Annotated in this window: 58 protein-coding genes and 1 tRNA gene (1 of these 59 cut by a window edge); 33 read left to right on the top strand and 26 right to left on the bottom strand. The window is 63.9% G+C overall.

The window, feature by feature from the left end:
• A protein-coding gene (locus BUA05_RS12430; protein ID WP_211277624.1) for an FAD-dependent oxidoreductase crosses the window boundary here: on the bottom strand, nt 1-404 show its 5' portion. It extends 1216 nt beyond the left edge of the window; only the first 404 of its 1620 coding nucleotides appear in the window; its start codon is at nt 402-404; the stop codon falls past the left edge of the window.
• A 105-nt stretch (nt 405-509) separates the two neighbouring features.
• Here BUA05_RS12430 and BUA05_RS12425 point away from each other — a divergent pair, with 105 nt between their 5' ends.
• Nucleotides 510-1286 (top strand): SDR family NAD(P)-dependent oxidoreductase, encoded by a 777-nt coding sequence (locus tag BUA05_RS12425; protein ID WP_072675389.1) that lies wholly within the window; start codon nt 510-512, stop codon nt 1284-1286.
• A gap of 83 nt (nt 1287-1369) precedes the next feature.
• Here the strand turns inward: BUA05_RS12425 and BUA05_RS12420 are convergent, their stop codons facing one another.
• Nucleotides 1370-2182: an SDR family NAD(P)-dependent oxidoreductase gene (locus BUA05_RS12420; RefSeq protein ID WP_072675341.1), complete on the bottom strand. Its 813-nt coding sequence runs from the start codon at nt 2180-2182 to the stop codon at nt 1370-1372.
• A gap of 126 nt (nt 2183-2308) precedes the next feature.
• Between BUA05_RS12420 and BUA05_RS12415 the strand changes: the two genes are divergently transcribed.
• From BUA05_RS12415 to mobA, 3 genes are all read left to right on the top strand, one after another.
• A complete protein-coding gene (locus BUA05_RS12415) occupies nt 2309-2713 on the top strand; it encodes a nuclear transport factor 2 family protein (RefSeq protein ID WP_072675340.1) in 405 nt (134 codons plus the stop codon).
• Between the two features lie 122 nt (nt 2714-2835).
• The gene (locus tag BUA05_RS12410; protein WP_072675339.1) at nt 2836-3177 is read left to right on the top strand and encodes a putative quinol monooxygenase; all 342 of its coding nucleotides are present in this window, start codon (nt 2836-2838) and stop codon (nt 3175-3177) included.
• Nucleotides 3170-3694 (top strand): molybdenum cofactor guanylyltransferase, encoded by a 525-nt coding sequence (gene mobA / locus BUA05_RS12405; RefSeq protein ID WP_245790192.1) that lies wholly within the window; start codon nt 3170-3172, stop codon nt 3692-3694. The genes BUA05_RS12410 and mobA overlap by 8 nt, the downstream gene beginning before the upstream one ends.
• Here the strand turns inward: mobA and BUA05_RS12400 are convergent.
• Nucleotides 3691-4695 carry an NADP-dependent oxidoreductase gene (locus tag BUA05_RS12400; protein ID WP_072675337.1) on the bottom strand — a complete coding sequence of 335 codons (1005 nt, stop codon included), beginning with the start codon at nt 4693-4695 and terminating at the stop codon, nt 3691-3693. The genes mobA and BUA05_RS12400 overlap by 4 nt on opposite strands.
• A gap of 124 nt (nt 4696-4819) precedes the next feature.
• Between BUA05_RS12400 and BUA05_RS12395 the strand changes: the two genes are divergently transcribed.
• From BUA05_RS12395 to BUA05_RS12325, 15 genes are all read left to right on the top strand, one after another.
• Nucleotides 4820-6958, top strand: coding sequence for a molybdopterin-containing oxidoreductase family protein (locus BUA05_RS12395; protein WP_072675336.1), 2139 nt, complete (start codon nt 4820-4822; stop codon nt 6956-6958).
• Between the two features lie 22 nt (nt 6959-6980).
• Nucleotides 6981-7991 carry an NADP-dependent oxidoreductase gene (locus BUA05_RS12390; protein WP_072675335.1) on the top strand — a complete coding sequence of 337 codons (1011 nt, stop codon included), beginning with the start codon at nt 6981-6983 and terminating at the stop codon, nt 7989-7991.
• A 4-nt stretch (nt 7992-7995) separates the two neighbouring features.
• On the top strand, nt 7996-8775 hold the full coding sequence (locus BUA05_RS12385) for a ThuA domain-containing protein (RefSeq protein ID WP_072675334.1): 780 nt from the start codon (nt 7996-7998) through the stop codon (nt 8773-8775).
• Nucleotides 8772-9161: a nuclear transport factor 2 family protein gene (locus tag BUA05_RS12380; RefSeq protein WP_072675333.1), complete on the top strand. Its 390-nt coding sequence runs from the start codon at nt 8772-8774 to the stop codon at nt 9159-9161. Before BUA05_RS12385 ends, BUA05_RS12380 begins: the two co-directional genes overlap by 4 nt.
• A gap of 97 nt (nt 9162-9258) precedes the next feature.
• Nucleotides 9259-10500, top strand: coding sequence for a cytochrome P450 (locus BUA05_RS12375; protein ID WP_072675388.1), 1242 nt, complete (start codon nt 9259-9261; stop codon nt 10498-10500).
• A gap of 5 nt (nt 10501-10505) precedes the next feature.
• Nucleotides 10506-11588: an acyl-CoA dehydrogenase family protein gene (locus BUA05_RS12370; protein ID WP_072675332.1), complete on the top strand. Its 1083-nt coding sequence runs from the start codon at nt 10506-10508 to the stop codon at nt 11586-11588.
• Nucleotides 11589-11640: 52 nt separating this feature from the next.
• Nucleotides 11641-12066: an OB-fold domain-containing protein gene (locus BUA05_RS12365; protein ID WP_245790191.1), complete on the top strand. Its 426-nt coding sequence runs from the start codon at nt 11641-11643 to the stop codon at nt 12064-12066.
• A complete protein-coding gene (locus tag BUA05_RS12360) occupies nt 12063-13214 on the top strand; it encodes a thiolase family protein (protein ID WP_072675331.1) in 1152 nt (383 codons plus the stop codon). The genes BUA05_RS12365 and BUA05_RS12360 overlap by 4 nt, the downstream gene beginning before the upstream one ends.
• Nucleotides 13211-13999 carry an SDR family NAD(P)-dependent oxidoreductase gene (locus BUA05_RS12355; RefSeq protein WP_072675330.1) on the top strand — a complete coding sequence of 263 codons (789 nt, stop codon included), beginning with the start codon at nt 13211-13213 and terminating at the stop codon, nt 13997-13999. Before BUA05_RS12360 ends, BUA05_RS12355 begins: the two co-directional genes overlap by 4 nt.
• Before the next feature lie 15 nt (nt 14000-14014).
• Nucleotides 14015-14770 carry a ThuA domain-containing protein gene (locus BUA05_RS12350; RefSeq protein ID WP_072675329.1) on the top strand — a complete coding sequence of 252 codons (756 nt, stop codon included), beginning with the start codon at nt 14015-14017 and terminating at the stop codon, nt 14768-14770.
• A gap of 85 nt (nt 14771-14855) precedes the next feature.
• Complete coding sequence (locus BUA05_RS12345) at nt 14856-16082, top strand: acyl-CoA dehydrogenase family protein (RefSeq protein WP_072675328.1); 1227 nt, start codon at nt 14856-14858, stop codon at nt 16080-16082.
• Between the two features lie 14 nt (nt 16083-16096).
• Complete coding sequence (locus BUA05_RS12340) at nt 16097-17008, top strand: SDR family oxidoreductase (RefSeq protein ID WP_072675327.1); 912 nt, start codon at nt 16097-16099, stop codon at nt 17006-17008.
• Nucleotides 17009-17265: 257 nt separating this feature from the next.
• A complete protein-coding gene (locus BUA05_RS12335; RefSeq protein ID WP_143150314.1) occupies nt 17266-17523 on the top strand; it encodes a hypothetical protein in 258 nt (85 codons plus the stop codon).
• Nucleotides 17524-17668: 145 nt separating this feature from the next.
• On the top strand, nt 17669-18481 hold the full coding sequence (locus BUA05_RS12330; RefSeq protein ID WP_072675325.1) for a hypothetical protein: 813 nt from the start codon (nt 17669-17671) through the stop codon (nt 18479-18481).
• A gap of 229 nt (nt 18482-18710) precedes the next feature.
• Complete coding sequence (locus BUA05_RS12325; RefSeq protein WP_072675324.1) at nt 18711-19220, top strand: Rossmann-fold NAD(P)-binding domain-containing protein; 510 nt, start codon at nt 18711-18713, stop codon at nt 19218-19220.
• Nucleotides 19221-19226: 6 nt separating this feature from the next.
• On the opposite strand, the gene BUA05_RS12320 is transcribed toward BUA05_RS12325, so the two are convergent.
• The 4 genes from BUA05_RS12320 to panC form a co-directional block, all read right to left on the bottom strand.
• The gene (locus tag BUA05_RS12320; protein ID WP_245790190.1) at nt 19227-20675 is read right to left on the bottom strand and encodes a M20/M25/M40 family metallo-hydrolase; all 1449 of its coding nucleotides are present in this window, start codon (nt 20673-20675) and stop codon (nt 19227-19229) included.
• A 40-nt stretch (nt 20676-20715) separates the two neighbouring features.
• Nucleotides 20716-23196, bottom strand: coding sequence for a zinc-dependent metalloprotease (locus BUA05_RS12315; RefSeq protein WP_072675323.1), 2481 nt, complete (start codon nt 23194-23196; stop codon nt 20716-20718).
• Nucleotides 23197-23481: 285 nt separating this feature from the next.
• Nucleotides 23482-23555: transfer RNA gene (locus BUA05_RS12310), tRNA-Gly, on the bottom strand.
• Nucleotides 23556-23613: 58 nt separating this feature from the next.
• On the bottom strand, nt 23614-24483 hold the full coding sequence (gene panC, locus BUA05_RS12305; protein ID WP_072675322.1) for a pantoate--beta-alanine ligase: 870 nt from the start codon (nt 24481-24483) through the stop codon (nt 23614-23616).
• A 107-nt stretch (nt 24484-24590) separates the two neighbouring features.
• On the opposite strand from panC, the gene BUA05_RS12300 reads away from it, so the two are divergent.
• From BUA05_RS12300 to BUA05_RS12280, 5 genes are all read left to right on the top strand, one after another.
• Entirely contained in the window at nt 24591-25427 is an 837-nt protein-coding gene (locus tag BUA05_RS12300) for a division plane positioning ATPase MipZ (protein ID WP_072675321.1), read from the top strand.
• A gap of 4 nt (nt 25428-25431) precedes the next feature.
• Nucleotides 25432-25734 (top strand): J domain-containing protein, encoded by a 303-nt coding sequence (locus BUA05_RS12295; RefSeq protein ID WP_072675320.1) that lies wholly within the window; start codon nt 25432-25434, stop codon nt 25732-25734.
• An 87-nt stretch (nt 25735-25821) separates the two neighbouring features.
• Nucleotides 25822-27237 (top strand): phosphoglucomutase/phosphomannomutase PgmG, encoded by a 1416-nt coding sequence (pgmG, locus tag BUA05_RS12290; protein WP_072675319.1) that lies wholly within the window; start codon nt 25822-25824, stop codon nt 27235-27237.
• A gap of 27 nt (nt 27238-27264) precedes the next feature.
• A complete protein-coding gene (locus BUA05_RS12285) occupies nt 27265-28101 on the top strand; it encodes a DUF2059 domain-containing protein (protein ID WP_072675318.1) in 837 nt (278 codons plus the stop codon).
• A gap of 43 nt (nt 28102-28144) precedes the next feature.
• Nucleotides 28145-30613 (top strand): ligase-associated DNA damage response DEXH box helicase, encoded by a 2469-nt coding sequence (locus tag BUA05_RS12280; RefSeq protein ID WP_072675317.1) that lies wholly within the window; start codon nt 28145-28147, stop codon nt 30611-30613.
• A gap of 7 nt (nt 30614-30620) precedes the next feature.
• Here the strand turns inward: BUA05_RS12280 and BUA05_RS15045 are convergent, their stop codons facing one another.
• From BUA05_RS15045 to BUA05_RS12255, 5 genes are all read right to left on the bottom strand, one after another.
• The gene (locus BUA05_RS15045; RefSeq protein ID WP_281247024.1) at nt 30621-30749 is read right to left on the bottom strand and encodes a hypothetical protein; all 129 of its coding nucleotides are present in this window, start codon (nt 30747-30749) and stop codon (nt 30621-30623) included.
• 383 nt (nt 30750-31132) lie between these two features.
• The gene (locus tag BUA05_RS12270; protein ID WP_072675315.1) at nt 31133-31564 is read right to left on the bottom strand and encodes an ExbD/TolR family protein; all 432 of its coding nucleotides are present in this window, start codon (nt 31562-31564) and stop codon (nt 31133-31135) included.
• Between the two features lie 32 nt (nt 31565-31596).
• Nucleotides 31597-32127, bottom strand: coding sequence for an ExbD/TolR family protein (locus BUA05_RS12265; protein ID WP_178139185.1), 531 nt, complete (start codon nt 32125-32127; stop codon nt 31597-31599).
• 132 nt (nt 32128-32259) lie between these two features.
• The gene (locus tag BUA05_RS12260; RefSeq protein ID WP_072675313.1) at nt 32260-33039 is read right to left on the bottom strand and encodes a MotA/TolQ/ExbB proton channel family protein; all 780 of its coding nucleotides are present in this window, start codon (nt 33037-33039) and stop codon (nt 32260-32262) included.
• Between the two features lie 75 nt (nt 33040-33114).
• The gene (locus BUA05_RS12255; protein ID WP_072675312.1) at nt 33115-33780 is read right to left on the bottom strand and encodes an energy transducer TonB; all 666 of its coding nucleotides are present in this window, start codon (nt 33778-33780) and stop codon (nt 33115-33117) included.
• Nucleotides 33781-34211: 431 nt separating this feature from the next.
• Between BUA05_RS12255 and BUA05_RS12250 the strand changes: the two genes are divergently transcribed.
• On the top strand, nt 34212-35060 hold the full coding sequence (locus BUA05_RS12250) for a hypothetical protein (RefSeq protein WP_072675311.1): 849 nt from the start codon (nt 34212-34214) through the stop codon (nt 35058-35060).
• A gap of 69 nt (nt 35061-35129) precedes the next feature.
• Nucleotides 35130-36458 carry a homoserine dehydrogenase gene (locus BUA05_RS12245; protein ID WP_072675310.1) on the top strand — a complete coding sequence of 443 codons (1329 nt, stop codon included), beginning with the start codon at nt 35130-35132 and terminating at the stop codon, nt 36456-36458.
• Between the two features lie 5 nt (nt 36459-36463).
• Here the strand turns inward: BUA05_RS12245 and BUA05_RS12240 are convergent, their stop codons facing one another.
• Both BUA05_RS12240 and BUA05_RS12235 read right to left on the bottom strand, forming a co-directional pair.
• Nucleotides 36464-36688: a hypothetical protein gene (locus tag BUA05_RS12240; protein ID WP_072675309.1), complete on the bottom strand. Its 225-nt coding sequence runs from the start codon at nt 36686-36688 to the stop codon at nt 36464-36466.
• Nucleotides 36689-36739: 51 nt separating this feature from the next.
• On the bottom strand, nt 36740-37474 hold the full coding sequence (locus tag BUA05_RS12235; protein WP_143736638.1) for a hypothetical protein: 735 nt from the start codon (nt 37472-37474) through the stop codon (nt 36740-36742).
• Between BUA05_RS12235 and glpX the strand changes: the two genes are divergently transcribed.
• Nucleotides 37473-38489: a class II fructose-bisphosphatase gene (glpX, locus tag BUA05_RS12230; protein WP_072675307.1), complete on the top strand. Its 1017-nt coding sequence runs from the start codon at nt 37473-37475 to the stop codon at nt 38487-38489. The genes BUA05_RS12235 and glpX overlap by 2 nt on opposite strands.
• Nucleotides 38490-38575: 86 nt before the next feature.
• On the opposite strand, the gene BUA05_RS12225 is transcribed toward glpX, so the two are convergent.
• The gene (locus BUA05_RS12225) at nt 38576-39025 is read right to left on the bottom strand and encodes a hypothetical protein (protein ID WP_143736637.1); all 450 of its coding nucleotides are present in this window, start codon (nt 39023-39025) and stop codon (nt 38576-38578) included.
• 139 nt (nt 39026-39164) lie between these two features.
• Here BUA05_RS12225 and BUA05_RS15040 point away from each other — a divergent pair, with 139 nt between their 5' ends.
• Nucleotides 39165-40385: a flavin monoamine oxidase family protein gene (locus tag BUA05_RS15040; RefSeq protein ID WP_084662667.1), complete on the top strand. Its 1221-nt coding sequence runs from the start codon at nt 39165-39167 to the stop codon at nt 40383-40385.
• A 35-nt stretch (nt 40386-40420) separates the two neighbouring features.
• Here the strand turns inward: BUA05_RS15040 and BUA05_RS12215 are convergent, their stop codons facing one another.
• The 4 genes from BUA05_RS12215 to BUA05_RS12200 form a co-directional block, all read right to left on the bottom strand.
• Nucleotides 40421-41311 (bottom strand): alpha/beta fold hydrolase, encoded by an 891-nt coding sequence (locus tag BUA05_RS12215; RefSeq protein WP_072675304.1) that lies wholly within the window; start codon nt 41309-41311, stop codon nt 40421-40423.
• Nucleotides 41312-41348: 37 nt separating this feature from the next.
• Nucleotides 41349-42275 carry a TraB/GumN family protein gene (locus tag BUA05_RS12210; RefSeq protein WP_072675303.1) on the bottom strand — a complete coding sequence of 309 codons (927 nt, stop codon included), beginning with the start codon at nt 42273-42275 and terminating at the stop codon, nt 41349-41351.
• A 97-nt stretch (nt 42276-42372) separates the two neighbouring features.
• The gene (gene nadB, locus BUA05_RS12205; protein ID WP_072675302.1) at nt 42373-43974 is read right to left on the bottom strand and encodes an L-aspartate oxidase; all 1602 of its coding nucleotides are present in this window, start codon (nt 43972-43974) and stop codon (nt 42373-42375) included.
• 408 nt (nt 43975-44382) lie between these two features.
• Nucleotides 44383-46011, bottom strand: coding sequence for an AMP-binding protein (locus BUA05_RS12200; protein ID WP_072675301.1), 1629 nt, complete (start codon nt 46009-46011; stop codon nt 44383-44385).
• 134 nt (nt 46012-46145) lie between these two features.
• Between BUA05_RS12200 and BUA05_RS12195 the strand changes: the two genes are divergently transcribed.
• Nucleotides 46146-46955 carry a helix-turn-helix transcriptional regulator gene (locus BUA05_RS12195; protein ID WP_072675300.1) on the top strand — a complete coding sequence of 270 codons (810 nt, stop codon included), beginning with the start codon at nt 46146-46148 and terminating at the stop codon, nt 46953-46955.
• Between the two features lie 159 nt (nt 46956-47114).
• Here the strand turns inward: BUA05_RS12195 and BUA05_RS12190 are convergent, their stop codons facing one another.
• Nucleotides 47115-47651 (bottom strand): VOC family protein, encoded by a 537-nt coding sequence (locus BUA05_RS12190; protein ID WP_072675299.1) that lies wholly within the window; start codon nt 47649-47651, stop codon nt 47115-47117.
• Between the two features lie 118 nt (nt 47652-47769).
• On the opposite strand from BUA05_RS12190, the gene BUA05_RS12185 reads away from it, so the two are divergent.
• The 3 genes from BUA05_RS12185 to BUA05_RS12175 all read left to right on the top strand — a co-directional run bounded on the left by BUA05_RS12185 (nt 47770) and on the right by BUA05_RS12175 (nt 50844).
• A complete protein-coding gene (locus tag BUA05_RS12185; RefSeq protein WP_072675298.1) occupies nt 47770-49197 on the top strand; it encodes an aromatic ring-hydroxylating oxygenase subunit alpha in 1428 nt (475 codons plus the stop codon).
• A gap of 6 nt (nt 49198-49203) precedes the next feature.
• Nucleotides 49204-49956, top strand: coding sequence for an SDR family NAD(P)-dependent oxidoreductase (locus BUA05_RS12180; RefSeq protein WP_072675297.1), 753 nt, complete (start codon nt 49204-49206; stop codon nt 49954-49956).
• A gap of 90 nt (nt 49957-50046) precedes the next feature.
• The gene (locus BUA05_RS12175) at nt 50047-50844 is read left to right on the top strand and encodes a sugar phosphate isomerase/epimerase family protein (RefSeq protein ID WP_086616556.1); all 798 of its coding nucleotides are present in this window, start codon (nt 50047-50049) and stop codon (nt 50842-50844) included.
• On the opposite strand, the gene BUA05_RS12170 is transcribed toward BUA05_RS12175, so the two are convergent.
• The 6 genes from BUA05_RS12170 to BUA05_RS12145 all read right to left on the bottom strand — a co-directional run bounded on the left by BUA05_RS12170 (nt 50841) and on the right by BUA05_RS12145 (nt 55463).
• A complete protein-coding gene (locus BUA05_RS12170; protein ID WP_084662662.1) occupies nt 50841-51890 on the bottom strand; it encodes a fatty acid desaturase in 1050 nt (349 codons plus the stop codon). The two genes, BUA05_RS12175 and BUA05_RS12170, sit on opposite strands and share 4 nt — an antisense overlap.
• Nucleotides 51891-52003: 113 nt before the next feature.
• Nucleotides 52004-52372, bottom strand: coding sequence for a nuclear transport factor 2 family protein (locus BUA05_RS12165; RefSeq protein ID WP_072675296.1), 369 nt, complete (start codon nt 52370-52372; stop codon nt 52004-52006).
• Nucleotides 52373-52401: 29 nt separating this feature from the next.
• Nucleotides 52402-52632, bottom strand: a complete 231-nt coding sequence (locus tag BUA05_RS12160) for a biotin/lipoyl-containing protein (protein WP_072675295.1) — start codon at nt 52630-52632, stop codon at nt 52402-52404.
• A 1-nt stretch (nt 52633) separates the two neighbouring features.
• The gene (locus tag BUA05_RS12155) at nt 52634-53620 is read right to left on the bottom strand and encodes an alpha-ketoacid dehydrogenase subunit beta (protein ID WP_072675294.1); all 987 of its coding nucleotides are present in this window, start codon (nt 53618-53620) and stop codon (nt 52634-52636) included.
• Nucleotides 53620-54600 (bottom strand): thiamine pyrophosphate-dependent dehydrogenase E1 component subunit alpha, encoded by a 981-nt coding sequence (locus tag BUA05_RS12150; RefSeq protein ID WP_072675293.1) that lies wholly within the window; start codon nt 54598-54600, stop codon nt 53620-53622. Before BUA05_RS12150 ends, BUA05_RS12155 begins: the two co-directional genes overlap by 1 nt.
• Before the next feature lie 98 nt (nt 54601-54698).
• Nucleotides 54699-55463: an SDR family NAD(P)-dependent oxidoreductase gene (locus tag BUA05_RS12145; protein WP_072675292.1), complete on the bottom strand. Its 765-nt coding sequence runs from the start codon at nt 55461-55463 to the stop codon at nt 54699-54701.
• A gap of 209 nt (nt 55464-55672) precedes the next feature.
• Between BUA05_RS12145 and BUA05_RS14870 the strand changes: the two genes are divergently transcribed.
• The coding region (locus BUA05_RS14870; protein WP_218587360.1) for a hypothetical protein at nt 55673-55858 on the top strand (186 nt) is incomplete at its 3' end.

Here is a 55858-nt window from a genome sequence, read left to right as displayed (position 1 = left end):
TCATGGTCAAGCGCACGGCTGCCTTCGGGCTTCGCGCCGGGGCGGTCGAGGTAGTAATCGGGATAGCCCGGCAGCACCGCGACTTTCAGCGCATCAATGCTTTCCAGAAAGGCCAGCGCCTCCGGCCCGCGATCAACGAAAGCCTCCAGCGTCTCGTCCACCAGATCGCCGTGATCAAGGCTGCGGAAATAGGCGAGCGCGTCCGCGCGGCTGTCTGCCATTCCGGCTTCGCGCATCTGCGGGTTATCCGCCACCCAGATCACCCCGCCGGATATGGCCGAAGTCCCGCCGACCCGGTCGAATCGCTCGACCAGCAGCACCTCGGCCCCGGTTTCGTGCGCGGCCAGCGCCGCAGCCATGCCCGCTGCGCCAGTGCCGAGGATGATGACGTCTGTCTCTATCATGGGCTGCATAGAGGCGCGCACAGGCCTTGGCGGCAACCCGTCATTTTGGCAAGGTGCGCGCCCGCGCCGCTGCGTCTACCGATGCGGACGAAGGAGACAAAGCGGATGAAACTCGAAGGCAAGGTCGCCGCCATCACCGGCGGCACGGCAGGCATGGGGCGCGGCATCGCCGAGGCATTTCTGGCCGAAGGCGGCAAGGTCGCGCTGTTCGCCCGCAATGCGGAAAAAGGCGCGGCGGTGCTGGCCGAACTGGGCGCTGGCGACCGGGCGATCTTCATCGCCGGGGACGTGATGAGCCAGTCCGACCTTGAAGGGTTCATCGACCAGACCATCGCGCATTTCGGCACGCTCGACATTCTGGTGAACAATGCCGGCGGCGCGGGCGATTTGCAGCCGCTGGTCAACCTGTCGGATCACGCCTTTGACGAAGCGATGAAGTGGAACGTCTATTCGACCTTCTGGGCAACACGCCGCGCCCTGCCGGTGATGCTGGAAAAGGGCGACGGGCGGATCATCAACATCTCGTCGATGGAGGGCAAGCACGGCAAGCCGGTGCTAACGGCCTATTCCGCGGCCAAGCACGCAGTGAACGGCATGACCAAAAGCCTCGCGCGCGAAGTGGGCGCACAAGGCGTAACGGTCAACGCGATCTGCCCCGGCCTTGTCATCACCGACATCATCAAGAACAACGGCCCCGCCACCGCCAAGGCGATGGGCATGGAGTTTGAAGAGATGATCGCGCTGTTCGCCAGCGAGGCCGCGATCAAGCGGCCGAACGAGGTGGAGGAGATCGCGGCGGTCGCGGTGTTGCTCGCCAGCAAGGCCGGGGCCGGGATCACCGGCGCACAGATCAGCGTTGACGGCGGGACAGCCCAGTATTGACGCCGGGGAGGGGTCCTGACCCCTTCCAGACCCCCGTCAGACCGGCTTTGCCCGCTGTTTCACGTGAAACAGCGGGGCCGCGCTCAGCCCTCCTGCAGCTTGGCCATCGCGGCGCCGACCGCTGCCTCGATATCGCGCGCCTGCGGATTGCCGCGCAGGGTCACCCCGCCGTTGGGCTGGATGTTCTGCCCGGTCACGAAGGCATGGTCGCTGCACAGCCACAGGCAGGCATGGGCCACGTCTTCCGAGGTGTTGAGCCGCCCCAGCGGATAGCGCGGCACGAAGGCATCGACGAGGCCGGGCACCTGAAAGCTTTCCTGCGTCATCGGGCTTTCGGTGAAGGCGGGCGACACGGTGTTGGCCTTGATGCCGAGATGCCCGTAATCATTGGCGACGCACTCGATCAGCGCCTCGCTCCCACGCTTGGTGCCGATATAGGCGGCGTGGTTGTTGATCAGCGCCTTGGTGGTGGCCGATGACAGGCTGATGAGCGAACCGCCGGTGGGCGCCTGTTCGCCCATCACCCGCACAAAAGCCTGCAGGAAGTGATGCACCCCCTTGAACTGCAGTTCGGTGATCTGGTCGAGCTGTTCCTCGGTGGTGTCGAGCAGGCTGGCAAGCAATCCCCAGCCGGTGGTGTTGATTGCGATATCGACACGCCCGAAAACATCCCGCGCCTTGTCGGCCATGGCGTTCACTTCGCCCTTGCTGGTGATGTCGCACAGGGCATATTCCCCGCCGATCTCACCGGCGAAATCGACCAGCGGGGTCTGCTTGCGCCCTGCGACCATCACCCGCGCGCCTTCGGTGGCAAACAGGCGGGCGATCACCTGCCCCATGTTGCCCGGCGATGCCGCTCCCAGAATGACAGCCGTCTTGCCTTCGAGTTGTCCCATCGCGTCTCTCCTCTTGCGTCCCTGCGCCTACCACGCATCGGCGCAAGACCACCCTTCCCAAAAGTGTCCATTGTCCCCGGCCATCCCCCGCCCGATAGCGTTCCGGCAATAATGGGAGAGCGCGCAATGTTTACCGGACCACTGGAGGATCGCGTCGCGATTGCCGAACTGAATGGTGTCTATGCCGATGGCGTGGTGCGTTTCGATGCCGAAACATGGGGATCGGTCTGGGCGGACGACGCCGACTGGGACCTGATGGGCCACAAGACCAAGGGCAAGGACGCCATTGTCGGCTTCTGGAACGGCGCGATGGGCGGGCTGGAGGCGGTGAGCTTCCAATGCGTGCCGTGCATGATCGCAGTCACCGGCAACACCGCAACATCGCGGGTGCAGACGCAGGAAATCCTCAAGCCCAACGAAGGCCCTGCGCGCCATGTCGGCGGACTTTATGAAGATGCGCTTGCAAAGGTGGACGGGCGCTGGGTGTTTACCAGCCGGACATTCCGCATCGTCGCCGAATTTGGCGCTTAGTTTTCGGATTCGCTCGCTCGAACCGCATACCCCCGCCCCGCCTCCCCACCCGGACACCAATGATGCCATCAGGCTATGGTGGCCGGGTGGGGAGGCGGGGGATCTGAACACCTGGAGACAAAATGGCCAAGATCCTGATTTCCGCCCAGATCGACCTCGATCCCGCGCAGCGCGAGGAAGCGCTGCGCACCGCCCGCCCGCATATCGAGGCGGCGCTCGCCGAAAAGGGCTGCATCCATTACGACTGGAGCGCCTGCAGCATGAACCCCGCGCGGGTCAACGTGTTCGAGGAATGGGAAAGCGAAGAGGCGCTCGCCGCGCATTTCCTGGACCCTGCCTATGCCGGAATGCGCGACCATATCGGCCAGTTCGGCCTGACCGGTGCGGCCAGCGCCAAGTACCGCGTCGATGCCGAAGGCCCGGTCTATAATGCCGAGGGCGTTGCGACCGAGGCGTTTGACTGATCCTGCACCCTTGCTTCTGGGGGCGATCCTCGCTGGCGGGCAGGCGCAGCGCTTCGGCAGCGACAAGGCGCAGGCGCTGTTTGCAGGCGACCGGCTGATCGACCGGGTGGCCGCCGCGCTTAATGCCCAATGCGGAGCGCATGTGGTGTGCGGACGCATGGAGCCGGGCTTCACCTGCCTTCCCGACTGGCCCGAACCCGGGCTTGGCCCGCTGGGCGGCCTTGCGGCGGCGCTGCGCCATGCGGCGGCAAACGGTTTTGCCCACGTCCTGTCCGCCGGGGTCGATGCGCCCAACCTGCCGCATGATCTTGCCGCCAGTCTGACTGGCGAAGGCGCGGCGATTATTGCAAGTCAGCCGGTTGTCGGGCTGTGGCCGGTTGCGGCGTGCCATCCACTGGAAGCCTTCATGGAGGGCGGCGGCCGGTCGCTTTACCGCTTTGCCGATGCCATCGGCGCGCGCCGGATCTACCTCCCCCGCCCGTTGATGAACGTCAACCGGCCCGAGGACCTGCCCTAAAGCTTGAGCATCTGCTTGCCGCGGTTCTGCCCGCTGAACAACCGCTGCAAGGTCGCAGGCGCGTTTTCGAAACCGTGCTGGATGTCTTCCTGATATTTCAGGCTTCCATCCTTGACGAAGCCTTCGAGCCGCTTGCGGATGGCGGGGAATTCACTCGCCCAGTCGAGCACGATGAAGCCCGCCATGGTGCCGCGCCGGAACACGAGGTTGAAATAGTTCTCCGGCCCGGCGGGGAGCGAACCCGTCTCATACCGGCTGATCCCCCCGCAGATCACCACGCGGGCATTGGTCGCGATGCAGGCGAGCATGTCGTTGAGGATCTTGCCCCCGACATTATCGTAGATCACGTCGACCCCGCGCGGGCAATGTTGGCGGATCTGTTCCTTCACCCCGCCCGCCTTGTAATCGATCGCCGCGTCATAGCCGGCCTCGCGCACCAGCCAGTCGCACTTGTCCTGACCGCCGGCGATACCGACCACCCGGCACCCGGCGAGCTTGGCAAGCTGGCCAACGATGCTGCCGGTGGCGCCCGCCGCGCCCGATACCAGCACAGTGTCGCCCGCCACGGGCTTGCCGACCTTGAACAGCCCGCAATAGGCGGTCAGCCCGGTCGTCCCCAGCACCGACAAAACAGCGGTGGGCGACAGATCGGTTTCAACCCTGGTCAGCTCCTTGCCATCGGTGACGAGATATTCGGTCCAGCCAGTGGTACCGAATACCATCTCGCCCACCGCGAACCTGCCGCCATTGCTGGCCACCACCTCGGCAATCCCGCTGCCGCGCATCACATCACCGATTGCCATTGGCGCGACATAGTCGGCGATGTTCTCCATCCAGCCCTTTTGCGCCGGGTCGAACCCGAGGAAATGCAGCTTGAGCAGCATTTCACCTGGTGCCGGATCAGCAAGCTCGGTCGTGGCAAGCTTGAAGTCATTCTCGATCTCGATCCCGCGACCGCGCGGATGTCCGTTCAAGAGCCATTGGCGGGTGGTGGTGGGCATCGGTCAATCTCCTTGCGTTCACCTGCCCTATTGCGGGTGCGGCGCGCAGCCCTCCACGGACAAAAGTGTCAGTCGAGCGGTTTGACCGCTGTGGTAGTTTGCGCAGGATAAAGGGAGAACCACGATGGGCGTTCAGACTCACAAGACCTTCTGCCGCTTCTGTCATGCCAACTGCGCCATGGAAGTGGATGTCGAAGGCGGGAAGGTGATCGAGGTGCGCGGCGATCCCGATGATCCGGCCTATGGCGGCTATACCTGCGTCAAGGGACGCGAATTGCCGGATTCGCACAATTCGGACAACCGTTTGCATCACAGCCTCGTGCGCAATGACGCAGGCGAGTTCGTTGAAACCCCGATGCCCGAAGCGCTTGCCCATGTCGCATCCGAGCTGCGCCGCATCATCGACACCCACGGCCCGCATTCGGTCGCAGTGTTCATGGGATCGGGCGGCTTCCAGAACAGCGCCGCGATGGCCGCCTCGCTCAGCTTCGCGCAAGCCGTGGGCAGCCGCAATTTCTACACGTCGGTGACGCTGGATCAGCCCGCCAAGGTGTTTACCACCGCCCGTTATGGCAAATGGATGGCCGGGCCAAACACCTTTTCGGAAAGCGATGTTGCGCTGTTCATCGGCAATAATCCGATCGTGTCGCACTATGCGCCCGTTGGCGGCGTGCCGCCCTTCAGCCCCTCGCGCCGCATCCGCGATCAGAAGGCCAAGGGGTTGAAGCTGATCGTCGCCGACCCGCGCGAAAGCGACGTGGCGCGGCTGGCGGATATCTATCTGCCAGTAAAGCCGGGTGAGGATCCGGCGATGCTGGCGGGGATGCTCAACGTGATCATTTCCGAAGGGCTGTATGATCGCAATTTCGTTGCCGCCCATGTCGACGGGTTCGATGATCTGGCCGAGGCGGTGAAGGCCTTTCCGCCCGAAGTCGCCGCCGAACGCGCGGGGCTGGATCGGGATCAACTCGTTGCTGCCGCACGGATGTTCGCGACCGGGTCCAAGGGCTGCGCCACCACCGGCACCGGGCCGGAAATGGCGGGCAACGGGACCCTGACCGAATATCTGGTCACCTGCCTCAACACTATTTGCGCCCGCTTCAAGCAGGAGGGCGAAAAGGCCGCGATCCCCGGCGTGTTCAGCCCCTATCAGACCGCGCGCCGCGCGCAGGTGGCCCCGCCGGTGCCGATGTTCGGGGCAGAGGGCATGCCCAAGTCGCGCTTCCGCGGCCTTGGTCATCTGGGCTGGGAAATGCCCTGCAACGTGCTGGCCGATGAAATCCTCACGCCGGGTGATGGCCAGGTGCGGGCGCTGATCTCGGTCGGCGGCAATCCGGTGGTGGGCTTCCCCGATCAGGCCAAGATGGTGCGCGCGCTCGATGATCTTGAGATGTTCGTGCAGATCGACCCGTGGATGAGCGCCAGCGCGCGCCGCGCCGATGTGGTGCTGGCCCCATCGCAATGCCTTGAGCGCGAGGACATCACCAACCTGTCCGAATGGTGGCACGAAGAACCCTATGCCCGCTATGTCGAGCCGGTTGTGGCCCCGCCGGGGGACGTGATCGACGAATATGAGATGTTCTGGACGCTGGCGCATCATCTGGGCATCACGATGCAGCTGATGGGCGGCCCGCTGCCGATGGACCGGAAGCCGACCAAGGAGGAATTTCTCGATCTGGCGGTGGCAGGCAGCCTGATGAAACCATCCGATGTGCGCCGCGATTGTCAGGCCAACGGCGGCGCGGCGGTGATCTATCCCGAAGTTCACCCCAGGGTCGAAGCATTGGACGAAGGCGAATTTCACCGCTTCGATCTGGCGGCAGGCGCGATGCCTGCGGAAATCGGGAAATATGCCGATAACCCGGCTTCGCGCGAAGGGTTCGATTTCCGCCTGATCAGCCGCCGGTCCAAGACCCGGTTCAATTCGATCGGCCATCCGCTGAAGAAATTGCAGAACAAGACCACCACCAACCCGGCCTATATCCACCCGGATGACATTGCTGCGCTGGGGCTGGAGGAAGGCGGATTGGTGGCGATCACATCACCCCACGCCACCATCCACGGCGTGGTGAAGGCGAGCGACAAGGTGCGCCGCGGCCTCGTGTCGATGGCCCATGCCTACGGCGATGCCGATGCGACCAAGAAAGATGTGCGCGAGAAGGGCTCATCAACCAACCGGCTGGTGAGCGAGGTGGTCGATTACGATCCGATCACCGGGCAATCCCTGCAAAGCGCCATTCCGGTCAAGCTGGAATCGGCCTGAGCTTCTCAACCAAAGGAATACCATGCCCACCAACCGCCGCTTCCTGCTGCAACGCCGCCCCGATGGCACCCCCGTGGCAGAGGATTTCGAACTCGTCAGCGAACCTGCGCCTGCGCTGGAGGAAGGCCAGTTCCTGATCCGCAACCACTATGCCTCGCTCGATCCGGCGATGCGGGGCTGGATGGATGCGGAAGGCAATTACATGCCGCCGATCCCTCTGGGCGATCCGGTACGCGCCAGCACCATCGGCGTGGTCGAGGAAAGCCGCGCCGAGGGGTTCGAACCCGGCCAGTGGGTGATGGGCCTGAACGCGCTGGAGGACTATTCGATCGGCGTTACCGGCGGCTTCACCCAGCCGATCGACCCCAGCCTCGTGCCGAGCGTCACCAATTACCTGTCGATCTTTGGCGCTGTCGGGATGACGGCCTATTTCGGCTTCCTTGAGGTGTGCGAGCCGAAACCGGGCGAAACCGTGCTGGTTTCGGGTGCAGCAGGCGCGGTCGGCTCACTTGTGGGCCAGCTTGCCAAGATCCACGGCTGCCGCGCGGTCGGGATCGCGGGCGGCCCGGCCAAATGCGCGCGCCTGACCGAGAAATACGGGTTTGATGCTGCCATCGACTATCGCGGCAAGGATGAAGCCGCGCTCACCGCCGCCATCGCCAAGGCCTGCCCCGATGGGGTGGACGTGATCTTTGAAAATGTCGGCGGGATCATCCTTGATGCGGGACTTATGAACCTCAACCTGCATTCACGCGTCGGGCTGTGCGGCTTGATCAGCGAATACAACACGGAACCGCGCGGTATCCGCAACCTGTGGCAGTTGATCGTCAAGCGCGCGCATATCAGAGGCCTGCTGGTGGCTGATTACGTGCCCCGCTTTGGCGAGGGCGCAGCGCAGATGGGCGTCTGGGCATCGCAAGGCCAGCTCACCATCGACGAACATGTCGACGAGGGGCTGGAGCACGCCTTTGACAGCTTCATGCGGCTGTTTGCGGGCACCAATGACGGCAAGATGATCCTCAAGATCGCCTGATCCTGTGGGCCGCTCTCTGCTCGTGCTGTCCGGGGGCCATCCTTACGAGGAAGGCCCCTTTGCCGAACTGCTGACAGGATTGGGCGATTGGGAGGTCACGCACCTGATCCATCCCGAAGCCGAAGAAGCAGTTGCGGCAGGCGCGGCGGAAAATGCCGATGCGCTGCTGTTCTACGACATGGCGGGCTACACCTTCGCCGATGGAGCGGTGACCATGCGCCCACCCTCGCAAGGCTTCAGCGATGCCATCGCCGCGCGCTTTGCCGCCGGGAAAGGTGCGGTGGCGATGCATCATGCGCTGGCAGGCTGGGCGCAATGGCCAGCGTGGCATGAATGGCTCGGCGGCGGCTTTCTCTATCAGCCGGGCGAATGGCAGGGTCGGGCCATGCCGGATTCCGGCTATCGCCACGATGTCGCCTATCAAGCCTGGATGGTCGCCGATCATCCGGTGACCCGCGGCTTGCCGGAGAGCTTCCCGGTGACCGACGAACTCTACCTCTGCCCGATCGACGAAAGCGCGCTTATCCCCCTCGCCCGCGCCGAAGGCTTTGCTTTCACGGCTGCCAATTTCCATTCCGCCGCGCAGGCGGTCGCAGGCCGGATGTTCAGCCGCGCAGGCTGGCACCACCCACCCGGCAGCAATTGCATCGCATGGGAAAGCCGCACCTGCCCCGCTCCGCTGGTCTACCTCCAGTTCGGCGATGGCCCCGCCACCTATGCCAATCCCCATGTGCGCCGGATGCTGCGCCAAGCGCTCGATTACACCTCAGGAGACCAGCCATGACCCCGACCGAAACCGTTACCGCCTTCATCGACCACTGGAACGGCGGCGACATGGAGGCCATGTACGCCCTGTGCGCGGAGACCGTCGTCTGGCACAATATCCCGATGGAGCCGTTCGCCGGCAAACCCGCCATGCGCGCGGCGGTGGAAGGCTTCATGGCCGATGTCGCGGCGTGCGACTGGCAGGTGCATGCTATCGCAGCGAATGGCAAGATCGTGCTGACCGAGCGGACAGACGGTTTCACCTTCAAGGACGGGCGGACAGCCGCGATCCGGGTGATGGGCACTTTTGAAATCGGTGAAGATGGCCTGATCACCGCCTGGCGCGACTATTTCGACATGTTGGAATTCCAGCGCGAATTCACCCCCGAAGCCGCCGGAGCCTGACGCGCGCGGGGCAATCCTAACACAAACGTGCATCGCATCGGGGCCGCCATCATGGCTAGGCTTGGGGCATTATTCCAAGGGTTGGAGCGATTTTGCGATGAACAAGCCCGAAGGCAATGTGTTTGCCCCCGAAACGCTGGTCGATCCGTTCGATTACTACCGCGCCATCCATGATGCCGGGGTGGAAATCGAACTGCTGGAGGGGATGAACACCTACGTCGTCTACAACTATGACCTGTGTAACGAAGCGCTCGGCAAGCCTGAGATTTACTCCAACGATTTCAGCGTCCTGATGGGGCGCGAGGCCGATGAGGAGATTCAGGCGATCCTTGCCGAGGGCTGGCCCGACGTGCCCACCCTGCTGACCGCCGATCATCCGGTGCACACCCGCAACCGCAAGCTGGTCAACCTCGCATTCTCCGCCCCGCGGGTCAACGCGATCGAGGCCGACATGCGCACCAAGTCGATCGAGCTGATCGAGGCCTTCGCCGACAAGGGAGCGTGCGAATTCGTCGAGGCATTCGCCGTGCCGCTGCCGGTGGCGATGATTGCCGGGCAGATCGGGCTTGATGACAACCCCCGCCAAGTCAAGGAATGGTCTGATGCGGCGGTCGACCGGTTCAGCCAGATGGTCGATCACGACCGCAAGCTGGAATGCGCGCGCAGCCTGGTCGAATTCCAGCATTACATGAAGGCCAAGATCGATGATCGCCGCGCCAATGGCGGCGATGACTTGCTGACCGATCTGGTCGAAGCGCGGGTCGAGGGGGAAACCCCGCTGACCGACCCTGAAATCATGTCGATCATGCAGCAGTTCATGGTGGCCGGAAACGAAACCACCACCTCGACACTGGCGGGCGGCTTGCTCCAGCTGATCCGCAACCCTGATCAGATGGCGAAGGCCAGGGCGGCGGCTGGCGGGCGCGATCCCAAGCTGATCGGCAACCTTGTCGAGGAAGCGTTGCGGTACGAAACGCCGACCGCGGGCATGTGGCGGATCGTCAAGGCGGATACCGAACTCGGCGGCACGAAAATCCCCGCTGGCAGCGTGGTCCAGCTGCGCTATGCTGCGGCCAACCGCGATCCGAAAAAATTCCCCGATCCCGACGCATTCGACATCACCCGCGCCAATGCCCGCACGCATCTCGCCTTCGGCAAGGGGCCGCACATGTGCGTGGGCAATATGCTCAGCCGCAAGGAAATGCTGGTCGCCTTTGACGAGCTGCTCGAACGGCTTGATGAATTTGCGGTGGCCGACGAGGACGAAATCCGCATCCTGCCCAATATCCTGCTGCGCGGCGTCACCCGCCTGCCGATCACCTTTACCCGGAAAGCCTGAGCCTCATGAATTTCGACCTGTCCGAAGAACAGGAAATGTTCGTTGCCTCGGCCCTGCGCTTTGCCGCGCCGGTCGATGTGGACGCGCGGCGGCAGCTGCGCCTGTCGCTCACCGGCTATGATCGCGGGCGTTGGCAGCAACTGGCTGAACTTGGCCTGATCGCGCTGGCGGCGGGCGAGGATGTGGGCGGCATGGGCGGTTCGGCGCTCGATCTGGCGCTGGTTGCCGAAGCGATCGGCAAGGCCAATGCGCCCGATCCGCTGCTCGAACACGGTATCTTGCCTGCGCTGTTGCTGGAACGCGGGGGTGCGCATGAGACGCTCGCGGGCGTGATTTCAGGCGAGACCATCGCCACCCTCGCCTGGACCGAACGCAGCCAGCGCTACAGCCTTGTGGCCAAGGGCATGAAGGCTGATGAAGGCGCGGACGGGTTCGCCCTCACCGGCGAAAAGACCATGGTGATGGGCGCGTTGATGGCGGATCTGTTCATCGTCACCGCAGACCTTGGCGGCGGAACCGCCTGCTTTCTGGTGCCGCGCGATGCCGCCGGGCTTGAAGTGCGCGCCTATCGCCTCGCCGATGGCAGCATTGCGGGTGAATTGAAGCTGACCCGCGCACCCGCTGCCGCCAAGCTGGCGCTGGATCCGGCGGAACTGGATGCCATCGCGGCCGAAATGCGGCTTTACGCTGCTGCGGAGATGGTCGGGCTGGGGCAGCGGCTGCTCGATGACACGCTCACCTATGTGAAAGAACGCGAACAGTTCGGCGTGGCGATCGGCAGCTTTCAGGCGCTGCAGCACCGGCTGGTCGATTGCTATGCGCGCGAGGAACAATCGCGCTCTATGCTCTACCGCGCCGCGCTGACGGACCGTGCCGATGCCGCCAAGTGGCAACGCGCCGCAGCGGGGGCCAAGGCCTTCATCGCTGAGAATGTCGATGCCATCGCGCGTGAGGCGGTGCAGATGCACGGCGGTATGGGGATCACCGATGAACTCGCCATTGGCCATGCGTTGAAGCGCGTGCTGGTGCTGACCCGCCTGTTCGGCGACATCGACACCGTGCTCGCCGAATATGCGTTGGCAGCATGATTGGGGCAGCGTGATTGGGGCAGCATGACTGCGTCAGCCTGAGGGGAACGAAGTGGGACAGAAAATCGATCCGGAACTGTGGAGCGACGGGCCAGAACCGCACCTGATGGGCGGGCGGCTGCCGTCGGGTGAAATCGTGTTCCCGATGCCGGTCGGCGACGCAGCCGAGGGTGTGGAGCCCTACAAGCTTTCGCGCCGGGGCAAGCTGTGGTCGTGGACATCGCAGGGGTTCTTGCCGAAGGAGCCTTACGAAGGCCCCGGTTCCGGCCCCGGAGAAGGCCCGCCGGATTTCCAGCCGTTCCTGCTCGGCTATGTCGAATTGCCCGGCGAGGTGATCGTCGAAAGCCGGATCACAGGTGCAAAGCTTGAAGACCTGCATCTGGGCATGGATCTCGAATTCTGCATCGTCCCGTTCAACGCGACGCATGACACCTTCGCCTTCCGACCCATCGCCAATATCGAAAGTCAGGCCGCATGAGCGAGAATGTCTACATCATCGGCGCAGGGATTCACCCGTTTGGCCGTACCGACAGCCGATCGGGCCGCGAACAGGGCGTCTATGCCGTGCGCGAGGCGCTGAAGGACGCGGGACTGGAATGGCCCGATATCGAATGCGCCTATGGCGGCAGTGCCGCCGCGGGGAACGCCGATATCATGGTCAACGAGCTGGGGCTGACCAGCCTGCCCTTCACCAATGTCGCCAATGGTTGCGCCACCGGCGGCAGCGCGCTCGCCGCATCGCAGCAGGCGATTGCCAGCGGCATGTATGATCTGGCGCTGGCGGTCGGTTTCGACAAGCACCCGCGCGGGGCGTTCAACGCCAAGCCGTCCGATTACGGCCTGCCCGAATGGTATGGCCAGACCGGCATGATGCTGACCACGCAGTTCTTCGCGCTCAAGATCCAGCGTTACATGCAATTATACGGCATCAGCCGCACCACGCTGGGCCGGGTGGCGGAAAAGGCGTTTCGCAATGGCACTTTGACGCCCCATGCATGGCGGCGCAGCCCGGTCGATCTCGAAACGATCATGAACGCGCCGATGATCAATGATCCGCTGACCAAGTACATGTTCTGCTCGCCAGCCGAGGGCGCAGTGGCGCTGATCCTCGCCAGCGAGACGAAGATGCGCGAATTGGGTGCAGACGGAGTCAAGGTGCGCAGCATCGCGGTCAAAACCCGCCCGCCCAATTCCTTCGAGGTGTTTCAGGCAGGCGTCAGCATCGAGGAAGGCGGAAAGCCGACCGTGCTTGCCAGTCAGGCCGCGTTCGAGCGGGCCGGGATCGGGCCGGAGGATATCTCCGTCGCCCAGCTTCAGGACACCGAAAGCGGCGCGGAAATCATGCATATGGCCGAAAACGGCTTCTGCAAGGACGGCGATCAGGAAGAATGGCTGGCCAATGGCTGGTCACAGATCGGCGGGAAACTGCCGGTCAACACCGATGGCGGCTGCCTTGCCTGCGGGGAACCGATTGGTGCCTCGGGCCTGCGGCAAGTCTACGAAAATGTCGAACAATTGCGCGGACGCGCGGGCGAACGGCAGGTGCCGGGTAACGTGCGCTTCGGATATTCACACGTCTATGGCGCGCCCGGCATGTCGGCGGTCGCGATTCTGGAGCGCGAATGAGCCGGCCGGAAAACAACGGACGCATGCAGGGCAAGGTCGCGCTGGTTTCGGGCGGCGCCGAGGGAATTGGCGAGGCCGTCGCGCGGTTGATTATCGCTGAGGGCGGCAGCGTGATGCTGGGCGATATCCAGCTGGCCAAGGCCGAGGCGCTGGCAGGTGAACTGGGCGAGCGGGCGGCGGCGACACCGCTTGATGTGCGTGACGCCGGGCAATGGGAGGCTGCTGTCGCCGCCACGCAGGCGCGCTTCGGCAAGCTTACCGTGCTGTGCAATATCGCGGGCATCTCCGAACCGGGCAATGTCCCCGACGGCGCGCTCGACGTGTGGCAGCGCACCATCGACATCAATCTGCACGGCCCGTTCCACGGCATGCGCGCGGCGATCCCGGCGATGGAGGCAAGCGGCGAGGCTTGCGCCATCGTCAATATCGGATCGATGATCGCGCTGCGCCCTGCGTCCTTCGTGGCGGCCTACAGCGCGTCCAAGACCGGCCTGCGCGGCTTGACGCAAAGCGTCGCGCTGGATCTGGCCGAACGCGGGTTGCCGATCCGCGCCAACATGGTGCACCCCGGCGCGATCCGCACGCCGATGTACAACCGCTACAAGTTTTCAGGCGCCGACACGCCCGAAAACATCGAGACGAATTTCGCCGCCACCCACCCGATGAACCGCATCGGCGAGCCCGAGGAAGTCGCCCGTGCGGTGGTGTTCCTTGCCAGCGACGACGCAAGCTTTACCACAGGCTGCGATCTTACGGTCGATGGCGGCGGCAGCATCAGAAGTTAAGGGTCAGGAACGGATATGCCAGAACAACCCGCCACCAGGATTGACGCGCATTTCATCGCCGCGGGCAAGTATCATGATATCGACTACCCCCGGCTTGAAATCCTGAAGATGCTGGCCGAACACCCGCATATCCGCACCACCGTGGCGGCGGATTATTCGGGGCTGGAGCGGCTCGATCAATGCCGCTTTCTGATCACCTATACCTGCGATCTGATGCCGACCGGGGAACAGGCGGCGCAGTTGCGGGCGTGGCTCGAAAAGGGTGGCAAGTGGATGGCCCTGCACGGCACCAACTCCATTCTGGTGTTCACGGCCGAAGGTCTGGTTGATACGCCGAATGATCGGCCCGACGTGTTCGACATGCTCGGCACCCAGTTCAAGGCGCATCCGCCAATCGGCCCATTCCCGGTCGAGGTGGTGAACAAGGATCACGAACTGACCCGCGGGATCGCGGATTTCGAAGTGGTGGACGAACTGTACCTGTCCAAGACCACCGCCCCGATCGAAACCCTGATGCAGACCACCTTCGAAGGCGAGGCGACCGGCTTTGTCGAGGCCCATTGGGAAAAGGCCGCCGTGCCTATCCTTTATACGAGGGATATCGGCGAGGGTCGCATCGTTTACAACACGCTGGGCCATTGTCGCGGTCACTATGACCTGCCCGGGATGGCCGATTTCTACCCGCACAAGGAAATGTGCGCGTGGAATTATGATGTGTATCATGACCTGCTGCGGCGCATGATCCGCTGGGCCATGAGAGAAGGTGCCTGAGAAGGTGCCTAAGACGGGCTCTGGAATGGGGCCTGAATTGACGGCTGAGCCGACAGACTGAATACGACGAACGGGATCGATTGACATGGACATGGACTTCTCGCCTCAGGACATTGCCTTCCGCGAGGAAGTGCGCGCCTTTCTGCGCGACAACCTGCCCGAGCGGCTGCGCGATGGCGCGCGGCGCACGCCGGGGGTGTTTGTCGAGCCCGACATCGGGATGGAATGGCACCGCATCCTGCATGAAAAAGGCTGGGTTGCCCCGCACTGGCCCGAGGCGGATGGCGGCACCGGCTGGACCCCCACACAGAAGTTCATCTTCGAAAAGGAATGCGCGCTGGCCGGGGCTCCGGCGCTGGCGATCCTCGGCCTGAGGCTGGTCGGCCCGGTGATCTGCGCCTTTGGCACGCCCGAACAGAAAGCACGGTTTCTGCCGCGCATCCTGTCAGGCGAGGATTACTGGTGCCAGGGCTATTCCGAACCCGGCAGCGGCTCCGACCTTGCCAGCCTCAAGACCAGCGCGCGGCTTGAAGCCGGATCGGGGGCAGGCGGCGACGAGTATGTGATCAACGGATCGAAGATCTGGACCACCCACGCCCACCACGCCAACTGGATCTTCGCGCTGGTCCGCACCGACGCGACCGTGAAGAAGCAGGCCGGGATCAGCTTTCTGCTGGTGCCGATGGACCAGCCCGGCGTGGAAGTGACCCCGATCCATTCGATGTCGGGCGATCACGAGGTCAACGCGGTGTTCTTCACCGATGCCCGCACCGGGGAAGAAAACCGCATCGGCGCGGAAGGCGCTGGCTGGAGCATCGCCAAGTTCCTGCTGGAAAACGAGCGCGGCGGATCCTGTTTTGCCCCGCGCCTGATCCAGTCGATCGATCGGCTGGAGGAACTGGCCCAGACCCAGCCTTCAGGCGTCAATGGCGCGATCGCCCATGATGCGCGCTTCCGCGACCGGCTCGCCCGGGTCAGGCTGGAGGCAGAGGCGCTGGAAGTGACCGAGCTGCGCATCCTTGCCGAACTGGCCAAGGGGCGCGCGCCGGGGCCGCAGACCTCGCTGGTCAAGCTGCTGGGTTCCAATATCGGCCAACAGGTCGATGTGCTCAGGCTGGAACTGCTCGGGCCGGATGCGCTGCAACTGCCGCTCGAACGCCCGCTCTACGGCAACGAAGCGCCCGAACCGGTGGGCAGCGAATATGCGCAAACCGCAATGGGCCGCTATCTCAACAACCGCGCGGCCACGATTTTCGGCGGTTCGGACGAAGTGCAGAAGAACATCATCGCCAAGACCGTGCTCGGTCTCTGAAAGGACAAGGGTCAATGGACGTATCGAAGCTGATGTTCCGTGAAGGCCTGATGGCGGGCGAGCGCATCCTCGTCACCGGCGGCGGCACCGGGTTGGGCCGCGAAATGGCGGAAGGCTTCCTGAAACTGGGTGCGACCGTCTATATCTGCGGACGGCGGCAGAACAAGCTGGATGAAACCGCGACCGAACTGACCGAAGCGCATGGCGCATCGGGCGGCCGGATCGTCGGCATGGCCTGCGACATCCGCGATGCCGACGCGATCCATGCAATGGTCGATGCGATCTGGGCCGATGGCGGCGCGCTGACCGGCGTGGTCAACAATGCGGCGGGCAATTTCATCAGCCGCACCGAGGATCTGTCGGTCGGCGGCTTCAACGCCATCGCCGACATCGTGATGCGCGGGACATTCTATGTCACGCTCGACATCGGCAAGCGTCTGATTGCGGAGCAGAAAAAGGCCAGCTTCCTGTCGATCCTCACCACCTGGGTATGGTCGGGCAGCGCCTTTGTTGTGCCGTCCGCCATGTCCAAGACCGCGATCAACGCCATGACCCAGAGCCTTGCGACCGAATGGGGCCGCTACGGGCTGCGCTTCAACGCCATCGCTCCGGGCCTTTTCCCGACCAAGGGCATGAACGCGCGGCTCTCGCCCGGCGGTCAGGGCGGCAATTCCAAGAATGATCTCAATCCGATGGGCCGTGCTGGCGAGATGCACGAACTTGCCAATCTCGCGGTGTTCCTGATGGGGCCGGGCGCGGAATATGTGAACGGCCAGACCATCGCCATCGACGGCGCAGGCTATCAGGCCAATGGCGGCACCTTCTACCCCATGCTCCACGCGCTGGGCGATGCCGAGTGGGAGGCGATGCGCGCGATGATCAAGGGCACCAACGAAAAGGACAAGGCCGACCGCGCGGTGGGCTAGGCCCGCCGAAGCAGGGCAGCTTGCTTCCCGCGTCCGGTCAGGGTGCTGCCTGTATTGCCAGCCGCTCATCTGCACTGGCGTAACGCCATTTGCTGCACGTTATGCCAGCGCGCCAGGATGCTGACGCATCATGCGCTGGAAATGCTCAAGCGCCGCACGGGCGTCGGCGGCTGATCTGGTGTCGGGGCGAGTTACGCCGCGTCGTGTGCGCAGCAAGCAAGTGCGCTTTGGCCAGACCGATTCTGTTACTCGTCCCGGTGACAATCGCGACCTTGCCATTGAAAGAGGGGGGTGCAGACGCGCTCATGCGGGCGGCATCCGATCATATTGTGGCAGGTCGTCGGCAATCGCTCACAGACGCGGACGGACTTGTGCGGCTTGAACTGGAGCGGCGGCTCGACGACCGGTTTGCGATTTTCATTGGCGGCGACATTTTCTATGGCGCACGCAGCGGCATATTCGGCCAGTTTTCGGATCGATCGAGGTTCGTGAGTGGGATCCGCTTCTCGCTATGACCTGAGCGGCAGAAACAGACTGAGCGGATACGGCCCGATTCCTGCTTCCGGTGCCGTGGGATGGTCTTCGCAACCATGACCCGATCAGGGCGTCACTGATGGTTCCTGCTCGACAATGTCTGGCGCTTCAACCAGTGACTGTCGCATGAAGTTCCTGCCGCATGCTCAACCTCCGGCCTGGCCGTTTCTGGCCTGGCTCTCTGCGGCGCTGGCCGGGGTTGTGGCGCCTGCCCTTGCCATGCTGCTGTTTGTGGAGGCACCTGCTCCGGCGCCGCTGGCCCTGATTGGTGGCCCGATACTGGCGTTAGGCCTGATGGGAGCCGGCATGATCGCAGCGGCCGCTGCCGGGCGCCTGTGGATCGGCGTTGTTCTTGCGCTCCTGACCGGGGCTGGCCTCATCCTGTTCGCGCAGGCACTGGGCATGCCACGCTTGGCACATCCGCTGTCAACCGGGCTGGCCCTTATCATCGCCAGCATCAGCTTTGCAGCGCGCGGCGCCCTGTTTGCCCGCAGCGCATCCGACAAGGGCTGGTTGATCGCCGTTGCTGTGGTCGCTGGCGAGGCTGCCATCCTGTTAACAGCCTCGGCCATGCCGGGCATGTTGCCGGATTGGCTGCTGGCCCTGTTGCCGGCGCAATGGGCCAGCACGGCGATCCAGACGGGGCTCACCGGCACCGGCATTGACACGCGCGCGGCAAGTTCTGCCTTGCTCGCCCTCGCCGGCACTGCGGCGGCGACGCTGCTGGTGGCCCGGCTGTGGCCACGTCGCTGGCCCTACTTGATCATGTTCACCGCGTGGCTCGGCCTGTCGGCGCTGGTCTGGCACCAGCCCGGCCCGCCGATGCCCGGCGCCGAACTTGCCAAGGCTGCGACGCCTTCCGGCCAATATGCAGCACGAAGCACCGACGCGGAACCGGATGCGGCTGCGTGCAGCGTCGCTGGGCCAGTCCATGATTGAGTCCTGTCCGCAGCGGGCGCTCGCGCGCCTTGATCGCATGCTTGCTTGCCGATTGGCGCGATAGCGATCCACCTTCTGAGGGGTTGAAGCTTCGGGAAGGTGCGCGCCCGGCACCGCTCACCATGTCTGCGGCACGTCCGTCCCGGTCGGCAGGCGCACAGCAAGCGATCGACAGCTTGCGGTGTTGACCCGTTGAAACCGGTGCAGCCTTGCGGCAATCCGTGATGCCATGACAATCGAATCTGAAAAGACCACCCTTGTCACCGGAGCATCTTCAGGCGTTGGCCTGTGGACCGCACGCGCCCTCGCCGCGCGGGGCTGGCATGTCATCATGGCCTGCCGCGAACTTCACGCCCGGTTCCACGCCGATACCAGGAGCATCTGCGCCACGGTCTACCCCGGCTGCGTCGCCGACACGCCGCTGTTCCACCACGCGCCCAGGGCTTTCCAGTCGATTTTTCCGTGGTTCCAGAAGAATGTGACCAGGGGTTATGTCTCCCAGCCATTATCGGGCGAGCGCGTGGCGCAGGTGATCGCCGATCCGGAGTTCACGACTTCGGGCGTCCATTGGAGCTGGGGCAACCGCCAGAAGCCTCACGCTCGCGCCTTCGCGCAACCCTTGTCGGCGAAAGCGGAAAAGTCGGCGAAAGCGGAAAACCCGCAGCGATCGTCCCGGCTGTGGGATCTCAGCGGCAGACTTGTCGGCCTCGAACGCCCTGCCATCCCGCAAAGCGCGTAGGGTTGGTCAGCCAGCCAGTTCCTTGAGCAGCCGGTACCAATGGTCGAGCCCGCCATGAAAGCTGTCCACCGACAGCCGCTCGTTGAGGCCGTGGGCGTACATGTCCTGCGGGCGGCTCGCCGCGCCCGAAATCGCGACCGTGGCATAGCCGCGGGCGCGGTAATGCATGCCGTCGGTGCCGCCTGATTCCATATAGGGTTGGATCGGCAGGCCCGGATAGCGCGCATCGATGGTCTTGCGCAGCGCTGCCATGACCTCGTCAGGGACAGCGGATTCCGGACTTTCCGTCACGTCGGTGACAAGCCTGAACTGCACCGCATCATTGGCGATCACCTGCTTGAGCGCCTCCTCGGTCGCTGCGGCGCCGATACCCGGAAAGATCCGGCAGTTGACCGTGGCGGTGGCGGATTGCGGCAGCGCGTTTTCAGCATGCCCGGCCTTGAGCATCGTGGCGACGCAGGTCGTGCCGAGCGTACCGACCGTTTCGGGATTGGCGCGCAGCACCGCGATCGCCGATTCGTCGGTAGGGTCGGCGGCAAAGCTGCGCATCGCTGCGCCCTGTTCGCCGGGCGTGATCTGCCCCAGCGCCCCGAGGAACGAACGGGTCAACGCGCTTGCCTGAACAGGGAACTGGTGATCGGCGATCCGCCGCAGCGCATCCGCCAGCTCGTAGATCGCGTTGTCGCTGCGCGGGCGCGAGGAATGGCCGCCGGGGTTGGTAACAGTCAGCTCGAAGGTCGCGAAGGTCTTTTCCGCCGCCTGCACCGCCATCGCCAGCGGGGTGCGGTCGGGGGCCAGCGTGATGCCGCCCGCGTCGGAATTGAGCACATAGGCCGGATCGATCACGCGCGCGACATAGTCCGCCTGCGCGCGGGTGGAGATCATCCCAGTCTCCTCGTCACCCGAGAACACCAGATACAGATCCCGGGCAGGCGTCCATCCTTCCTGCTTTAGCCGGATAAAGGTCTGGACGAGATTGGTGATGCCGTATTTGTTGTCACTGGTGCCGCGCCCGAAGAAATAGCCATCCTGTTCGGTCAGGGAAAAAGGCGGCAGCACCCAGTCCTCCGCCAGCGCATCGACCACGTCCATGTGGCCGAGCAGCACAATCGGCTTGCGCCCGTCCGGCTTGCCTGCGGCAAAGCGCACGATCAGGCCCTGCACCGGCTCGCCGGCACTGTCATAATCGCTAACTGCGATGTCGGCATCGGCAAAACCGCCCTGCTTCAGGCGGGCCACCAGATAGGCGACCATCTCGGGAGTCTTCGCCTGCCCGCGCGCGGTGCGGATCGCGATGATGTCGCGGTATATCTCGAACGCCTGCTGCCCATCCGCCGTCAGGGGCGCGCGGTCAGCAGCTTTCGCCCCGCCGACCGATGCCAGCAAGGCCGCGGCGAGCGCCAGCGCAGTTCCGGTTCGCATCCATTGGCTCTGGATCATGCGTGGCTTGCTCATGCCTGTCGTTCCCCTGTTCGTGCCGGGCCTATGCCAGCGCTCATTCGCTGACCGTCAGGAGACTGGACAGGTCCATCCAGTTATCCTCGCCGATCGGATCGCCCGGCGGCACACGGGCCATGCGCGGCAGGCTGGCCGCAAGCTGGGCTCGCTGATCGGGATCGCGCAGCCGCCGCGACAGGGCAAGCGCCCAGGCGCGTTCGGCCCCGCCGGCCTTGCCCCGCGCCAGCGCATTGCCAACGTCGTTGAGCTTCTGGTCGAGCGCGGCGGCCACCTCCGGCGTGGTGTCGGGCCGGTGCGCGACCTGCGCCATGGTGGACAACGTGCGGTAGGCGATGCGGCGCCCAAGGTCGTCCCCGGTCGAGGCCAGCACCATGTCGGTCAGCCGGTCCAACAGTTCGGTCACACCCAGCGCGGCAGGATTGCTGTCGCCTTGCAGCACCAGCCGCGCCAGCCTGCGCGGGGCGAGCAGCGTCTGCACGGTCAGCTGCGCCGCGGCATCGGCGGCAACCAGCGGATCGAACACCGGGCCGCCAGCAGTGGCGAATATTTCAGTTTCATACTGGCGATCAGTGCTGCCGTTTTGCGCGGCCGAAAGCAGCGGCACCAAGGCGGGCGGCACGCGCAAGGCCTCGGGCCGCAGCGTCGCCAGCGCCGCATCCAGCGCCGCCCGCTGCGCTTGCGGAGCAACCGGCTTGGCCGTCTCGCGCCCGCCGCCATTGACCGCATAGACAAAATCGAGCCCGCCGATCTGCTTGGCCGCTGCCACCAGCTGATAGCGGTGCAAGAGCCATAGCGGAACGAACCGGCGGCGCAGGTTCGACACCGGTTCGCCGGGGGTCAGCGCACCAAGGCCAAAGCGGGATAGCGCGGCACCGCGCACCGCCATCAGCCGACCCAGCTCGGCAACCGGATCGGCGCCATCGTCCCACAACCCGCCCCAGGCATAGGCAGCGTCAGGCGCGCGGGCGTTGTCGTCCTTCACATAGCGGAAGCGTGTCGCCGCTTCGGCTGTTTCGCGCTCGTCCGCCCCGGCATAGAGCCAGCGCACGGTCGCGGTGTCCCAGTCCCCGATCCCCTTGGCATAAGCATCGGACAGGTCGGGCTTGCCATCGGTCAACCCGATGCGCGGCGGCGGATAATCCATCACCGAGGCGCGGTCTTGCGTGCTGGCGGCAAAATTATGGGCGAAGCCCAGCGTATGGCCAACCTCGTGTGCGCCGAGCTGGGCCAACCGGTCGAGTGCGACCTTTACCGGATCATTGGGCCCGCCACTGTTCAGCTCTGAGGCACCGACCAGCGCTTGAAAGATCTGGATGTCCTGCCGCGCCCGCAATGAGCCCAGCACCACCATGCCCTTGACGATCTCCCCGGTGCGCGGATCGACAATCTGCTGGCCATAGGCCCAGCCGCGTGTGGCACGGTCGACCCAATTGACCATATTGTAGCGCACATCGAGCGGATCGGCCCCTTCGGGCAGCATTTCAACGCGGAAGGCATCGATAAAGCCGGCCGCGTCGAAGGCGTCGGCCCACCAGCCGATTCCTTCCAGCAGTGCCGGACGGATTGCCTCGGGCGTGTTACGATCGAGATGGAAGACAATCGGCTTCTTCACCAGCGAACGGAGCGCGGTCGGATCGACCTTTTCCAACCGGAAGCGGTTGGCCATGTCATAGACGACCGGCGCGCCCATCGGCGCGGAGAAATCCACCGCCTGAGTCGCAATACCGCCCAGCCGCGGATCGAAACGGCGCGGAACAAAGCCCGGCTCGGGCAGGCGCACAAAGCTGTGGTGAACGATGAAGGTGATCTTGCCGGGATCAGGAACAATGTTCTCGACCTCGGCGCCCGGCCTGTCGGAGACATAGGTCTGGACCGCGTCCACCTCAAGATTGTCGGGAAACACCCTGACCGAGGCTGGATCAGCAAGGCTGAGCTTTTCCTCCAGCTTGAACCCCTTGCCACCGATCGCCGTCGCCGAACCGATGCCGAACGGGTCCTGATCCTGGTTAAGCGAACCAGCAATGCCCAGCGCATCCAGCACGAGGAAAGGCGCGATGTCGATCACCAGCCGGCCATCGCTCAGCGTTTCGGCGATATTGGTCAGCCAGACCGTAGAGGTTCCGAAATCGCTGGCCACCGCCTTTTGCCGGTCGGGACCGCCGGCGCTCGCCCGGAAACGGGGGTTTTCGAACTGCACCGCAACCTTGCCGCCGATCCGCCGGAATGCAAGCAGCTGGGTGTTGCCGGTGCGACCGCGATCAAGCGTCAGCGGCGCCGAGCCGAGCCCGGTCTTGAGAGCGGTGCTGTAAAGCAGGCGCAGCGCCACGCCGTCCTCGGCCGGGCGCGGCAGTGTCAGCAGGATGCGCCCCTCGGCGGCATCGGTGCGAACCGGCAACAACCCGGTCTCTCCAGTCGGCACGGCGATCCCCTGTGAATCAGCCCTGGCGCCGAGCGGCGCAAGCAGCACGGACAGGGAAAGCAAAAGCACCGCCAGGCGCACGTTTCGCGTCTTTCTCATCGATCCACCCAGATTGCTCAAGTGCCCCAGACCCCATCGCCAAGCTTGATGTTCGGCCAAGAACCACAAAAGCTCAAGCAGGAATACTGCCGCAGCCGCCCAGCCGTCAGCGCGTGGATGAGAACCCTCGGAAAAGCCACACCGGTTTTCCCGCCCCCCAGCCGATGGCAAGGGATCGAAATCGGCCGGCAAAACCACTCTGTCACCGGAGACGCGGCGTCCCGAACCCATGACTGCGTGCCGGAATGTCGGTTTCTGCGGCTTTTGGGGGATTCTGGAGGATTGTGGAGCGGGTAGCGGGAATCGAACCCGCATAGCCAGCTTGGAAGGCTGGAGCTTTACCACTAAGCTATACCCGCCCGCTCGCTTGCGCCAATGCCATCAGGCAAGGGCGTGCGTCAACGCCGTTTTGGCCAATCAGGCGCTGCGAGGCTCCGCCGGCATGTTGTCGATCAGCCGTGTCCCGCCGATCCGTGCGGCCACGAGCAGGCGCGCAGGTGTATCGCCCAGTGCCTTGAGCGGGGCCAAAGAGACGGCATCGGCCAGCACAGCATAATCGATACTGTCAAAGCCTGCGGCGATGAGCGCTGCCTCCAGCCGCTCCAGCGATAGCACGACATCGGAACCGTTCTCGATCGCGGCGATCGCCGCCTGCATCGCAGCCGGAAGCGCTGCCGCCGATCCACGCTGCGCTGGCGAAAGGTAGCGATTGCGGCTCGACATGGCCACACCGTCCACTTCGCGCATGGTCGGCACGCCGATGATTGCGCCGACATGCGGGCGGGTAAGGTCGAGATCGCGCGCCATCGTCCGGATCACGGCGAGCTGCTGGAAATCCTTCTCGCCGAAAAACGCCATGTCGGGCTGGACCTGGTTGAACAGCTTCAACACCACGGTTGCCACCCCGTCGAAATGGCCGGGCCGCGCCGCGCCGCAAAGGCCTTCGCTCACGCCTGCCACACTGACATTGGTGGCAAAGCCCGCCGGATAGATTTCCTCCACCTGCGGCGCCCATAGCAAGGCGCAGCCCTCACCCTCCAGCATCGCCGCGTCCGCCGCCAGCTGGCGCGGATAGGCATCCAGATCCTCGTTCGCGCCGAACTGTTTCGGGTTGACGAAGATCGAGGCGACCACGTGATCGGCCGCCGTCCGCGCGCGGCGCACCAGTGTCAGGTGGCCTTCATGCAGCGCGCCCATCGTCGGCACCAGCGCGATTCGCCCCGCGCCTTGCTGGCGCAGCACATCAAGCGCATTTCTCAACACATCACGCGTTGTCGCAATTTGCACGGGCCTTCCCCTGCCGATAGAACCGGCGGCATCCCTAGCCGCGCCGCTCTGCTTTTCAAAGCGGGGGCGGGACGCCGCGGCGCAAGAACAAGAGGTTTTCGTTGATTATGGCCAGCACTGCCCCCGCACGGCGGATTCCCGGCAAGGCCCACCGCATCGTCTTCGCCAATGAAAAGGGCGGCACCGGCAAATCGACCACTGCCGTCCATGTCGCGGTGGCGCTGGCCTATCTGGGCGCGCGGGTGGCATCGATCGATCTCGATCCGCGCCAGCGCACCATGCATCGCTATATTGAAAACCGCCTGGCGACGCTGGAAAAGCGCCGCCTGACCCTGCCAACCCCCGATTGCGAGGTGTTCCGCGGGGAAACCCCCGAAGAACTGCTCGCGGCGATCAGCCGGCTGGAGGCGACCTGCGATTTCCTCATCATCGACAATCCCGGACGCGATGATCCCTTCGCTCGCATCGCAGTGGAGAACGCGGATACGCTGGTCACGCCGATGAACGACAGCTTCGTCGATTTCGACCTCATCGGGCAGGTCGATGCCGAGACCTTCAAGGTGAACAAATTGTCCTTTTTTGCCGAACTGATCTGGGAAGCGCGGATGAAGCGCAGCCGCATGACGATCGAACAGCAACGCCCGGAAATGGACTGGATCGTGGTGCGCAACCGCACCGGCCATGTCGAGGCGCGCAACATGGTGCGTCTGCAAAAGGCGTTGACCGAAATGGCCAGACGGGTGGGTTTCCGGGTGACGCAGGGGCTATCGGAACGCGTGATCTATCGCGAACTCTTCCCGTCGGGCCTGACCCTGCTCGACAAGGGGCATCTGGGTGAGCTGGGCACCAGCCATCTGATCGCGCGGCAGGAATTGCGCAGCCTGGTCAAGGCGCTGAACCTGCCCGAATTCGCGCGCCCCCAGAACGCGCTCGAACTGGCCTGACCGGATGTTGCGCTATGTCGTTCTGGCGGCTGCCGTGTGCCTCGCATGCCGCTGGGCGCTGGGCAAATGGCCATGGGATTACCTGCGCGGCCCCTCGACCCGCATATCGGCGCTGAGGCGGGCCCGCAGCCTGCTCGGGGTCGAAGCCGGCGCGAGCCGCGAGGAAGTGATTGCCGCGCACCGGCGGCTGGTCGCACTGGTTCATCCCGACCGCGGCGGGACCACGCCGGCGATGCAGGAAGCCAACGCCGCGCGCGATCTCTTGCTCGCCGAACTGCCGGCCCCGGGCGCAGGAGACGGACGCTAAGCCAACCTGAGGTCATCCCAGGATTGACACATTTGCGGCCCAGTCGCAGGCCACAACGGCATCGCAAGACAAAGGAAGCTGCCTCTCATGCAACACCAGTTCCACCCTACCGTTCTGCGCGAATACGACATTCGCGGGATCATTGGCGAAACGTTGGGTGCCGATGATGCGCGCGCGATCGGCCGTGCGTTCGGCACGCTGCTGCGCGAGGCGGGCGGAAAGACCGTGGCGGTGGGTTATGACGGGCGGGTCAGCTCGCCGATGCTTGAACATGCGCTGGTCGAAGGGCTGACTGGCAGCGGCTGCGATGTCGTGCAGATCGGCCTCAGCGCGACCCCGATGCTGTATTATGCCGAGGCGTCAGCCGAAGACGTGGATGGCGGCATTCAGATAACTGGCAGCCACAATCCCCCCAATTACAACGGCTTCAAGATGGTATTTCTCGGCCGGCCGTTCTTCGGCGCCGATATCCAGAAGCTCGGGAAACTGGCAGCAGACGGGGCGTTCGCCAGCGGCATGGGCGAAGTCACCACGCGCGATATCATGGGCGAGTATGTCGAGCGCCTGCTCGAGGGATTGGCCGGAATCGATCCCGCCAGGCTCGAAACCCTGCGGGTTGGCTGGGATGCCGGAAACGGCTCTGCCGGCCCCGCTCTCGAAGCGCTCGCCGCCCGGCTGCCCGGGGAACATCACCTGCTGTTTACCGAAGTTGACGGACATTTTCCCAACCACCATCCTGATCCGACTGTCGAGGCCAATCTGGCTGATCTGCGGGCGCTCGTCGCCGCAAAGAACCTCGATTTCGGAGTGGCTTTTGACGGGGATGGCGACCGGATCGGAGCGATAGACGGCACCGGAAGGGTGATCTGGGGCGATCAGTTGCTGATGATCTATGCCGAGGATCTGCTCAAAACCCGCCCTAATGCGACGATTATCGCCGATGTGAAGGCCAGCCGCGCGCTGTTCGACCGGGTCGCGGAACTGGGCGGTGAGCCGCTGATGTGGAAGACCGGCCATTCGCTTATCAAGTCCAAAATGAAGGAAACCGGCGCCCCTCTGGCCGGCGAGATGAGCGGGCACGTGTTCTTTGCCGATGATTATTATGGCTTCGACGATGCGCTTTATGCAGGTGTCCGGCTGCTGGCGGCGGCGGCGCGACTGGGCAAGTCAGTGACCGAGTTGCGGGCTGCGATCCCGCCGATGCTCAACACGCCCGAAATGCGCTTTCAGGTCGATGAGGCGCGCAAGTTCGCGGCGATGGCCGAAATCGCCGCGCGACTTACCACCAATCCCGGTGCCGAGGTCGAAAGCGTCAATGCCACCGATGGCGTGCGCGTGAACACCGCCGATGGCTGGTGGCTGTTGCGCGCCTCGAACACGCAGGACGTGCTGGTAGCCCGCGCCGAAAGCGAGAGCGAGGAAGGGCTCGATCGGCTGCTCGCCCAGATCGACGCGCAGCTTGCATTATCAGGGCTGGAACGCGGGCAAAGCGTGGGGCATTAAGGGCCTGAAACCCAAGGGAGGATCACAATGATACGACGCCGGATTATTGCCGCTGTCAGCGGGCTGGCCGCGCTGGCGCTGGTGCCGCAGCCGCTTGCTGCGCAGGACCCCGCAGCCACCAATGCCGCGCAGATGACCGAAGTGATGGATATGGTCGCGCAGATATTCCAGGCCGAGCCGCTTACGCCCGAACAGGAAGCGCGCCTTCCTGCGGCTGGTGCCCTGACCGCGACCATGCTTCCCGAAGGCTTTTATGCCGCCATGATGGGCGAGATGATGGACGGCATGCTCGCCCCCATGATGGGGATGTTCGGAGGCGAAGGCGGGGCATTGCTGGTGCTGCAATCGCGGCTTGGCGTCGATCCGGAAGTGCTGGATCAGCTCCCGACCGAACAGCGGATCGAGCTGGCGACCCTGCTGGATCCCGGCTTTGTCCAGCGCGGAGACGTGATGAACGAGATGATGCGCGGTGTCATGGCCGAGGCTGCAGTAACCATCGAACCGCTGTTCCGCGAGGGGCTGACCAAAGCCTATGCCGCGCGCTTCGATGCGGCCCAGTTGGCCGATATCGGCGCATTCTTCGCAACACCCACCGGCGGGCTTTATGCCAGCGAGAGCATGAAGCTGATGGCAGATCCGCAGGTCATGGGCGCCAGCATGCAGGCGCTGCCTGCGATGCTGGCCAGCATGGGCGACATTACCGCCAAGCTGGAAGCGAAGATGGCTGCGCTGCCACCCGAAAAATCGTGGGCCGACCTGACTACGGCAGAACGCGCACGGCTGGCAGAGGTGCTAGGCATCCCAATGGATGAGCTTGAAGACAGCGTTTTCGATCCGGCACCGGACGTGAGTGAAGTTTACTGATCGGCGCTTGCCCGCGCCAAGGCGAGCGGCCACACCGCGAGGTGTGACCGCCGATGACGCCGCCCTCCCGCCAGAAGTTGCTGCGTGGTTTGCTGCGCGCGGCTGGCGTTTGCGGCAGCATCAGCGCGACATGCTCGAAAAGGCCAGCTTAGGCCGCGATGCATTATTGGTGGCGGACACTGGGGCGGGCAAGACGTTGGCGGGATTTCTGCCGACGCTGTGCGCCTTCGTGCCGTCCGCCGGATCGCTCCCGCCAGAGGGTTTGCACACGCTTTATGTCTCGCCCTTGAAGGCGCTGGCGCAGGACGTGAAGCGGAACCTGATCGCGCCCATTGACGAGATCGGCCTGCCCATCCGCGTCGAGACGCGCAGCGGCGATACGCCGTCGAACCGCAAGAAGCGCCAGCGCGAACAGCCCCCGCACATCCTGCTGACCACACCCGAATCGCTATCTCTGCTGCTGTCCTATCCCGAAAGCGCTGAGCTGTTCGCGGGGCTGCGGCGGATCGTCATCGACGAGGTTCACGCCTTCGCCACCGACAAGCGCGGCGACCTGCTGACGCTGAGCCTTGCGCGGCTGCATGCCATTGCACCAACCGCGCAACGGGTCGCGCTGTCCGCGACACTGGCCAACTCTCGCGGTTTCCAGGAATGGCTCGCCCCGCAAGGCGCAGGCAAGACTGGCGAAATTACCGCTGCCGATCTGGTGCTGGGCGAGCCGGGAGCCGACCCGGAGGTTGAAATCCTGCTCCCCGTCGAAGAACGCGTGCCGTGGGGTGGGCATGCCGGACGCTGGGCGGTGCCGCAGCTCTACCAGGCCATCAAGGCCAACCGCACCACGCTGATTTTCACCAACACGCGCTTTCTCGCCGAATTCATTTTCCAGTGCCTGTGGGAGGAAAACGCCGATCATCTGCCCATCGGCATCCACCACGGCAGCCTTTCGACCGAAGCCCGCCGCAAGGTCGAAGAGGCGATGGCGCGGGGGGAACTGCGCGCGCTGGTATGCACCGCCAGCCTCGATCTGGGGGTGGACTGGGGGGATGTTGATCTGGTGGTGCAGATGGGCGCGCCCAAGGGATCATCACGCCTGCTTCAACGGATCGGGCGCGCAGGGCACCGGCTGGACACCCCCAGCCGCGCGGTGCTGGTGCCCGGCAACCGCTTTGAATTCCTTGAGGCCATTGCCGCCAAGCAGGCGGTCGATCAAGGCCAGCGCGATGGCGAGGCGTTTCGTCCCGGCAGCCTCGATGTGCTCGCCCAGCACGTGATGGCCTGCGCCTGCGCCGGGCCGTTCCACGAGGATTCGCTGCTGGCCGAGGTGCGCAGCAGCCTTGCCTATAGTTGGGTGGATGAAGCAACCTTTGCCCGCGTTCTGAACTTCGTGTCGAATGGCGGTTATGCGCTCAAGGCCTATGACCGGTTTCAGCGGATTGTGCGGGACAAGGCGGGTGTTTGGCGGCTCGCCCACCCCAATCAGGCGCAGCGCCACCGGATGAACGCCGGGATCATCGTCGATTCCGAAATGCTCACCGTGCGCTTCAGGAACGGGCGCAGCCTCGGCAAGGTGGAGGAACGGTTTGCCGCGCAGCTTTCTCCCGGAGACACGTTCTTTTTCGCCGGCATGAGCCTTGAGGTTGAAAGCATCAAGGACATGGACGTGGTGGTGCGCGCGGCGAAGAACAGCGCCACCATCCCGAGCTATGGCGGGCTGCGGCTGCCGCTCACCACGCATCTTTCCACCCGTGTGCAAGGTCTGCTGGCCGACCGGGCAGGCTGGGGGCGGTTCCCCGATGATGTGCGCGAATGGCTGGAGATGCAGGATTATCGCAGCCGCCTGCCCGCGCCGGGCGAATTGCTGGCCGAAAGCTTCCCGCATCAGGGCAAGCATTACACCGCCTATTATACCTTTGAAGGGTGGAACGCGAACCAGAGTCTGGGAATGCTTATTACCCGGCGGATGGAGAGCCGCGGGCTGTTGCCGGGTGGGTTCGTCGCCAATGATTATTGCCTTGCGGTGTGGGGGCTGAAACCCGTCACCGATCCCGCGCCGCTGCTGTCGCCCGACATCCTCACCGAGGAATTCGTGGAATGGGTCACCGAAAGCCACCTGCTGCGCCGCGCCTTTCGCGAAGTGGCGGTGATCAGCGGGCTGGTGGAACGCCAGCATCCGGGGCAGCGCAAGACCGGCAAGCAGGTCACCTTCTCGACCGATCTGATCTATGATGTGCTCAGGAAATACGAGCCGGATCACGTGTTGATCGAGGCCGCATGGGCCGATGCGCGGGCGCGGATGACGGACGTCGGCCGGTTGGCGGACTTGCTCGAACGCTCGGAGCGCGAACTGGTGCATGTGACGCTCGACCGAGTGTCGCCGCTGGCGGTGCCAGTGATGACGATGATCGGGCGCGAGGCGGTGCCACAAGGCGCGGTGGACGATGAACTGCTGCTTGAGGCCGAGGGGCTGATCGCCGCAGCGATGCGGCCTGATCCGCTGCCTGAAGACGACTAGCGGGCGATCAGTCGAGCGTGCGGTATTTTTCGTTGCCGACAAAGGCGAAGCTGGTTGCGCCCTCTTCCTTGATCAACGCGATGGTGCGCGCCGCGGCATCGTAGCTGACGAAAGCATCCGGTTCGAAACGCAGCACAGGCTGCTGCCCAAGCGCACTGGCGGCAGCGACCTGTGTGCGTAACTGGCCTTCCGAAACGGCGCCGCCATTCCATACCAACGGTCGGCGGAATCGATCATGATGGCGTTTTCAGCGGGCACCGGCAGCACCGGAGGCTTCGGCTTGCCCGGCAGGTCGACCGGAGTGACGTTGACCGGCATCGGCATGGCAAGGATCATCACAATCAGGACGTTGCCTGACGCGTACCGGTATGCGGTGCGCAACGGATTGGTCGCGCTGGCTCAATGTTCCGCAAATGTTTCACGTGAAACATTGTGCGGGGGCCGCGAGAAAGGGGCGCTGCGATCGCTCGCAACGCCCCTTTGGACTACTCTTGAGGTACCCTGCGGCGCCTCTGAAGCTTACTTGCCGAAAGTGCGGTACTTCTCGTTGCCGACGAAGCCGAACTTGGTCACGCCCGAGGACTTGATATCCTGCAGCACGCGGGCCGAGATTTCATAGCTCGCGAGCGCTTCGGGCTCGAACTGCAATTCGGGCTCGGTCGACATCCGGGTGGTTTCGGCCAGCAGCGTAATCAGCTGGCCTTCGTTCACCGGGGTGCCGTTCCACAGGATCTGGTCCTGATCGGTCAGGATCAGCTTGTTCTTGATCGGATCGACAACCACATCCTGCGGCGGCGGGTTGCCCTGCGGCAGATCGATGTCGACCGAGTGGGTCGCCACCGGGATGGTGATGATGAACATGATCAGCAGAACGAGCAAAACGTCGATCAGCGGCGTCATGTTCATGTCGATCATCGGTTGGCCGTCGAGCTTTCCTCCGGACATACCCATGTCAGTTACTCCTTAAATCGCGTGATGCCGGATCAGCCGTTCGGATCGACCGGGTTCGAAATGAACCCTACGGTCGGATAGCCGGCGGCCTGCACGTTGTAGATCGCCCCGGCGACGCAGCGCCACGGCGCGTTGACGTCGCCGCGGATGTGAACCTGCGGGATAAGATCGGGCTCGCGCATGATGGCTTCCGGGCCACCTGCACGGGTCACGATGTTATCAAGCCGCGTAAAGGCCTGGTCGTAGAGCTCCTCCGACGTCACGGGCGTGATGTTGTTGAAGTAGACCCGGCATTCACCCTGTCGCGATGCGCCAGTGAAACCCGGTTCCCCTGCGCTGCGACCGTCGGCATCGGTGGTGCTGATCGTAAGCAGCAGGTTTTCCGCCTTGTCCTTAGATTCGATCGATTCGAACACCGGAATTTCCAGCTTCTCGATCGTCTGGATCGCCACCGGAACCGCGATGAGGAAGATGATCAGGAGCACCAGCATCACGTCCACCAGCGGCGTGGTGTTGATGTCGGACATTGGGGTATCGGCCCCGCCTCCCGTCGAAATCGCCATTGTGAATTCCTACCTGTGTCAAAAATCTTGACTTGAAAGCATCCGTCGCGCCTGCCGCAGCGGGCAGGCCGACCGGCGGCCCGGCGGAGCCTGCACGCTATGGGCGCACAGGGTTCCGCCGGAACCTTCCGATCAGGACTTGGGAGCGGTCGCGACGCCGCCGGTGGTGGTGGCGGGCTTGGCCGGCTTCGTTGCCGGAGCCGCCGTCGTCGGGGCTGGCTTCACCGCACCGTTCGAGTTGATGAAGGCGAGAATGTCGGTCGAGAAGCTGTTGAGCAGCTCGCTGATCCGGCGGTTGCGCGACTGCAGCCAGTTAAACGCAAGCACCGCAGGCACAGCGACGAGCAGACCGATCGCGGTCATGATCAGTGCTTCACCGACGGGGCCCGCGACCTTGTCGATCGATGCCGAACCGGCGATCCCGATGTTGATCAGCGCGCGGTAGATCCCGATCACGGTGCCGAGCAGGCCGATGAACGGCGCGGTCGCACCGACCGATGCGAGGAACGGCAGACCGCCCGAGAGCACCGCGTTGATCGAATCTTCCGAACGCTGCATCGACCCATGCATGTAATCATGCGATTCGAGGCTGTCGGTCATCTTGCCATGCTCGTCCTGGGCCTTGACCGCATCATCGGCGAGCTGGCGCCATGCGCTGTCCTTTTCAAGCTTGGTGGCGCCTTCACGTAGGCTGCCCGCACGCCAGAAGCTGGTCTGCACGGCCTTGTACTGCTTCATGATCTTGTTCTGCTCGAACAGCTTGGTGAACAGGATGTAGAACGAGCCGACGCTCATGATGATCATCACGGCAAGGATCGACCAGGCAACCGGGCCGCCTTCCTTCATGGCTTCGACGAAGCCGAACTTGTTTTCGGGTGCCTCGGCAGCCGCGGCGAGAATGATAAGGTTCATTGCGAGTAGTCCTCTTGAAAGAATTGTCCTGGTGGTCGCGGCCTTCTCCACCAAGGCCGTGACCGGATTGGTCCGTCAGTTCAAACGATAGGTGATCCGCGTCGCGTAGCCGCCGCTGGTCGGGTTGCCAGCATCGTCAAGCGCCGGTTCGAACCGGGCATAACGTTCCATGCCGGCGCAGGCGGCCTTGTCGAGGATATCCGAACCGCTGGAGGCGGTGACCGAACAGCCGGTGGCGCGGCCGTCGGGCGTCACGGTGACGCGCACGCCGACGGTGCCCTCGATTTCCTCGCGCAGGGCGCGGGCAGGATAGTTTTCCTGAATGCGGGACGCCCAGCTACGCTCGTTCTTGGTGCGCGCACCGCGTGCCTTGGACGGCGCGGGCGGAGGCGCAGGTGGCGCGACCGGCGCAGGCGGCGGAATCCGCAAAGCCGGCGGTGACGGCGGCGGAATCGTCGGCTGCGTCTGTATCGGCGGCGGAGCCGGGGCGATGTTGATCGGCGGCGGCGGCGCGACCGGCGGCGGCGGCGCCACATCCGGTTGCTCTGGCGGCGGCTCGTCCGGTTCCTCAGGGGGCGGGGGTTCCTCGATGTCGACCGTAGTCACCCGCTCGACGACCTGCTTCACTGCATTGATAGCAAGGCCGGTGACGAGGAGGTACCCGATCAACAAATGGATCACCACCACGATGCCGATGGAAACGACCCTGTTTCCACTCTGTTGTTGGTCAGCGTAGGCCATCCAGTCGCTTTCTCTCCAATTTCAGGCCGGACAAGATGCCCGGCACAATTACCGCCCGCCGACCAAGCACGCCGGCAGGCAGATCCCGTAAATTTCAGTCCTCCCATGCCGGGAATTGAGACCGCGAGCGCGCAATGGCACCTTATCGCCTCGTCCAACCCCGACTGGCACGCACTCCACAAAGCCGCATACGCGGGCATTCGCACAAATGCACAACCATACCCACCGCGCGGCAATGTCCCCAGTCCCGTGCGATCAGCTTTCGGGGCTTTAACGAGCAAGCCCTACCCAATCAAACGCTTTATCGGTTCAGGGCGGATTCACTGCGCGCAATGTGCAATGGAGGGTGTTAGAAACGACGCAGGAACCAGCGGGTGAAAGCAGCAATGAAGCGACAGGTTAACTGGAAATTAAGGTGTTTTTCCAAACGTATGGCGGTGCATTGGGTCGCGGCGACCGGGTTGACCCTTGGTTCTTCCGCGGCCTTTGCCCAGTCCCCTACGGCGTTTGCCCCAGATGCGCCTGATGGGCCGACCTATGCCGATCTGGCCACGCTTTCGAATGCCGCCGACCTTGTCATTCGTGCAAGGATTCGGCGCCAGACGGCGCTCAAGCCGGAACGCGCGCCCGGTCTCGCCCCCGGATTCGCCCGCCTCTATATCGAGGCACAGACAGTTGCCCTGATCGCCGGCCGCAGCGCGGTGGGTGAGAGCCTCGCCTATCTCGTCGACATGCCGCTTGATGCCAGGGGCAAGGTGCCCAAGCTGAAGAACCGCGAGATGGTGCTGTTCGCCGATATTGTTGCGGGCCGCGCGGGCGAGGTGCGGCTGGTCAGTCCGGCGGCGCAGCTGGCCTACACGCCCGCACTCGAAGCGCAGCTGCGGCCGGTGCTGAACGAGGTCTATGCCGCCGATCCGCCGCCGCGCATCACCGGGATCAGCGATGCACTTGCCGTGCCCGGAACGCTGGCGGGCGAATCGGAAACCCAGATATTCCTTGCCACCGACGACCGCTCGCCGGTTTCGATCACGGTCCTGCGCCGTCCGGGGCAGCGGGTGCAATGGGGCGTGTCGTGGGGCGAGATCATCGATTCGTCCGCTCGCCCGCCCGCGCCTGAAACCCTGCGCTGGTATCGGCTTGCCTGCGCGCTGCCACCGCAGCTGCCGAGCAACGCCAATCTTGCCCGTGACCCTGTGCCACGGCGGCTGGCAGCAAGCGATTATGCCTTCGTGATCGAGGCGCTCGGCCCATGCGAACGGCGCATCACCAAAGGCGAGTAAGCCGCAAGGCGGGTTGACCACGCGCAGAGGCAGGTTAAGCGCGCTCTCCGACAACGTCTGGAGGCCCGCTTGACCACCACCGCCCCGCTTCGCACTGCCCCTCTTCGGATCGCCATCGCCGGTCTCGGCACCGTCGGCGCCGGGGTCATCCGGCTGCTCGCCACCAATGCGGGGATCATCTCTGCCCGCGCGGGGCGGCGAATCGAGGTGGTGGCGGTAAGCGCGCGCGATCGGAGCAAGAATCGCGGGGTCGATATCAGCGGCTTTGCATGGGAAGACGACATGAGCGCGCTCGCCCGGCGCGATGATGTCGATGTGGTGGTGGAACTGGTCGGCGGGTCTGACGGTCCGGCGCTCGCGCTCTCGCGCGCGGCGCTGTCGGCAGGCAAGGCTCTGGTCACTGCCAACAAGGCGATGATCGCGCATCACGGGCTGGAGCTGGCCGAACTGGCCGAGGCCAACAACGTTGCCTTGAAATTCGAAGCGGCGGTCGCGGGCGGGATCCCGGTGATCAAGGGGCTGCGCGAAGGCACCAGCGCCAATGCGCTGACCAAGGTCTACGGCATCCTCAACGGGACCTGCAATTATATCCTCTCGACCATGGAGCGCACCGGGGCCGATTTCGCCGATGTGCTGGCCGAAGCGCAAGCGCGCGGCTTTGCCGAGGCTGATCCAGCCTTCGACATCGAAGGCGTGGACGCGGCGCACAAGCTGGCGATCCTTTCTGCCATCGGCTTCGGCACGCGGGTGGATTTTGCCGGCGTGCGGGTGTGCGGTATCACCCAGGTGCGCGCTGCCGATATCGCACAGGCCGATGCGCTGGGGTTCGTCATCCGCCTGATCGGCGAGGCCGATGTCGAGGACACCGAAGATGGCCCGCGCCTGCTGCAACGCGTGCGCCCGTGCCTTGTCGCCAGAGGCCACCCCTTGAGCGCGGTTGACGGGCCGACCAATGCGGTCGTGGCCGAGGGCAATTTTTCCGGACGCCTGCTGTTTCAGGGGGCGGGCGCAGGCGACGGGCCGACCGCGAGTGCGGTCGCGGCAGACCTGATCGATATTGCCCGCGATGAAGTGGGCGCGCCGTTCTCGATTCCCGTGGCACAGCTCGCCGCCTTGCCCCCTGCCGAACCGGGCCACCGGACCGAGCGCACCTATATCCGCTTCATGGTCAAGGATCGCCCCGGCGTGCTGGCCGAGATCACCGCCGCGATGCGCGACGGCAATGTGTCGATCGAAAGCCTGATCCAGCAAGGTCGCGGCAACGCAGCGGGTGAAGTGATGGTGGCGATGGTGACCCACGAAGGGCAGGAAGCCAACGTGTCCGCCGCGCTGACACTGCTCGAAGGATCAGAAAGCCTCACGGGTGAACCGCTGGTGCTGCCGATTTTGCCGCTCTAGCGTAGCTACCCGTCGCCGGGATCGGCCTGCCGAGTTTCGGGCGGGCCCAGTTCCGCTTCGATCCGGGCGCGTTGCTCGGGTTTCAGCGGCGTCATGCCATTTTCATTTTCATTTTCATTTTCATTTTCGTGCTGCAGCCGCCCGCGCGCCACCCGCTCCGCATCGGGTCCTGCCAGCAGGAGGGGAAACGCTTCGACAGTGATGGTCCAGCGCCGACAGGAAGGCGCCATGCCGCAAGCAGCATGGCGAGCGATCACGCAGTGGCCGTCACCCGCCCGGCCTCATTTCTTCTTTTTCTTTGGCCGGGGCGGAACAGTGGTCTTGATCCCCATCGCCTCGCGCCGCGCCTTTTCTTCTTCCTCGGACAGTTCGCGGTCCTCGTTCAGCGGCGGAAGGCCGCGGGCAATCCGGTCGGCGTCGGAACCGGAGGGGGCCTTGGGCAGGGCTTCGACGTCGATGAATACCGCTGGAGGCGGCACCCCGCCAAGCCCGATGCCCTTGCCGTTATCGGCGATGCCGAACATGTCTGGCGGCGGCACTGTGCCCTTGAAGGCGGTTTCCTGCGCATAACGCTTCTGCGCTTCCTCGCGGCTACCGCTTAGTGAATTGGTGCCATCATCGCCGATCTGGCGGCACACCACGATCTCGCCGCTGATCGTGCCGGCATCGGCGCGGTCTTCACATTCCTGCGCCTGTGCCTGATTCACGTCGCCCCTTGGGACGGTGACCATGATGTTGATGGGTCGGCGTTCCTGCGGTTGGGCGGGCTCGGCCGGCGGCGGTGTCGCGCCTGATGTCGCAGCGCTGTCATCCTGCGCTGCCAATGGTTCTGCAAAACCCACCATGAAAAGCGGCGCCGCAATCAGCGCAAGCGCCGACATGGCGGTACGAAAACCCGGCACGAAGCGCGTGGCATTGCTCGACAAACCCGTCTCCATCAGCTTATGCGCCGGGGCAAGAATAGTCTGGACGCTACGAGAGCAGGCACCAGAGCGATAAAGGGCTGAATTGCGCATGAACTCGCCAACCGATACCGACCTCCTTGCAAGCAAGCAAGCCGGGAGCGAAAACGCGATCCAGCGCGTGCTGGTGCTGGAAATGGTGCGCGTCACCGAAGCGGCAGCGATTGCGGCGGCGGAACTGATCGGGCGCGGCGATGAAAAGGCGGCCGATGCCGCGGCCGTCGCGGCGATGCGCAAGGCGTTCGACAATCTCTACATGGACGGCACCGTGGTGATCGGCGAGGGCGAACGTGACGAAGCGCCAATGCTGTTCATCGGCGAAAAGGTCGGCATGGGCAAAGGCCCGAAGATCGACATCGCGCTGGACCCGCTTGAAGGCACCACCATCACCGCCAAGGCAGGGCCCAATGCGCTGGCAGTGCTGGCGGCGGCAGAAGAAGGCTGCCTTCTCAATGCGCCGGACGTCTATATGGACAAGCTCGCGGTCGGCCCAGGCTATCCCGAAGGCATCATCGACCTCGCCAAGTCGCCGACCGAAAATGTCATGGCGGTCGCCGCGGCCAAGGGCTGCAATCCGTCGCAGATCAACGTCTGCGTGCTCGACCGGCCGCGTCATGCGGAACTGATCGCCGAATTGCGCAGCATCGGCTGCGGCGTGGTGCTGATCGGCGACGGGGACGTGGCCGGCGTGATCGCGGTGACCGACGAGGATACCACGGTCGACATGTACATGGGCCAGGGCGGCGCCCCCGAGGGCGTGCTGGCGGCGGCCGCGCTGCGCTGCGTCGGCGGGCAGTTCAACGGGCGGCTGGTGTTCCGCAACGACGACGAAAAGTCGCGCGCCCGCAAGTGGGGCATCACCGATCTCGACCGCATCTACAAGCTGGAAGACCTCGCCAAAGGCGATTGCATCTTTGCTGCAACCGGCGTGACGTCAGGCTCGCTGCTCGACGGGGTCAAGCGCCGCCGCAAGCCGACAGGCGAAGTCTACATGACCACCGAAAGCGTGGTGATGCGCGCTTCTTCTGGCACGGTGCGGTGGATCAGAGGTGAGCACCGGATCGCCTGATCGGCTTGTAGGAACAGGGGTCGCAACAAGCGCGGCCATGACATTGGCGATCAGCCGGACGAACGGGCGTCAGGCCGGTCCGTTGCCTAGTTCTCGGCTGCGCGCTGGGAATGAAAGAAGTCGATCTTCCAGTCCCCGTTCTCGCGAATCAGGACAGCGGATTCGAGCCAGCGAACCGGTTCCAGATCGGGCGGGATGCCCACACTGCCGACATTCTCCCAAGCCGACCACGCCACGTCGCATTGCAGTTCTGTATCGATCGCGCCCAGCGACCAATTGATCTGCACACCCTGTGCGTGAGCGTCCTTGATGACATCGAAAAGCTCTGGCCCATCGAAGCGTTTGCCAACGTCAAACGCGTAGAATGACCCGGTGACGAGCCGCTGGAAGGCCCCCTGATCTTCCTTGCGAAGCGCATCGAAGAAATCATGAATGGCCCGCTCGATCTCGGCCCGGGCATCGTCCCGAGACGGGCAATCGGCTTGTCGGGCATGAACGCACCCCGTCAGCGCGAAGGTTGCTACAAGGACAAGCAAAGGCCTGAAAAACGTCATCCCCGAGAATTGCGCTCGTGAAGGGGCAAGTCAATGCCGGTCGCCCGGCACGCCCACTGGAACCGATCACGGTTTTGCTCCATTCGGATACAGCCGATGGGCGCAAGGCAGAGACGATGCAATGATGGATCGGAGAACATTGCTGGCCGCAATCTCGGCACATCTTGCAATCGGCAGCCCGGCCTTGCGACACCATGCCGGGATCGGACAGCCTCTCGCCGGGTACTTGCGGACCAACTGGAGCAAGGATCCGCTCTCGCTGGGATCATATTCCTATGCGGCGAAGACTGCCAAAGCGGGCGACAGGCTTTCCCTCGCAGAGCCGATCGCCGAAGCAGTGTTCTTTGCTGGCGAGGCCTGCCATCCCGATTATGGCAGCACCGTTCATGCGGCCTATGAATCCGGCGTGATCGTGGCGAAGGCGGTGGGCCGGACCTCCCATGAACGGATTGCCATTATCGGCGCAGGCATCAGCGGACTGGCTGCCGCGCAGGCGCTGGCGAAAGCGGGCCGCACAGTGACAATTTTCGAAGCGCGCGACCGGATTGGAGGGCGCATCCGGACTTCGCATGCTCTGGGCGTTCCGCTCGATCTTGGCGCCAGCTGGATTCATGGGGTCGACGGGAACCCCCTTGGCGAACTGGCAGACGCGATCGGCCTCAAGCGCTTCGGGATGTCTGACAGCCACGTGGTGCGCGATGGCCAGGGCCGCAAGGTGAGGGCGATGGCCCAACCCGATTGGCTGTTCGAAGAGGTCGAAGCGCAGACCGCTTTCGGGGCAGACCCGGATCTTGTCGATGCCGATGCCCTTGAAGGCAATGATGGCTATGGCGGGGGTGATGTGGCCTTTGCCAGCGGCTATTCGGCACTCCTGAAAACGCTGGAAGGCGATTACGATGTCGCGCTTTCCAGTGCGGTCAGCCGCGTCAGGATCATGGCGGCAGGCGTTGCGCTTGACGTCGAAGGGCAAGGCCTTCGGGCCTTCGATGCCGTCATCCTTACCGTTCCCCTGGGCGTGCTGAAGGCAGGGGCCATTGGTTTCGACCCGCCATTGCCAGCCGGCAAACTCGCTGCCATCGGGCGTTCGGGAATGGGTGTCCTCGACAAGCTCTATCTTCGATTTGATGCTGTCTTCTGGGACGACGCAACCTGGATCTACACCCCGGAAACGGGCTTGCCGCGCGGTCAGTTCAACCTGTGGCTCAATCTGCACCCCTATCTGGGCGCACCCGTTCTGGCGGCATTCAACGGAGGCTCGGCCGCGCTTGCGCTGGCGAACCTCGGCGATGATCAGGTGGTCGGGCAGGCGCTTGATGTCCTGCGCCGCGCCTATCGGGGGTAATGGCCTGATCCTGTGCTGCCTAGATCCTGTTCGGCTTATCTGCCGCGCGCGTGGGTCACGATCTCGCCTGCGACCTGCCCGATCAGTTCGGGCGGGATGTCATGGCCCCAGCCGGGGATCGTCACCAGCCGTGCGCCCGGGATCGCCCGCGCAGTGTCTTCGCCCGCCTCAAGCTTGACCAGCGGATCATCCTCGCCATGCAGCACGAGGCTCGGCACGCGCACATCGGCGAGGCGTGAACGGCGGCAGCCATCGTCGATGATCGCGGCGAGCTGTCGCGGAAGGCCCGGCGGATAGACACTGCGGCGGACATTGCGCAGCACCTTTTCGCGCTGCTGGTGAGGATCGAAGGGAAAGCCGGGGCTGCCAATATTGCGCGCGACGTTGAGCCCGTGGGCAACCAGCGCCTCCTCGTCCATGCTTTTGAGCGGCGCGATCAGCGCGTCCATCGCGTGCTTTTCGGCCTGCGGCAATTTGCCATTCCCGGTGGTCGACATGATCGAGGTGAGGCTGAGCAAGCGTGGGCCGTGATGCACCGCCATCAGCTGCGCGATCATTCCGCCCATCGATGCGCCCACGACATGCGCCGCCTTGATCTCCAGCGCGTCCAGCAGGCCGATCCCGTCATGCGCCATGTCGGCAAGGGTATAGGGCACGCGGGCCGGAAACCCGATCTTCTTGCGCAGCACCTGCATCGCAAGGCCGGGCGCGCGCGCGCCTTCCATCTTCTGGGACAGGCCGATGTCGCGGTTATCATAGCGGATCACGCGGTAGCCTTCGCTCACCAGCGCTTCTACCAGTTCATCCGGCCACAAGGTCAGCTGCGCGCCAAGGCCCATCACCAGCAGGATCACCTCGTTCGAGGGGTCTCCGTGGTCCTCGTAGAAGATTTCGATCCCGGTATTGGAGGTGGTGATGGTGGGCATTGGTGATCGGGCCTCTCGCACTGGTGCTTTGCGAGGGTTACTTCCACGCCGGGCCGGAGATGTCGAGGCCTTGCGCTTCAAGCCGGTCAAGCACGCCGTCGGATTCAGCCAGCACGCGCAAGGGCGCCACGGCAAGCGTAACACCCGGTTCAGCCTGCGCGCGGTTTATCGCTTCCACCCAGATCGTGCGCAATTCGCTGCCGAGCGTCTCGTCCGCCCATGGCCAGCATTGGCCCAGTGCCTGTTCGAGCGGGTTCGCCATCACCGCCGGAATATCATAGCGCCGCCAATCCGCACCGCGCTGTTCGACGATATCGGGGCCAGCCTCAACCGCATCCATCGCCGCGGTCAGGCAGGGGATGTGGGCCGCAGGTTCGGCTTCGGCGAGGTTGTCGATCAGATCCTCGCCGCGCAAGGTGGCGGCGCGTTCAATCGGCACATCGGCCTTGTCAGCGGCCTTCTTGACCACATCAGAAGCATCATCGGTGGTGTCGCGGTTGAAGCGCAGTTCCTTGCGCAGCATCTGGAACGAGGTGAGCAGGAAGCTCTTGCGGGCATAATCCTCGTCATGCGCCTCGCCCAGCGCTGCCAGCCGCGCCCATTGCGCGTCGCTTAGATATTTGCTCGCTTCGGTCTTGTCCGGCAGTTTGGTGAACTTGGAACCGCTGAACATCAGTCGCAGCACATCACCCGGAGAAATCTTGGGCCGCGCGCCAAGGATCACCCGCTGCGCTTCGGCGGTGGCATCCTTCAATCGGTCAGGCTGCCACGGGGTGGTCTTGGGGATCGCGCGGATCTCTCCGACGAGGATGATCGTGCCAGTGGGCGTATCAATCGTCCACATCGGCGCGCCGGAACGCTGGGCGGTGACGACGATGGAATTTTCGGATGCGGCGGGGTCCTGGGCGGTTGCTGCCTGCGGGATCAACGCGATAAGGCAAAGAAGAGGGAGGATTTTCTTCATCGGGGGCGCCCTCGGATAATGGTCGGCACGCTTGGCTAGAACGCATCAGATGAACCCCGACAGAACCTCGTTGTTCCAGAGGCGCTTGCCATGGCGGCTAGGGCACCAGCACCGTATCCTTCGCCTCATCCGCCAGTTCGGGATAATCCAGCGTGTAATGCAGCCCGCGGCTTTCCTTGCGCCGCAGCGCGGAGGTCACGATCAGTTGGGCCGATTGCAGCAGGTTCCTGAGTTCGATCAGGTCCGTCGTCACCCTGAACGCCCCGTAATATTCGTCGACCTCGCGCATCAGCAGGTCGATCCGGCTGGCGGCGCGTTCCAGCCGCTTGGTGGTGCGCACGATCCCGACATAGTTCCACATGAAGCGGCGGATTTCGGTCCAGTTCTGCTTGATGACGACTTCCTCGTCCGAATCGGCGACGCGGCTTTCGTCCCATGGCAGGATTGCAGGCGGCGCTTCGAGGCTGTCCCAGCGTCCCAGAATATCGCGCGCCGCCGCCTCGCCGAACACGAAACATTCGAGCAAGCTGTTCGACGCCAGCCGGTTCGCGCCGTGCAGCCCGCTTTCGGTGCATTCGCCCGCCGCCCATAGCCCCGGAATGTCGGTGCGCGCATCCAGATCCACCACCACCCCGCCGCAGGTGTAATGCTGCGCCGGAACGACCGGGATCGGCTGCGCCGTCATGTCGATGCCGAGGGTCATCAACTTGTCGTGGATCGTCGGAAAATGCCCCTTCACAAAATCAGCCGGCTGGTGGCTGATGTCGAGGTGCACGTAATCGAGGCCGAAACGCTTGATCTGATCGTCGATCGCGCGGGCCACCACATCGCGCGGGGCCAGCTCCATGCGCTCCGGATCGTAATCGACCATGAAGCGGCGGCCTGTTTCGGGGTGGAGAAGATGCCCGCCCTCACCCCGCACGGCTTCGGTAATCAGGAAGTTCTTGACGTCGAGATTGTACAGGCAGGTCGGATGGAACTGCATCATTTCCATGTTGGAAACCCGCGCGCCCGCTCGCCACGCCATCGCGATCCCGTCTCCGGTGGCGCCGCGCGGGGCGGTGGAAAACTGGTAGACGCGGCCCGCGCCCCCGGTGGCAAGGATGGTGGCACGCGCCACGTGGCGTTCGACCCGCCCGCTTTCCTCGTCGAGGGCATAGACGCCCCAAACGCGGCCCGCAGCCGAGAACTGCTCGCGGTGGCGGTCGGTGATGAAGTCGATGCAGGTGCGCCCCGGCAGCAGGGTGATGTTGGGGTTGGCCTCGGCCGCGCGCAGCAGCGCCTCCTGCACCGCCCAGCCGGTTGCATCGTCGACATGCACAATCCGGCGGTGCGAATGGCCGCCCTCGCGCGTCAGGTGCAGATCGCCGCTTTCGCGGTTGAACGGCACGCCCAGCTCGGTCAACCGGTCGATCGATTGCGGCGCGCGGCTGATCACGAATTCGACCGTGTCAGGATCGTTGAGCCCCGCACCAGCCACCATCGTATCGCGCACGTGATTGTCGAAAGTGTCGCCGGCATCGAGCACCGCGGCAATCCCACCCTGCGCCCAGGCGGTCGATCCGCCCGTCAGCGAACCCTTGGCCAGCACCAGCACCCGCCTGGTTTCAGCCAGCGCGAGCGCTGCGGTCAGCCCGGCTGCGCCCGAGCCGATGATCACCACGTCATGCGTCTGCCCTGATGCATCATGCGTCGCCATGTCTGCGCCATGGCGCGCAAATCGGCAGCGGGCAAGGGCGATGCCTTGTCACACACGCTTAAGCCATTTGACCTATGTATTTCTACGTCGGCGCGTCGGACAATGGCGCGCCCGCGGCGTGACCGGTGCAAATCGGGTCGCCGGGCCGATTATCGTTCGCGGACTTCGCATAGCAGAACCTCCAACCCTGAAACCGGGGCAACCCCTCCATGTCCTTCATTTCCCTTATCGGTTGCACCACGGGCCGCCACGAGCCGCAGCGCAGGGACGTCAAGTGGGACGGATCGCGCTATGCCGGCCATTGCCGGCACTGCGGCGCCCCCATCATCCGGGTCGCCCATCGCAAATGGCGCAAATCCGGGGAATGAACGGCCGCAGCCGCCGTCCCGAGCCCGAGGCGGGCCAGCGCTATTGCGCGCCCGCCGCGTCTGCCAGCGCCTGGGCGGTCTTGTAATCGGGCTTGCCGTTGTTGAGGCGGAGCGAGCCTTTGGTGAACAGATAAAGACGCGGGATCTTGTAGCCCGCCAGCCCTTCGCGCGCATGGGCATCGAGCGTATCTGCCAGCCCGTCTTGCGCCGCATCGCCTTCGGCTTCGATCACCGCCACCACCTTTCTGCCGAAGCGCGCATCAGGCAGGCTCACCACGCGCACATCATGCACCGCCGGATGATCGAGCAACACCGCCTCGACCTCCTCGGGAAAAACCTTCTCGCCGCCAGTGTTGATGCACATGTTGTCGCGGCCGATGAATTCCATCGTCCCGTCCGCCGCCCAGCGCGCGCGGTCGCCGGTCATCAACCACCGCTTGCCGCCGATTTCGGGAAAGGTCTGGCGGTTCTTCTCGTCCTCGCCAAGATAGCCCAGCGGCAGCGGGCCGGTGCGCGCCACGATGCCGACACCGTCGCTGCCGGGGGGAATCTCCTTGAGGTTTTCGTCGAACAGTTTCGTCTCGCGCCCCGGCAAGGGCTGGAACTTGCCCCCCCCTGTCGATCCCTGCGCGGTGGTGATGACAATCCCCGTGCCCGAGCTTTCCGACGAACCGAGCGCATCGATAATCATCAGCGCAGGATGATGCGCGATCAAACGCTGTTTCAGCGCGGGCGAGAAAACTGCGCCCGATGACGTCATCGAACGCAGGCTTGCCAGCACCTCGGCCCCGTCGCCGCGCGCGTCCAGCCTGTCAGCCAGCGGCAGGGCGAAGGCATCCCCGACGATGAAGATGCCCCGCGCGCCGATCCGCCTTACCTCGTCGAGCGCCAGATCGGCATCGAATTTGGGCGCGGGCAACAGCGCCAGCGTGCCGCCCTTCAGCAGGTGAATGACAGCGGTGAACTGCCCCGCCCCGTGCATCAGCGGGCTGAGCAGCAGCAACGGCGAGCTGCTGGCGGGATGATCCGGGCCGATGGTGGCGGCTTCGGCGGCCTGTTGATCAAGGCTGGCGGCAACAAAGGGCGGGAGGCCCGGCCCGCGCTGCCACACCCCAATGCTGAACGCCTGCCACGCCTCTGCCATCGGCCACATCACCGCCTTGGGCATCCCGGTGGTGCCGCCGGTGGCGGTCAGGAACAGCGCCTGCGGATCGGCATGAACAGCGAAGTCCGCGGCCAGATCATGGGTGCACAGCGCGCCCCAATCCGATCCGCCGACATCCACGGTCAGCGTGCCTTCCGGCATCGCCTCATGCGCGACTTCGGTGAAATCGCTCTCCGTGAACAGCGCCTTCAGCCCGAAGCGGGAGAAGATATCGGCCAGTTCGCGGGTCTTGTAGTGGTAGTTCACATTCACCGGAACCACCCCGGCCTTCACGCAGCCAAAATAGGCGAGCAGATAATCGGGGGTGTTGCGCAGCATCTGGCCTGCAATATCGCCCGGCTTCAGGCCGCGCGCCGCAAGACCTGCAGCGATCCGGTCAGTCAGGGAATCCAGCTCGCCCCAGCTTACGATCCGCGCGCCATGCACCAGCGCGGGGCGCTCTGGCGCGATGGCCTGCGCCAGCTGCTTTACCGCCAACCCGAAATTCGCGCCCTCAAAACCCATGTCCGACATACTCCTTTGTCATTTTCGCTAGCCCCCAGGCCACACTGTTTCCCCTACGTAATTGGAGAGGACATGGCGAAAAATTGCGCTAGTGTCCCGATTCGAAAAAACAAATGAGAGGAGCCAGGCACGCAATGGCCCATAATGTTGTCGAGCTGCGGACACCGCAAGGCCGTGAATCGCTTGAACTATTGCTCGAACAGGTGACCATCACCTGTCCCGAGGATATTCACGATGCCGCCGTTAACCTCGCCCGAATCGCGCAGGAACGCGGGATGCAGATCGCCGTATGCGATGACATTTCCTCCAAGGAACCGATGGTCGATGCCGACGGCACGATCCTTAATGCCGACATTTTCCGCTGGCTGGATGACGGCGCGCGCTGGTGGGAAGATCATCGCCTTGCGCTGCATTCGCCGCTGCCCCGCGCCTGCCGCTATGAAAGCGAACCCTTCTGGATCAATGCCCGCGGCTTCAACACCCGCTGGCGCAATTGCTACCTCGACGAGATCGACCTCGCCGACTTTGAAAAGCGTTCGCTCTGCAAGGCGGCGATCGTGGTTCCCGTCCACCTGCCGTTCGGCCAGATCTCTGCCAGCAGCTTCATCAGCATGGACCGCGAGAAGGAAGACCTGTCGGGCGAATTCGCCGAATATGGTGCGCTGTTCGCAATGGTCACGCGCCGCTTTGTCGCAGGCTATGTCCAGGCCAACCGCACCAAACGGCGGATCCCGTCCGACTGCGTGCTGTCAAAGCGCGAAGTCGAATGCCTGCGCTGGGCCGCGATCGGCAAGACCGACAAGGAAATCAGCATGATCCTCAACCGGTCACACGCCACGATCCGCTATCACATCCACCGCGCTGGGGAGAAGCTGGACTCGGTCAACCGTGCGCAGACGATCTTCAAGGCGGGGCAATTGGGGTATCTGGGCGCGTCTGATTAGGGAACGCGCGCGTGCGCTCGCGATGGCTGCGCCGACGGTCAGCGCTTACTTCGCGTCTATGCTCTGAATTCGGTCGCGCTAGCGACCGCAGCGATGCGGCCTTCAGGACGCATGAACGAGGATTTCGCGCGCCGAATGGCGTGCGGAACACAAGGAATCTTACCCCAGCTTCCTGAGCGGCTCGCTGCCATCCCAGCCCACGCCCGCGGCCTTGATCATCCCGAACAGGTCTGGCCCGTCCTTGGCCTGCTGGAGGATCTCCACCAGCGTCCCCGGCCCGCCACCGGCATCGACATAGATCACCCCGCTCGTGCCGAAGGTGCCCTCGATCACCACCTCCGCGCCGGCCTCGGCACACACCCGCCGCGCTTCGGCGATATCATCGACCAGAATGCACACGTGGTGCAGCCCGTTGCCGGTAGCGCCATATTCGCCGCGATAGATCGACGGATGATGATCGCGCGGGCGGATCAGTTCGATCTGGATATCGCCCCAATAAGCGAGCGCGAGATCGAACACCGCATCTGTCGGCTCGCCGCGATATTTCATGCTGTCAAGGTGGATGCCCTCGATCAGGAAGAACGGCCCGACACCCATGGTCTGCGTCCAGTGCGCCACCGCCGCGTCGAAATCCTCCGGCACGAAGGCCAGCTGCATGATGTCGCCAAGAGCCGCGATTTTTCCGCTGAGCGCCATATTCCTCTCCAATCCGCTAGGGTGACCGTGGGGCGAACCTGTGTGATATTCTCAGCTCGCAACACTGCACAAAGTGCGAGGATGAGAACGGGGACCACCCGAAAGGACGCAAGGCCCGATGAACGAGATCAAGGACATTGCCCGCGCTGACCGCTGCCCGGGGATCAGCTATACCGACATGCTCAACGGCGACACCCGGCGTCCGCCGGACTATCTGTTCGAGGAAACGACCATCGAAATGGGCGACGATCCCCTATCGGTGGCGCCCTATATCTCGGAAGAGTTCGCGCAGGCTGAACGCGAGAAAATGTGGCCCAATGTCTGGCTGTTCGCCGCGCGCGAGGATGAGCTGCCCGATGCAGGCGATAGCGTGGTGTTCGAAATCGCGGGCAAGAGCTTCCTGCTGATCCGCCAGAAGGACGGCGGCGTGAAGGCGTTCTACAATGCCTGCCTCCACCGCGGGCGCAAGCTGCGCACCGAAAGCGGCAATTCAGTGCAACTGCGCTGCCCCTTCCACGGCTTTACCTGGCGCAATGACGGGTCCTTGAAGGAAATTCCCTGCGCGTGGGATTTCAAGCACCTCGAAGACAAGGACATGAGCCTGCCCGAAGCCCGCATCGAGCTGTGGGAAGGCTTCGTGATGCTGACCGAGAACCACGATCTGCCCGATTTCAAGACCTGGCTTGGCCCGGCGGCAAACCATTACGAACGTTATGATTTCGGCAATCGCTACACCGGGATGTGGGTGCAGAAGAAGATCCCCGCGAACTGGAAGGCTACCGCCGAAGCTTTCATGGAAGCATGGCACTCGGTCACAACCCACCCGCAGCTGCTCGCCTTCCTCGGCGATGCCAATACGCGGTATGATCTGATCGGCGATCACTTCAATCGCGCGATCACGCCGTCGGGCGTGCTCAGCCCGCATATGAAGGGCAAGAACTCCGACTACGTTCTCGAAAAGATGAACGAGTTCTCGGGCGGGCAGGATGCACGCACCAACCGCCGCTTCAACGCCACTGAAGGCCCGGACGAAGCCTACGACGCGGGCGACCCGCTCGGCGCACGCAAAATCCTCGCGGAGGCGGGGCGCAAGGGCTTTGCCGAGAATTACGGCCATGATTATTCGGACGCTTCGGACACCGAAATTCTCGACAATTTCACCTATAATATCTTCCCCAATTTCTCGCCGTGGATCGGGTTTCTGCCGACGCTGGTGTACCGCTGGCTGCCCGGCGACACGCCTGACTGGTGCATCATGGAAATCCGCCTGCTGTTTCCCACCCCCAAGGGCGAGCAACGCCCCCGGGCAGTCGCACCGACCTATATCCCGGATGACGAACCCTTTGCCTGGGCGAATGACATCATGGGGCCGCAGCTTGCCAATGTGTTCGATCAGGACATGGCCAACCTGCCCTTCGTGCAGGAAGGGATGAAGACGATGAAGGAAGGCAAGATGGAGCTGGGCCATTATCAGGACAGCCGGGTGCGGCATTTCCAGACCACGCTGAAGAAATATATCGACGGAGAGCTGCCGGCGGCTAAATGATCGGGCATGGGCTTTTCCTTTGAACTGACGGGGCGCACCGCGCTCATCACCGGTGCATCATCCGGCCTCGGCACGCGCTTTGGACGGATTCTCGCGGCCAGCGGCGCGCAGGTCGCGCTTGGCGCGCGGCGCAAGGACCGGCTGGAGGCGCTGGCAGGCGCAATCGGGCCAAATGCCGCCGCGATCGGCATGGATGTCGCGCGTGAGGCGGATATCATCGCCGGGTTCGACGCGGCAGAGGCGGCCTTTGGCCCGGTCGACACGGTGATTGCGAATGCGGGCGTGGACGGTGCTGGCATGGCAACCTCGATCTCCGAAGGCGAGATCGAACAGACCCTCGCCATCAACCTCAAGGGCGCGATCCTGACCGCGCGTGAGGGCGCAAAGCGGATGATGGCGCATGGGGTGACCGGGGGACGGATCGTGATGATCGCCTCGATCACCGCCTTCGAACCTTCCCCCGGCCTCGTCGCCTATGCCGCGTCCAAGGCGGGCGTGGTGCAGGCGGGGCGCACCCTGGCGCGGGAATGGGCGCGGGCCGGAATCTGCGTCAACACTATCTCTCCCGGCTATATCCGCACCGCAATCAATGATGCGTGGTTCGATACCGAACCCGGCAGGAAACAGATCGCCCGCTTTCCCAAGCGACGGCTGATGGGCGAGGAGGGGCTGGACGCGATGATCCTGTTCCTGTGTTCCGACGCGTCGGAGTTCGTGACGGGCACGGATTTCGTGCTGGATGATGGCCAGACGTTGTGATGCGTTTTCGGTTCAGGCTGATGCGAACCGAAAAGCACGCTCAGGTGCCGTGCGGACTTGGTCGCGGCATCCCTGCGGGAACCGCTCCCGGTGCCTGACCGACTGATCTCGCTCGCCGCCGGGATCATGCCTGAGGCCACCCCTTCGCAACTCATCGAATGCGCCGCTGCGTCCGAATTCGACTTCGGCGGCATGTGGGCCGAGCGTGAAACATGGACCTCGGCCACCACCCGCGCCATCCGCCGACAGGCGCGGGACGCTGGCGTGCAATTGCTCGATCTGGAGGTCGCATGGATCATGCCCGGCCCGCCCGATCCGTGGCTCACCGAGCTGGTCGACATCGCCGCCGAGCTGGGCGCGCGCAACCTGCTTTGCGTTTCCAGCGATCCCGACATGGCGGCGGCGACGGCCAAGTTTCAGGCGATGGTTGACCGGGCGCAAGGCACTGGTGTGCGGGTCAATCTCGAATTCGGCATCTTCACCGAAGTGAAGACGATCCACATGGCCAGCACCATCCTCGAAGCCATCGAAGGCGAGGCCAAGGCGCTGCTCATCGACACGCTGCATTGGGCGCGATCGGGCGGAACCGCTGAAGACCTTGCGGCGATCCCGCACGAATGGCTGTCTTACTGCCAGCCCTGCGATGCGCCTGCGGACGGCCCTGACCTTATGAATTTCGATGCGATCATCGACGATGCCATCAACCGCCGGATGCCGCTGGGCAAAGGCGGTTTGCCGCTGGCCGCGATGGTGGACACGTTGCCCGGCCACCTGCCGCTGGCGGTCGAGGAACGTTCAGCCGCCTTGCGCGAAACCTTCCCCGACCTTGCCGAACGCGCGCGTGAAGTTGCCCGCACCAGCCGGGCATGGCTGGATCGGCAGAGCTAGGCCGCGACGCCGGAAATCCCTCGCGATGCTTCACGAAAGGTGATCATCCGGCGCTGATCTTCCGACCATAGTGCCAGCCTGAGCGGCCCCAGTGTCTCTCGCGCCGTGAACCTGTTCAGGTTGTGCAGATCGGGATTGGCCGCCAGCACTTCAGGCAAGCGATAAAACGGTATGCGGCTTGCAAGGTGGTGAACATGATGCACCCCGATATTGCCGCTGAACCAGCGCAGCGGCTGGTCAAGGTCGAGATGCGAACTGCCGTAAAGCGCCGCCTGGTGGAACGACCAGTTATCCGTGTCGTCCCAGTGCGCGTGTTCGAACTGGTGCTGGACATAGAACAGCAGCACCCCCAGCGAAGCCGCAACGAGCAAGACCGGCAGCACAACCAGTGTGGTCGTGCCGAGGCCGAAGGCGTAGGCCAGCCCCCCAAGGATCGCGATGATGGCAAGGTTGGTCGCCATGGCGCTGACCCAGTAGATCGCCCCCTTGTCCATCAGGCCGATCGGCAAGCGGTGGCGCAGCAGGAACAGGTAGGCAGGCCCGATCCCGAACAGCACGACCGGATGGCGATAAAGACGATAAAGCAGCCGCTGTGACCGCTTGGCGGCTTGGAATTCCCGCACAGTGAGCGTGTCGACGTCGCCATATCCGCGCGCATCCAGATTTCCGGTGCTGGCATGATGCATCGCATGCGAACGCTTCCAGCAATCATAGGGCGTGAAGGTGAGCACGCCCAGCGCCCGCCCCGTCCAGTCATTGCCGATCCGGCCGGGAAGGAACGCGCCATGGCCGCAATCATGCTGGATGATGAAAATGCGCAGCAGGAACAGGCCTGCCAAGGGCACCAGCGCAAGCGCCAGATAGTGCCCGGCTTGAACTGCAAACAGCATCAGAGCCACGATGCCCATAAAGGGAACCACGGTGATGGCGAGCTCCCAGAAGCTGCGCCCGGGGTGGGCCTCGGCAAAAATCCTGAGTTCACGCATGAGAATTCGCGGATCGAGCGCAGCAGTTTCTGCACCTTCTGCGCAGTCGGCATCTGTCATCAGATTCTTTCTTGGAATTGAAGTTTCGTCACCCTGATAGAAACATCTTTCCAAAAGCGAAAGCTTGCTGGCACTTTGCTGCCGAATGCCCTGCCGCCTTGTGCCCGTCCGCCTTACGCTCGCGCGGCGATTTCGGCGGCGTCGAAATAGTGGATGCGCAAGCTCTTGAGCAGGCCGTCTTCGAAACTGCCCGCCTCGCACACGGTCTGGCTGAAAGGCGCGCTGCCATCCTTGGGGTGCATCGTCAGCGTCAGCACCACCACCGCGTGGGTATCGCCGCCGGTGATGTCGTGGATGTCGACCCTGGCCTCTGCCCACGTGCCATACATCGCCGCGGCGCAGCGTTGCAGCGCGTCCTTGCCGCGCCATTCGCCCGCAAAGGGCAGCGAGTTCGCCTCATACAACACGAAATCGGGATGGATCAGGCTTTCCACCCGGTCCCAGTCGCGCGCACCCGCTGCGGCATAGATGGCAGCGAGCATCTCTCTCGGACTAGCCACTTGCTCCAGCCCTACTCGATCATCCCGATCAGATCGCCGACCTTGTAGACCGCGCCTTCCTCGCCCGTGGGACGGATGACCCCGCTGGCCTGCGCTTCGATTTCTGTCGTGCTCTTGTCGGTTTCCACCGTGTAGATGATGTCGCCCTTCTCCACCGCTTCGCCATCGCCGAACATCCATTCGACGAGGGTCATTTCGACAGCGCTCATGCCGAGCTTGGGAATGCGGATTTCAGATGCCATTCTAGAGCTTACCTACCGATGCTTTGATCTGTGCGACGATGTCCGACTTTTGCGGAATCCATGCTTGTTCGAGGTGGGTGGCAAACGGCACCGCAGAGAACGTCCCGCCGATCCGCCGCACTGGGCCCTTGAGATCATCCCAGCATTTTTCCTGAATATTGGCCGCGAGTTCCGCTCCGGTGCCGAACGGGCGCACCGCTTCATGCAGGGTGATCGCACGGCCGGTCTTGCGCACGGATGCCAGCACGGTTGCCTCATCATAGGGGGCGATGGTGCGCAGGTCGATCACCTCGACGCTGATGCCTTCCTTGGCGAGATCATTCGCCACTTCGAGCGCATCGAGCACGGTGCGGCCATAGGTGATGAGGCTGATATCAGTGCCTTCCCGCGCCACCGCGGCCTTGCCCAGCGGCACGCGGTAACCCGGGCCGGGGTCTTCGGATTTGAGGCCGTAGCACAGGATGTTCTCGATGAAGATCACCGGATCATTGGCGTCGATGCTCGCCCGCATCAGTCCGCGTGCATCGGCGGCGTTGGACGGGGTGACGACATGGATGCCCGCGACGTGCGCGAACCACGCCTCCAGCATATCGGAATGCTGGCCACCAAAGCCCACACCGACACCAGTGGTGGTGCGGATCACGATCGGGCAGGGGGTCTGCCCGCCGCTCATGAAGCGCAGCTTGGCGGCGTGGTTGACGATCTGGTCCATGCACACGCCGACGAAGTTCATAAGCATGATCTCGGCAATCGGCCGCTGCCCGGCGAGCGCCGCGCCAACCGCCGCGCCGATGATCGCGGTTTCGGAAATGGGCGTCGCGCGGATGCGATGTTCGCCATATTTTTCGGTCAGGCCCGAGGTGACCTTGAACACCCCGCCGCCCTGCTTGGCCGAAACATCCTCGCCAAGGCAGAACACGCCCGCATCATCGGCCATTGCTTCGTCGATGGCGAGGTTCAGCGCCTGGGTCATGGTGATCTGGGCCATCAGGCGGTCTCCTCCAGCACGTCTTTGTAGATTTCATCAGTGTCCGGCAGCGGCGCGTCGAGCGCGTGCTGCACGGCCGCATCGATCTGCGCGTCGATATCGGCCACGACGGCATCCAGCTCTTCCTCAGTGAACTGGTGTTCCAGCATCACCTTGCGCAGCTTGGGCAGCGGATCTTCCGCCTTCATTTCCTCGATATGTTCGGGCGGCATGTAGCTGAAGTCCGATCCGAAGAAGTGGCCCATCATGCGGTAGCACATGGCCTCAACCAGCGTCGGGCCTTCACCGGCGCGGGCGCGGGCGACGGCTTCCTGCATCGCCGGGTAGATCTGGTGCACGTCATTGCCGTCAACCGTCACGCCCTTCATGCCATAGCCTTCGGCGCGCGATGCGATGCTGCGGCTGTCGGTGTGATCGGCATAGGCGGTGTGTTCGCCATAGCGGTTGTTCTGGCACAGGAAGATCACCGGCAGCTTGTAAAGCTGGGCCATGTTCATCGCTTCGTGAAATCCGCCGATATTGGCCGCCCCGTCACCAAAGCTGACCAGCGTTACCCGGCCATCGCCGTTGTTCTGGCTCGCCATGGCAAGCCCATTGGCAATCGGCAGGCCGCTGCCGACCACCCCGGTGGTGACCATGATTCCGGTTTCGGGATCGGTGATGTGCATGGTGCCGCCCTTGCCCTTGCAGGTGCCGGTCGCCTTGCCGAGGCATTCGCCCCACCACTTTTCCATCGGGATGCCCTTGGCGGTCTGCTCGCCCTGCCCGCGATAGGTGCAGACGACGTAATCGTCCTTTTCCAGCGCCGCCACGGCCGCGGCGGAAACCAGCTCCTGCCCGCGCACGCAGTAATACATCACCGCCACCTTGCCGCCCATCAGCAGCTCGCGGAATTTCTCGTCGGTGCGGTTCACCTTCATCGTGCGGGTATAGATGTCGAGCAGCTTGTCGCGGTCGATCTCTTTGGCGATTTGGGCCATGAATCTGTTACCTCTCAGATTTCCGTTCGTGTCGAGCGAAGTCGAGACACCCCGCACCAAGCCTCTCGACTACGCTCGAGGCGAACGGAAGTTTGCTCTTAAAATTGAACGCGCTGGGTGAAGCCGCCGTCCACCACCAGATTCGTGCCTGTCATGTAAGGCACCGCCGGGCTGGCGACGAAGACGATCGCATTGGCCACTTCCTCGGGGTTGCCGAAGCGGCCCATCGGCATCTTGGCGAGGGTGCCGTCGAACAATGGCTTCATGTGCTCCTCGATCACTTCCCAGTTGCCGCCCTTGTAATAGATCGCGCCGGGACTGACGGTGTTCACCCGGATGCCCTTGGCGGCATAGGCCTGTGACAGCTGCGAGGCATAGGTGATCAGCGCGGCCTTGATCGCGTTGAAGGGGTTGGGCGCGATGAAGGTTTCGAGCGCGGCGGTAGAGGAGAGCATTACGATCGAGCCGGTGTCCGACGCTTCAAGATAAGGCGTCAGCGTCTCGACCGCGAAGGCCGCACCTTTCAGGTCCATGTCGAGGCAGGCCTGCCAGTCCCCCGCCCCACCGGTGCCCGAGGCGCTGGCGGTGTGAACGAAGATATCGCACCCGCCGAGTTCGGCCACGGCCTTTTCCAGCCATGCCTGATAGGCTTCGGTGCCCGATGCCATGTCGAACACCTCAGCGAAAACCTTGCCCGGCCCGGCAGCGTCGATTTCGGCCTTGGCGGCCTCGATCTTGTCTTCCTTGCGGCTGAAAAACGCGACATCCGCGCCCTCGGCTGCGAACAGTTTGAGCGAGGCCAGGCCAAGGCCATGCGCCCCGCCGTTCATGATGACTTTCTTGCCCTTGAGTCCCAGATCCATAGCGCACCTCTCCCTGGTTGCGGTTCTGCCCAAGGGGATAGCCGAGTGGGAGCGCGGGGCGTATCGTCAATTTTGTGGGGTGGGGGGAGTCTTTGTTGTTCCGCACTCGCGTCCGAGAGCGCGAAATCCTCGCTCATGCGACCTGAAGGTCGCGTAGCTACGGGCGGGCACTTGAACGTTTCGGCGGCCTTGCGGTCGCTGCGCGACCATTGGTCGCCAGAGAGGGTGGCCGCTTTCGGGCGATCTTCACTTGGCACTTTATGGCCGGTTGTGGGTGGGAAGCAGACACCTTGTTTCCCCGTCATCCCAGCGAAAGCTGGGATCGCTGGCGGTCAGTTGATCTGCTCGAAAAGGTCACCCCATTCAGGGTTGCTCTTTTCAATCTGCTCGATCTT

The sequence above is a fragment of the Erythrobacter sanguineus genome, assembly GCF_900143235.1.
GTDB lineage: Bacteria > Pseudomonadota > Alphaproteobacteria > Sphingomonadales > Sphingomonadaceae > Erythrobacter > Erythrobacter sanguineus.
The sequence above is the reverse complement of the archived record's forward strand: the minus strand, read 5'-3'. Positions and strand labels throughout refer to the sequence as shown.

What these genes read in the sequence shown, in the direction of transcription:
- BUA05_RS12425 (WP_072675389.1), top strand. Translation starts at nt 510, where the DNA reads ATGAAACTCGAAGGCAAGGTCGCCGCCATCACCGGCGGCACGGCAGGC.
- BUA05_RS12420 (WP_072675341.1), bottom strand. Translation starts at nt 2,182, where the DNA reads ATGGGACAACTCGAAGGCAAGACGGCTGTCATTCTGGGAGCGGCATCG.
- BUA05_RS12415 (WP_072675340.1), top strand. Translation starts at nt 2,309, where the DNA reads ATGTTTACCGGACCACTGGAGGATCGCGTCGCGATTGCCGAACTGAAT.
- BUA05_RS12410 (WP_072675339.1), top strand. Translation starts at nt 2,836, where the DNA reads ATGGCCAAGATCCTGATTTCCGCCCAGATCGACCTCGATCCCGCGCAG.
- BUA05_RS12400 (WP_072675337.1), bottom strand. Translation starts at nt 4,695, where the DNA reads ATGCCCACCACCACCCGCCAATGGCTCTTGAACGGACATCCGCGCGGT.
- BUA05_RS12395 (WP_072675336.1), top strand. Translation starts at nt 4,820, where the DNA reads ATGGGCGTTCAGACTCACAAGACCTTCTGCCGCTTCTGTCATGCCAAC.
- BUA05_RS12390 (WP_072675335.1), top strand. Translation starts at nt 6,981, where the DNA reads ATGCCCACCAACCGCCGCTTCCTGCTGCAACGCCGCCCCGATGGCACC.
- BUA05_RS12380 (WP_072675333.1), top strand. Translation starts at nt 8,772, where the DNA reads ATGACCCCGACCGAAACCGTTACCGCCTTCATCGACCACTGGAACGGC.
- BUA05_RS12375 (WP_072675388.1), top strand. Translation starts at nt 9,259, where the DNA reads ATGAACAAGCCCGAAGGCAATGTGTTTGCCCCCGAAACGCTGGTCGAT.
- BUA05_RS12370 (WP_072675332.1), top strand. Translation starts at nt 10,506, where the DNA reads ATGAATTTCGACCTGTCCGAAGAACAGGAAATGTTCGTTGCCTCGGCC.
- BUA05_RS12360 (WP_072675331.1), top strand. Translation starts at nt 12,063, where the DNA reads ATGAGCGAGAATGTCTACATCATCGGCGCAGGGATTCACCCGTTTGGC.
- BUA05_RS12355 (WP_072675330.1), top strand. Translation starts at nt 13,211, where the DNA reads ATGAGCCGGCCGGAAAACAACGGACGCATGCAGGGCAAGGTCGCGCTG.
- BUA05_RS12350 (WP_072675329.1), top strand. Translation starts at nt 14,015, where the DNA reads ATGCCAGAACAACCCGCCACCAGGATTGACGCGCATTTCATCGCCGCG.
- BUA05_RS12345 (WP_072675328.1), top strand. Translation starts at nt 14,856, where the DNA reads ATGGACATGGACTTCTCGCCTCAGGACATTGCCTTCCGCGAGGAAGTG.
- BUA05_RS12340 (WP_072675327.1), top strand. Translation starts at nt 16,097, where the DNA reads ATGGACGTATCGAAGCTGATGTTCCGTGAAGGCCTGATGGCGGGCGAG.
- BUA05_RS12330 (WP_072675325.1), top strand. Translation starts at nt 17,669, where the DNA reads ATGAAGTTCCTGCCGCATGCTCAACCTCCGGCCTGGCCGTTTCTGGCC.
- BUA05_RS12325 (WP_072675324.1), top strand. Translation starts at nt 18,711, where the DNA reads ATGACAATCGAATCTGAAAAGACCACCCTTGTCACCGGAGCATCTTCA.
- BUA05_RS12320 (WP_245790190.1), bottom strand. Translation starts at nt 20,675, where the DNA reads ATGAGCAAGCCACGCATGATCCAGAGCCAATGGATGCGAACCGGAACT.
- BUA05_RS12315 (WP_072675323.1), bottom strand. Translation starts at nt 23,196, where the DNA reads ATGAGAAAGACGCGAAACGTGCGCCTGGCGGTGCTTTTGCTTTCCCTG.
- BUA05_RS12300 (WP_072675321.1), top strand. Translation starts at nt 24,591, where the DNA reads ATGGCCAGCACTGCCCCCGCACGGCGGATTCCCGGCAAGGCCCACCGC.
- BUA05_RS12295 (WP_072675320.1), top strand. Translation starts at nt 25,432, where the DNA reads ATGTTGCGCTATGTCGTTCTGGCGGCTGCCGTGTGCCTCGCATGCCGC.
- pgmG (WP_072675319.1), top strand. Translation starts at nt 25,822, where the DNA reads ATGCAACACCAGTTCCACCCTACCGTTCTGCGCGAATACGACATTCGC.
- BUA05_RS12285 (WP_072675318.1), top strand. Translation starts at nt 27,265, where the DNA reads ATGATACGACGCCGGATTATTGCCGCTGTCAGCGGGCTGGCCGCGCTG.
- BUA05_RS12270 (WP_072675315.1), bottom strand. Translation starts at nt 31,564, where the DNA reads ATGGGTATGTCCGGAGGAAAGCTCGACGGCCAACCGATGATCGACATG.
- BUA05_RS12265 (WP_178139185.1), bottom strand. Translation starts at nt 32,127, where the DNA reads ATGGCGATTTCGACGGGAGGCGGGGCCGATACCCCAATGTCCGACATC.
- BUA05_RS12260 (WP_072675313.1), bottom strand. Translation starts at nt 33,039, where the DNA reads ATGAACCTTATCATTCTCGCCGCGGCTGCCGAGGCACCCGAAAACAAG.
- BUA05_RS12255 (WP_072675312.1), bottom strand. Translation starts at nt 33,780, where the DNA reads ATGGCCTACGCTGACCAACAACAGAGTGGAAACAGGGTCGTTTCCATC.
- BUA05_RS12250 (WP_072675311.1), top strand. Translation starts at nt 34,212, where the DNA reads ATGGCGGTGCATTGGGTCGCGGCGACCGGGTTGACCCTTGGTTCTTCC.
- BUA05_RS12240 (WP_072675309.1), bottom strand. Translation starts at nt 36,688, where the DNA reads ATGGCGCCTTCCTGTCGGCGCTGGACCATCACTGTCGAAGCGTTTCCC.
- glpX (WP_072675307.1), top strand. Translation starts at nt 37,473, where the DNA reads ATGAACTCGCCAACCGATACCGACCTCCTTGCAAGCAAGCAAGCCGGG.
- BUA05_RS12235 (WP_143736638.1), bottom strand. Translation starts at nt 37,474, where the DNA reads ATGCGCAATTCAGCCCTTTATCGCTCTGGTGCCTGCTCTCGTAGCGTC.
- BUA05_RS15040 (WP_084662667.1), top strand. Translation starts at nt 39,165, where the DNA reads ATGATGGATCGGAGAACATTGCTGGCCGCAATCTCGGCACATCTTGCA.
- BUA05_RS12215 (WP_072675304.1), bottom strand. Translation starts at nt 41,311, where the DNA reads ATGCCCACCATCACCACCTCCAATACCGGGATCGAAATCTTCTACGAG.
- BUA05_RS12210 (WP_072675303.1), bottom strand. Translation starts at nt 42,275, where the DNA reads ATGAAGAAAATCCTCCCTCTTCTTTGCCTTATCGCGTTGATCCCGCAG.
- nadB (WP_072675302.1), bottom strand. Translation starts at nt 43,974, where the DNA reads ATGGCGACGCATGATGCATCAGGGCAGACGCATGACGTGGTGATCATC.
- BUA05_RS12200 (WP_072675301.1), bottom strand. Translation starts at nt 46,011, where the DNA reads ATGGGTTTTGAGGGCGCGAATTTCGGGTTGGCGGTAAAGCAGCTGGCG.
- BUA05_RS12195 (WP_072675300.1), top strand. Translation starts at nt 46,146, where the DNA reads ATGGCCCATAATGTTGTCGAGCTGCGGACACCGCAAGGCCGTGAATCG.
- BUA05_RS12190 (WP_072675299.1), bottom strand. Translation starts at nt 47,651, where the DNA reads ATGGCGCTCAGCGGAAAAATCGCGGCTCTTGGCGACATCATGCAGCTG.
- BUA05_RS12185 (WP_072675298.1), top strand. Translation starts at nt 47,770, where the DNA reads ATGAACGAGATCAAGGACATTGCCCGCGCTGACCGCTGCCCGGGGATC.
- BUA05_RS12180 (WP_072675297.1), top strand. Translation starts at nt 49,204, where the DNA reads ATGGGCTTTTCCTTTGAACTGACGGGGCGCACCGCGCTCATCACCGGT.
- BUA05_RS12170 (WP_084662662.1), bottom strand. Translation starts at nt 51,890, where the DNA reads ATGACAGATGCCGACTGCGCAGAAGGTGCAGAAACTGCTGCGCTCGAT.
- BUA05_RS12165 (WP_072675296.1), bottom strand. Translation starts at nt 52,372, where the DNA reads ATGCTCGCTGCCATCTATGCCGCAGCGGGTGCGCGCGACTGGGACCGG.
- BUA05_RS12160 (WP_072675295.1), bottom strand. Translation starts at nt 52,632, where the DNA reads ATGGCATCTGAAATCCGCATTCCCAAGCTCGGCATGAGCGCTGTCGAA.
- BUA05_RS12155 (WP_072675294.1), bottom strand. Translation starts at nt 53,620, where the DNA reads ATGGCCCAGATCACCATGACCCAGGCGCTGAACCTCGCCATCGACGAA.
- BUA05_RS12150 (WP_072675293.1), bottom strand. Translation starts at nt 54,600, where the DNA reads ATGGCCCAAATCGCCAAAGAGATCGACCGCGACAAGCTGCTCGACATC.
- BUA05_RS12145 (WP_072675292.1), bottom strand. Translation starts at nt 55,463, where the DNA reads ATGGATCTGGGACTCAAGGGCAAGAAAGTCATCATGAACGGCGGGGCG.